The organism is Streptomyces sp. RPT161, from assembly GCF_027533845.1.
Lineage (GTDB): Bacteria > Actinomycetota > Actinomycetes > Streptomycetales > Streptomycetaceae > Streptantibioticus_A > Streptantibioticus_A silvisoli_A.
The window spans coordinates 685,009-740,580 of sequence record NZ_JAPZVN010000002.1; the positions used below are offsets into that span (position 1 = coordinate 685,009).

The 55,572-nt window shown below is 72.0% G+C and carries 58 protein-coding genes, 1 pseudogene and 1 riboswitch (2 of these 60 cut by a window edge); of the genes and pseudogenes, 26 read left to right on the plus strand and 33 right to left on the minus strand.

Going from position 1 to position 55,572, the window contains the following annotated elements:
- Positions 1-30 carry the 3' end of a 2,3,4,5-tetrahydropyridine-2,6-dicarboxylate N-succinyltransferase gene (gene dapD, locus O5O46_RS07710; RefSeq protein ID WP_269854481.1) on the plus strand. It extends 969 nt beyond the left edge of the window, so 30 of the gene's 999 nt are visible here — the last part of the coding sequence; its start codon lies off the left edge, out of view; the stop codon is at positions 28-30.
- A 310-nt stretch (positions 31-340) separates the two neighbouring features.
- A complete protein-coding gene (locus O5O46_RS07715) occupies positions 341-1,837 on the plus strand; it encodes a hypothetical protein (protein WP_269854482.1) in 1,497 nt (498 codons plus the stop codon).
- A 157-nt stretch (positions 1,838-1,994) separates the two neighbouring features.
- On the opposite strand, the gene O5O46_RS07720 is transcribed toward O5O46_RS07715, so the two are convergent.
- Positions 1,995-2,804 (minus strand): NAD-dependent epimerase/dehydratase family protein, encoded by an 810-nt coding sequence (locus tag O5O46_RS07720; protein WP_269854483.1) that lies wholly within the window; start codon positions 2,802-2,804, stop codon positions 1,995-1,997.
- 153 nt (positions 2,805-2,957) lie between these two features.
- On the opposite strand from O5O46_RS07720, the gene O5O46_RS07725 reads away from it, so the two are divergent.
- From O5O46_RS07725 to O5O46_RS07740, 4 genes are all read left to right on the plus strand, one after another.
- Positions 2,958-3,896, plus strand: a complete 939-nt coding sequence (locus tag O5O46_RS07725) for a 5-dehydro-4-deoxyglucarate dehydratase (protein WP_269854484.1) — start codon at positions 2,958-2,960, stop codon at positions 3,894-3,896.
- On the plus strand, positions 3,893-5,125 hold the full coding sequence (locus O5O46_RS07730) for a hypothetical protein (RefSeq protein WP_269854485.1): 1,233 nt from the start codon (positions 3,893-3,895) through the stop codon (positions 5,123-5,125). The genes O5O46_RS07725 and O5O46_RS07730 overlap by 4 nt, the downstream gene beginning before the upstream one ends.
- 153 nt (positions 5,126-5,278) lie before the next feature.
- Positions 5,279-6,175 carry a helix-turn-helix transcriptional regulator gene (locus O5O46_RS07735; RefSeq protein ID WP_269854486.1) on the plus strand — a complete coding sequence of 299 codons (897 nt, stop codon included), beginning with the start codon at positions 5,279-5,281 and terminating at the stop codon, positions 6,173-6,175.
- Complete coding sequence (locus O5O46_RS07740) at positions 6,172-7,224, plus strand: NAD(P)-dependent alcohol dehydrogenase (protein ID WP_269854487.1); 1,053 nt, start codon at positions 6,172-6,174, stop codon at positions 7,222-7,224. The genes O5O46_RS07735 and O5O46_RS07740 overlap by 4 nt, the downstream gene beginning before the upstream one ends.
- A gap of 52 nt (positions 7,225-7,276) precedes the next feature.
- Here the strand turns inward: O5O46_RS07740 and O5O46_RS07745 are convergent, their stop codons facing one another.
- Together O5O46_RS07745 and O5O46_RS07750 are read right to left on the minus strand one after the other, a co-directional pair.
- Positions 7,277-8,050, minus strand: coding sequence for a class I SAM-dependent methyltransferase (locus tag O5O46_RS07745; protein WP_269854488.1), 774 nt, complete (start codon positions 8,048-8,050; stop codon positions 7,277-7,279).
- Positions 8,051-8,090: 40 nt separating this feature from the next.
- Positions 8,091-8,861 carry an IclR family transcriptional regulator gene (locus tag O5O46_RS07750; RefSeq protein ID WP_269854489.1) on the minus strand — a complete coding sequence of 257 codons (771 nt, stop codon included), beginning with the start codon at positions 8,859-8,861 and terminating at the stop codon, positions 8,091-8,093.
- Between the two features lie 92 nt (positions 8,862-8,953).
- On the opposite strand from O5O46_RS07750, the gene O5O46_RS07755 reads away from it, so the two are divergent.
- Positions 8,954-10,582 carry an aldehyde dehydrogenase (NADP(+)) gene (locus tag O5O46_RS07755; RefSeq protein WP_443072421.1) on the plus strand — a complete coding sequence of 543 codons (1,629 nt, stop codon included), beginning with the start codon at positions 8,954-8,956 and terminating at the stop codon, positions 10,580-10,582.
- A 78-nt stretch (positions 10,583-10,660) separates the two neighbouring features.
- Positions 10,661-11,359, plus strand: a complete 699-nt coding sequence (locus O5O46_RS07760; RefSeq protein WP_269854491.1) for a hypothetical protein — start codon at positions 10,661-10,663, stop codon at positions 11,357-11,359.
- Between the two features lie 245 nt (positions 11,360-11,604).
- On the opposite strand, the gene O5O46_RS07765 is transcribed toward O5O46_RS07760, so the two are convergent.
- The 3 genes from O5O46_RS07765 to O5O46_RS07775 form a co-directional block, all read right to left on the minus strand.
- Positions 11,605-12,012: a VOC family protein gene (locus O5O46_RS07765; protein WP_269854611.1), complete on the minus strand. Its 408-nt coding sequence runs from the start codon at positions 12,010-12,012 to the stop codon at positions 11,605-11,607.
- A gap of 103 nt (positions 12,013-12,115) precedes the next feature.
- Positions 12,116-12,496: an STAS domain-containing protein gene (locus O5O46_RS07770; RefSeq protein ID WP_269854492.1), complete on the minus strand. Its 381-nt coding sequence runs from the start codon at positions 12,494-12,496 to the stop codon at positions 12,116-12,118.
- A gap of 3 nt (positions 12,497-12,499) precedes the next feature.
- Entirely contained in the window at positions 12,500-12,820 is a 321-nt protein-coding gene (locus O5O46_RS07775) for a hypothetical protein (RefSeq protein WP_269854493.1), read from the minus strand.
- A 179-nt stretch (positions 12,821-12,999) separates the two neighbouring features.
- Between O5O46_RS07775 and O5O46_RS07780 the strand changes: the two genes are divergently transcribed.
- Complete coding sequence (locus tag O5O46_RS07780) at positions 13,000-13,317, plus strand: helix-turn-helix transcriptional regulator (RefSeq protein ID WP_269854494.1); 318 nt, start codon at positions 13,000-13,002, stop codon at positions 13,315-13,317.
- Positions 13,318-13,346: 29 nt separating this feature from the next.
- Here O5O46_RS07780 and O5O46_RS35455 read toward each other — a convergent pair.
- The 6 genes and pseudogenes from O5O46_RS35455 to ectA form a co-directional block, all read right to left on the minus strand.
- Positions 13,347-13,615, minus strand: a pseudogene (locus tag O5O46_RS35455) (IS982 family transposase); the annotation flags it as partial.
- 196 nt (positions 13,616-13,811) lie between these two features.
- Entirely contained in the window at positions 13,812-13,943 is a 132-nt protein-coding gene (locus tag O5O46_RS07785; RefSeq protein ID WP_269854495.1) for a hypothetical protein, read from the minus strand.
- Between the two features lie 162 nt (positions 13,944-14,105).
- Entirely contained in the window at positions 14,106-14,993 is an 888-nt protein-coding gene (thpD, locus tag O5O46_RS07790; protein ID WP_269854496.1) for an ectoine hydroxylase, read from the minus strand.
- A 3-nt stretch (positions 14,994-14,996) separates the two neighbouring features.
- Positions 14,997-15,395: an ectoine synthase gene (locus tag O5O46_RS07795; protein WP_269854497.1), complete on the minus strand. Its 399-nt coding sequence runs from the start codon at positions 15,393-15,395 to the stop codon at positions 14,997-14,999.
- A 43-nt stretch (positions 15,396-15,438) separates the two neighbouring features.
- A complete protein-coding gene (ectB, locus tag O5O46_RS07800; protein WP_269854612.1) occupies positions 15,439-16,707 on the minus strand; it encodes a diaminobutyrate--2-oxoglutarate transaminase in 1,269 nt (422 codons plus the stop codon).
- A 105-nt stretch (positions 16,708-16,812) separates the two neighbouring features.
- Positions 16,813-17,355 (minus strand): diaminobutyrate acetyltransferase, encoded by a 543-nt coding sequence (gene ectA / locus O5O46_RS07805; protein ID WP_269854498.1) that lies wholly within the window; start codon positions 17,353-17,355, stop codon positions 16,813-16,815.
- A 424-nt stretch (positions 17,356-17,779) separates the two neighbouring features.
- Between ectA and O5O46_RS07810 the strand changes: the two genes are divergently transcribed.
- A complete protein-coding gene (locus O5O46_RS07810; protein ID WP_269854499.1) occupies positions 17,780-18,871 on the plus strand; it encodes an amidohydrolase family protein in 1,092 nt (363 codons plus the stop codon).
- Positions 18,872-18,883: 12 nt separating this feature from the next.
- On the opposite strand, the gene O5O46_RS07815 is transcribed toward O5O46_RS07810, so the two are convergent.
- Entirely contained in the window at positions 18,884-19,621 is a 738-nt protein-coding gene (locus O5O46_RS07815; protein ID WP_269854500.1) for a Clp protease N-terminal domain-containing protein, read from the minus strand.
- Between the two features lie 222 nt (positions 19,622-19,843).
- On the opposite strand from O5O46_RS07815, the gene O5O46_RS07820 reads away from it, so the two are divergent.
- The 6 genes from O5O46_RS07820 to O5O46_RS07845 all read left to right on the plus strand — a co-directional run bounded on the left by O5O46_RS07820 (position 19,844) and on the right by O5O46_RS07845 (position 26,025).
- Positions 19,844-20,881 (plus strand): SCO1860 family LAETG-anchored protein, encoded by a 1,038-nt coding sequence (locus tag O5O46_RS07820; protein ID WP_333482344.1) that lies wholly within the window; start codon positions 19,844-19,846, stop codon positions 20,879-20,881.
- Positions 20,882-21,009: 128 nt separating this feature from the next.
- The gene (locus O5O46_RS07825) at positions 21,010-21,900 is read left to right on the plus strand and encodes an ABC transporter ATP-binding protein (RefSeq protein ID WP_269854501.1); all 891 of its coding nucleotides are present in this window, start codon (positions 21,010-21,012) and stop codon (positions 21,898-21,900) included.
- Positions 21,897-22,751, plus strand: coding sequence for an ABC transporter permease (locus O5O46_RS07830; RefSeq protein ID WP_269854502.1), 855 nt, complete (start codon positions 21,897-21,899; stop codon positions 22,749-22,751). Before O5O46_RS07825 ends, O5O46_RS07830 begins: the two co-directional genes overlap by 4 nt.
- A gap of 3 nt (positions 22,752-22,754) precedes the next feature.
- Entirely contained in the window at positions 22,755-23,201 is a 447-nt protein-coding gene (locus tag O5O46_RS07835) for a hypothetical protein (protein ID WP_269854503.1), read from the plus strand.
- Positions 23,202-23,241: 40 nt separating this feature from the next.
- Positions 23,242-25,671, plus strand: a complete 2,430-nt coding sequence (locus O5O46_RS07840; protein ID WP_269854504.1) for a bifunctional YncE family protein/alkaline phosphatase family protein — start codon at positions 23,242-23,244, stop codon at positions 25,669-25,671.
- Positions 25,672-26,025, plus strand: coding sequence for a hypothetical protein (locus O5O46_RS07845; protein WP_269854505.1), 354 nt, complete (start codon positions 25,672-25,674; stop codon positions 26,023-26,025).
- A 9-nt stretch (positions 26,026-26,034) separates the two neighbouring features.
- On the opposite strand, the gene O5O46_RS07850 is transcribed toward O5O46_RS07845, so the two are convergent.
- The 12 genes from O5O46_RS07850 to O5O46_RS07905 all read right to left on the minus strand — a co-directional run bounded on the left by O5O46_RS07850 (position 26,035) and on the right by O5O46_RS07905 (position 38,506).
- A complete protein-coding gene (locus tag O5O46_RS07850; protein WP_269854506.1) occupies positions 26,035-26,265 on the minus strand; it encodes a ribosomal protein L7/L12 in 231 nt (76 codons plus the stop codon).
- 21 nt (positions 26,266-26,286) lie between these two features.
- Positions 26,287-27,357 carry an Rv2231c family pyridoxal phosphate-dependent protein CobC gene (gene cobC, locus O5O46_RS07855; RefSeq protein ID WP_443072422.1) on the minus strand — a complete coding sequence of 357 codons (1,071 nt, stop codon included), beginning with the start codon at positions 27,355-27,357 and terminating at the stop codon, positions 26,287-26,289.
- Entirely contained in the window at positions 27,345-28,106 is a 762-nt protein-coding gene (locus tag O5O46_RS07860) for a sirohydrochlorin chelatase (RefSeq protein WP_269854508.1), read from the minus strand. The genes cobC and O5O46_RS07860 overlap by 13 nt, the downstream gene beginning before the upstream one ends.
- 102 nt (positions 28,107-28,208) lie before the next feature.
- Complete coding sequence (locus O5O46_RS07865) at positions 28,209-28,619, minus strand: cobalamin biosynthesis protein (protein ID WP_443072423.1); 411 nt, start codon at positions 28,617-28,619, stop codon at positions 28,209-28,211.
- Entirely contained in the window at positions 28,616-30,010 is a 1,395-nt protein-coding gene (locus O5O46_RS07870; protein WP_269854509.1) for a cobyrinate a,c-diamide synthase, read from the minus strand. Before O5O46_RS07870 ends, O5O46_RS07865 begins: the two co-directional genes overlap by 4 nt.
- Positions 30,004-30,600: a cob(I)yrinic acid a,c-diamide adenosyltransferase gene (cobO, locus tag O5O46_RS07875; protein ID WP_269854510.1), complete on the minus strand. Its 597-nt coding sequence runs from the start codon at positions 30,598-30,600 to the stop codon at positions 30,004-30,006. The genes O5O46_RS07870 and cobO overlap by 7 nt, the downstream gene beginning before the upstream one ends.
- Positions 30,600-32,615 carry a putative cobaltochelatase gene (locus O5O46_RS07880; protein WP_269854511.1) on the minus strand — a complete coding sequence of 672 codons (2,016 nt, stop codon included), beginning with the start codon at positions 32,613-32,615 and terminating at the stop codon, positions 30,600-30,602. Before O5O46_RS07880 ends, cobO begins: the two co-directional genes overlap by 1 nt.
- Positions 32,616-32,644: 29 nt before the next feature.
- Positions 32,645-34,153, minus strand: coding sequence for a cobyric acid synthase (locus O5O46_RS07885; RefSeq protein WP_269854512.1), 1,509 nt, complete (start codon positions 34,151-34,153; stop codon positions 32,645-32,647).
- Positions 34,150-35,100 carry a cobalamin biosynthesis protein gene (locus tag O5O46_RS07890; RefSeq protein ID WP_269854513.1) on the minus strand — a complete coding sequence of 317 codons (951 nt, stop codon included), beginning with the start codon at positions 35,098-35,100 and terminating at the stop codon, positions 34,150-34,152. The genes O5O46_RS07885 and O5O46_RS07890 overlap by 4 nt, the downstream gene beginning before the upstream one ends.
- 120 nt (positions 35,101-35,220) lie before the next feature.
- Positions 35,221-35,346, minus strand: a riboswitch (cobalamin riboswitch).
- Positions 35,347-35,492: 146 nt separating this feature from the next.
- Positions 35,493-35,687 carry a hypothetical protein gene (locus O5O46_RS07895; RefSeq protein WP_269854514.1) on the minus strand — a complete coding sequence of 65 codons (195 nt, stop codon included), beginning with the start codon at positions 35,685-35,687 and terminating at the stop codon, positions 35,493-35,495.
- Complete coding sequence (locus O5O46_RS07900) at positions 35,684-36,913, minus strand: inorganic phosphate transporter (protein ID WP_269854515.1); 1,230 nt, start codon at positions 36,911-36,913, stop codon at positions 35,684-35,686. The genes O5O46_RS07895 and O5O46_RS07900 overlap by 4 nt, the downstream gene beginning before the upstream one ends.
- Positions 36,914-37,114: 201 nt before the next feature.
- Positions 37,115-38,506 (minus strand): NAD(P)/FAD-dependent oxidoreductase, encoded by a 1,392-nt coding sequence (locus tag O5O46_RS07905; RefSeq protein WP_269854516.1) that lies wholly within the window; start codon positions 38,504-38,506, stop codon positions 37,115-37,117.
- A gap of 105 nt (positions 38,507-38,611) precedes the next feature.
- Here O5O46_RS07905 and O5O46_RS07910 point away from each other — a divergent pair, with 105 nt between their 5' ends.
- The 7 genes from O5O46_RS07910 (at position 38,612) to O5O46_RS07940 (ending at position 45,676) form a co-directional block, all read left to right on the plus strand.
- Positions 38,612-39,259, plus strand: coding sequence for a class II aldolase/adducin family protein (locus O5O46_RS07910; protein WP_269854517.1), 648 nt, complete (start codon positions 38,612-38,614; stop codon positions 39,257-39,259).
- A gap of 98 nt (positions 39,260-39,357) precedes the next feature.
- Complete coding sequence (locus O5O46_RS07915) at positions 39,358-40,488, plus strand: alpha/beta hydrolase (protein ID WP_269854518.1); 1,131 nt, start codon at positions 39,358-39,360, stop codon at positions 40,486-40,488.
- Between the two features lie 76 nt (positions 40,489-40,564).
- Entirely contained in the window at positions 40,565-41,938 is a 1,374-nt protein-coding gene (locus tag O5O46_RS07920) for a hypothetical protein (RefSeq protein ID WP_269854519.1), read from the plus strand.
- Between the two features lie 231 nt (positions 41,939-42,169).
- Positions 42,170-43,768 (plus strand): ribosomal protection-like ABC-F family protein, encoded by a 1,599-nt coding sequence (gene abc-f / locus O5O46_RS07925; RefSeq protein WP_269854520.1) that lies wholly within the window; start codon positions 42,170-42,172, stop codon positions 43,766-43,768.
- A gap of 414 nt (positions 43,769-44,182) precedes the next feature.
- Entirely contained in the window at positions 44,183-44,404 is a 222-nt protein-coding gene (locus O5O46_RS07930; RefSeq protein ID WP_018541244.1) for a helix-turn-helix domain-containing protein, read from the plus strand.
- Positions 44,405-44,521: 117 nt separating this feature from the next.
- The gene (locus tag O5O46_RS07935) at positions 44,522-45,340 is read left to right on the plus strand and encodes an enoyl-CoA hydratase/isomerase family protein (RefSeq protein ID WP_269854521.1); all 819 of its coding nucleotides are present in this window, start codon (positions 44,522-44,524) and stop codon (positions 45,338-45,340) included.
- Between the two features lie 171 nt (positions 45,341-45,511).
- Positions 45,512-45,676 (plus strand): hypothetical protein, encoded by a 165-nt coding sequence (locus O5O46_RS07940; RefSeq protein WP_269854522.1) that lies wholly within the window; start codon positions 45,512-45,514, stop codon positions 45,674-45,676.
- A gap of 11 nt (positions 45,677-45,687) precedes the next feature.
- On the opposite strand, the gene O5O46_RS07945 is transcribed toward O5O46_RS07940, so the two are convergent.
- The 4 genes from O5O46_RS07945 to O5O46_RS07960 all read right to left on the minus strand — a co-directional run bounded on the left by O5O46_RS07945 (position 45,688) and on the right by O5O46_RS07960 (position 48,724).
- Complete coding sequence (locus O5O46_RS07945) at positions 45,688-46,449, minus strand: SDR family oxidoreductase (protein ID WP_269854523.1); 762 nt, start codon at positions 46,447-46,449, stop codon at positions 45,688-45,690.
- 79 nt (positions 46,450-46,528) lie between these two features.
- Positions 46,529-47,362, minus strand: coding sequence for an SURF1 family cytochrome oxidase biogenesis protein (locus O5O46_RS07950; protein WP_269854524.1), 834 nt, complete (start codon positions 47,360-47,362; stop codon positions 46,529-46,531).
- A 42-nt stretch (positions 47,363-47,404) separates the two neighbouring features.
- Positions 47,405-47,656 carry a hypothetical protein gene (locus tag O5O46_RS07955; RefSeq protein WP_269854525.1) on the minus strand — a complete coding sequence of 84 codons (252 nt, stop codon included), beginning with the start codon at positions 47,654-47,656 and terminating at the stop codon, positions 47,405-47,407.
- Between the two features lie 87 nt (positions 47,657-47,743).
- Positions 47,744-48,724, minus strand: coding sequence for a DEDDh family exonuclease (locus O5O46_RS07960; RefSeq protein ID WP_269854526.1), 981 nt, complete (start codon positions 48,722-48,724; stop codon positions 47,744-47,746).
- Positions 48,725-48,890: 166 nt separating this feature from the next.
- On the opposite strand from O5O46_RS07960, the gene O5O46_RS07965 reads away from it, so the two are divergent.
- Positions 48,891-49,934 (plus strand): zinc-dependent alcohol dehydrogenase family protein, encoded by a 1,044-nt coding sequence (locus O5O46_RS07965; RefSeq protein ID WP_269854527.1) that lies wholly within the window; start codon positions 48,891-48,893, stop codon positions 49,932-49,934.
- 386 nt (positions 49,935-50,320) lie between these two features.
- Positions 50,321-51,310 (plus strand): GTP 3',8-cyclase MoaA, encoded by a 990-nt coding sequence (gene moaA / locus O5O46_RS07970; protein ID WP_269854614.1) that lies wholly within the window; start codon positions 50,321-50,323, stop codon positions 51,308-51,310.
- Positions 51,311-51,322: 12 nt separating this feature from the next.
- On the opposite strand, the gene O5O46_RS07975 is transcribed toward moaA, so the two are convergent.
- The 4 genes from O5O46_RS07975 to O5O46_RS07990 all read right to left on the minus strand — a co-directional run bounded on the left by O5O46_RS07975 (position 51,323) and on the right by O5O46_RS07990 (position 55,266).
- On the minus strand, positions 51,323-51,550 hold the full coding sequence (locus O5O46_RS07975; protein WP_269854528.1) for a hypothetical protein: 228 nt from the start codon (positions 51,548-51,550) through the stop codon (positions 51,323-51,325).
- A gap of 225 nt (positions 51,551-51,775) precedes the next feature.
- On the minus strand, positions 51,776-52,162 hold the full coding sequence (locus O5O46_RS07980; RefSeq protein WP_269854529.1) for a DUF3099 domain-containing protein: 387 nt from the start codon (positions 52,160-52,162) through the stop codon (positions 51,776-51,778).
- A gap of 183 nt (positions 52,163-52,345) precedes the next feature.
- On the minus strand, positions 52,346-53,740 hold the full coding sequence (locus O5O46_RS07985; RefSeq protein WP_269854530.1) for a metallopeptidase TldD-related protein: 1,395 nt from the start codon (positions 53,738-53,740) through the stop codon (positions 52,346-52,348).
- Entirely contained in the window at positions 53,737-55,266 is a 1,530-nt protein-coding gene (locus O5O46_RS07990; RefSeq protein WP_269854531.1) for a TldD/PmbA family protein, read from the minus strand. The genes O5O46_RS07985 and O5O46_RS07990 overlap by 4 nt, the downstream gene beginning before the upstream one ends.
- A 198-nt stretch (positions 55,267-55,464) precedes the next feature.
- On the opposite strand from O5O46_RS07990, the gene fabG reads away from it, so the two are divergent.
- Positions 55,465-55,572, plus strand: the 5' portion of a protein-coding gene (gene fabG / locus O5O46_RS07995) for a 3-oxoacyl-[acyl-carrier-protein] reductase (RefSeq protein ID WP_269854532.1). 612 nt of this gene lie beyond the right edge of the window; 108 of the gene's 720 nt are visible here — the first part of the coding sequence; it begins with the start codon at positions 55,465-55,467; its stop codon lies beyond the right edge, outside the window.

Here is a 55,572-nt window from a genome sequence, read left to right on the forward strand (position 1 = left end):
CTGAACGCGGTGCTGCACAGCCACAACTGACGCCCGTTCGGCGGAGGTTCGGCCGGGTGCGGGCGGTCCCCGCGACACCGCCCGCACCCCGGGGGCGGCACCTCCCGACGGCATCGGGCCCCCTCCCGCGGTCAACTCCTGTCCCCGTTGTGTGTACGCATTCCGTAAGAACCGCCTCGCGTACCGTAATGTGCGTTCCGGTTCGGGGTAACACGGGACCGGAAGGAGTGAATCGGTCGGCGGCCCGCGCTGTGCGTCTAGGCTGGAGGCGAGCGCTCGCGCGCCTCCCCGATCCCGGTCCCGGTGCCGATCCTGATCTCGTACGAGGAGAACACCCCCCATGGCTGCTGACAGCCGCGACATGCCGCCGGTGCGGCTGCTTCCCGACGCAGAACTCGCGCGGCTCGCGCTCGCCGCGCCGCTGTTCCAACGGGCGGTGCGGCTCGCCCGCTGGGCCGCGCCACAGGTGCGCATCGACGCGGCAGCGGAGCTGGTCCCCGAGGAACTGGCCCGTGGCATGGCCGAGTTGGGCCTCGGCGATGAGGCGGAGGGCGACGCGGAGACCGCCGACGCCTGGGCGTTCGCCGTGGACACCGGCTTGGTGGAGGTGGACCTGGCCGATGACGCGGACCCCTCCTCGCAGGCCGGGCAGGGCGGTACCGCGGTGCCCGGCAAGGCACTGGAGATGCTGAACCGCGGCGGGCCGCGGGACGTGCTGGAGCTGTGGCGGACCGGCCTTGACGCGGTGCTCGCCGAGTCCGCGGCGCCCGACCTGCCCGAGCTGTACGACGACCTCGACGGGGAGGGCGCCCCGCCGGAGCCGGCGTGGGACCCCGAGGAGGAGGCGGAGTTCCTGGACGGGGCGCTCGCCAACCTCTATCTGCTGTCCGCCTTGGAGGCGTTCGAAGCCACCTCGAACGGCGACGGTTCCGCCGCCAGGCCGGTGCCGCTGCCGGTGCTGGCCGCCTCGATGGTGGTGCCGGACGACATGGAGGTGCCGACCGACGCCGTGCTGGAGGAGGTGTCGGAGGCGATGATGCGCCTTGACGACCACTTCCGGCTGCTCGCCCCCACCGGAGTGGTCGACTACCAGCCGGTGGACGAACGGCTGATCTCGGACGAGCCCGAAGGCCCGGAAACGGTAGAGGAGTTGCCCAAGGAGCTGGGCGAGGAGGAGGTCTCCCGGTACGGCATGGTCCGGCTGACCCCGCTCGGCGTCCTGGGCGTACGCGACCGGCTGGCCGACGCCGGGGTACGCGCCCCCGCCCTGGGCGACCTCGCCGGGCAGGACGCGGCCGTGCTGCTGGACGCCCTGGTGGGCTACCCCGAGGCGGCGGCCAATGCGGAGGGCGAGCAGTGGCTGGCGGCCCGCCCGCCGGTGGACGCGGCCCGGGAGCTGCTGGCCGCCGCGCGCGGTCGCGACCAGGGCGCGCCCGCCCGGCGGCTGGTCTGCCAGCAGACGCTCAGCCGGTTGGGCGTCGAGGCCGAACCGGCGCTGCGTGAGGTGCTGGACGACCGGGAGCTGGGCGGCCTCGCCCGGGTGTGGCTGGTGGAGCGGGCGGCCGACGATGTGCCGTCACCCGACGAGGAGATGGTCTTCTGGCTCACCATCGACACCATCGCCGCGCAGCTCGACGTCGATGACGACCCCGAGCTGCTGCGCGACCTGGTGACCGACCTGGTGGCACGGCACGACGGCTTCTTCGACGCCGCCTGGCGGGTGGACCATCCGGCGACCGCCGAGGTGCTGGAGGCGATGGGACGCCTGCACCCGGACCGCAAGACCGCGAAGGAGGCCCGCAAGGCGGCCTTCAAGGCGCGCTCCACGGGTCACTGACGCTCTTTCTCGGGGGTCTGGTCGGGCCCCGGTGGTACGGTCCGGTCTCCGCCGTGGGGGTCGCGAGCCGTCGCGGCCGGTCCTGCTGGGGGAAAGCTGAGACTCTCGACGCCCCCAGCGCCCCGGCCAGGTCCCCCAGCGCCGCGACGTGTCGGCCTCAGTGCGGCCACATCGGCGGATCCGTGCAGAAGCGGCCGCCCAGAAGGGTTCGGTCCGGATCGTCCGGTGCGGTTTCACCCCGCGCGGCGATGAGTTGGGCCGCGTACGGCTCCGAGTCGTCCCGCGGCTCGTAGCCGAGCGCTCGGGCGGGTGAGAGGTCCCACCGCAGACGGGTGTTGGCGGAGCTGCCGTAGACCACGGTGTGTCCCACGTGCTCGGCGGTGAGCGCCGCGTGGAACAGCCGGGCGGCGTCCGCCGGGCTCAGCCAGATGGACAGCATGCGCACCGTGGTCGGCTCCGGGAAGCAGGAGCCGATGCGCACCGAGACGGTTTCGATGCCGTGCCGGTCCCAGTACAAGGAGGCCAGGTCCTCGCCGAACGCCTTGGAAAGCCCGTAGTAGGTGTCCGGGCGGTGCGGGGTGTCGACCGGGATCAGCGGGTCGCCGCCGACCGGCAGCGGGGTGAAGCCGACCGCGTGGTTGCTGGAGGCAAAGACGATCCGGCGGACGCCTTCGGCGCGCGCGGCCTCGTAGAGGTTGTACGTGCCCTCGATGTTGGCGCGCAGGATCTGCTCGAACGGCGCCTCCAGTGAGATCCCGGCGAGGTGCAGCACCGCGTCCACCCCGCGCACCGCCTCGCGCAGTGCGCCCCGGTCGGCCAGGTCGGCGGTGATGGCGTCCGGTTCGTCGGGGATCGGCACCAGGTCCAACAGCCGCAGCGCATAGCCGTACCGCGGCAGCAGCCCGCGCATCAGGGTGCCCATGCCGCCCGCGGCGCCGGTGAGCAGGAGCGTACGGGGAGTTGGCATCGGCGGATCTCCTCGCTTCGGTCTGGTTTCTGCCGGGTTCTGCCGTGGGCCACGGATGGCGTGTGCATTGACCTGCCTCGGCTGGCTACCCTAGCGTGGCGTCGTTCACACATGCGTACACGAATCAGAATGCAGAACGATGGGGGTGTTCCGATGACCGCGGCACCGCTGGCCGAGCGTCTCGACGGACTGCTGTTCTTCCCCGTGACCGCCTACCGCCCCACCGGTGAGCTGAACCTGGACGCCTATCGCGATCATGTGCGCGCCGGTGTCGAGGCGGGCGCCGGCGCGGTCTTCGCCTGTTGCGGCACCGGAGAGTTCCATGCGCTGACCCCCGAGGAGTTCCACGACTGCGTGGCCGCCGCGGTCGAGGTGGCCGCGGGCCGGGTACCGGTGGTCGCGGGCACCGGATACGGCACCGCGCTCGCCCTGCGGTACGCGGCGCTCGCCGAACGCGCGGGCGCCGACGGGCTGCTGGCCATGCCCCCGTACCTCGTGGCACCCGACCAGCAGGGGCTGTTGCGGCACTACACCGCGCTGGCCGCCGGTAGCGGCCTTGACCTGATCGTGTACCAGCGCGACAACGCGGTCTTCACCCCGGCCACCGTCGTGGAACTCGCCAAGGTGCCCAACATCGTCGGCCTCAAGGACGGCCTGGGCGACCTCGACCTCATGCAGCGCATCGTCAGCTCGGTGCGCACCGAGCTTCCCGGCCGCGACTTCCGGTACTTCAACGGACTGCCCACCGCGGAACTCACCGGCCTCGCCTACCGGGGCATCGGCATCACGCTGTACTCCTCCGCCGTCTTCTGCTTCGCCCCCGAGATCGCCCTCGCCTTCCACCACGCGCTCACCACGGGCGACGACACCACGGTCAACCGGCTGCTGGACGGCTTCTACCGGCCACTGGTGGAACTACGCGGCCAGGGCAAGGGATACGCGGTGTCGCTGGTCAAGGCGGGCGTACGGCTACGCGGCGGGCAGGTCGGCACGGTACGGCCGCCGTTGACCGAGCCGTCGGCGGCGCACATCGAGGAGTTGCGGCAACTCCTGGGCCGGGGGCTGGAGTTGGTGGGCGGCGGCGACCGGTGAGCCGCCCCCGGACGTCGGTGTTCCTCTACCCGTGGGACGTGCTGGGTGACCCGGACGCCCCGCACCGGATCGCCGAACTCGGCGTCCAGCAGGTCACGTTGGCCGCGGCCTACCACTCCACCCGCGCCCTCACCCCGCGCCATCCCCGGCACCGCGTCATCACCGCCCGGCACTCGGCGGTGCTCTACCCGCCGTCCGCCGGGCACTGGGCGGGGCACCGGATGCGGCCGCGCCCGCAGGCGTGGTTACCGTCGGCCGACCCCTGGCACGAGGCGGCCGAGGCGCTGTCCGCCGCGGGCCTCGACGTGCACAGCTGGGTGGTGCTGGCGCACAACTCCCTGCTGGGCCAGGAGCATCCGGACGTCCAGGTGCGCAACGCCTACGGCGACGGCTACCCGTGGGCGCTGTGCGTGGCCCGGCCCGAGGTGCTGCGGTACGCCGTCGCGCTGGCGGCGGAGGCGGGGGCGCGGCCCGGCGCTGCCGGGACCGAACTGGAGTCCTGCGGCTGGTACGGCCTGGCGCATCTGCACGCCCATGACAAGATCGCCGGTGTGCCGCTGGGGGGCGCGGCGGGCTATCTGATGTCGCTGTGCTTCTGCGGCACGTGCCGCGCGGGGTACGCGGGGCTCGGCGCGGACCCCGACGAGCTGCGGCGGGCGGTGCGGGCGGGTCTCGGTCCGGGGTGGGCGGGGGAGCGCGGCCCGGGTCCGGACGACCGGTCCGGGGAGTGGGCCGAGGTGGAGCGGCTGCTGGGGGCGGATGCCGCCGCCCTGACGCTGAGCTGGCGCCGCGAGGTGGCGAGCGGGTTCCAGCGGGCGGTGGTGGCGGCGGTGCGCGCGGCCGCCGGAGCCGCCGGTTTCCAGGTGCTGCTGCACGCCGATCCGGCGCCGCACCGCTGCGGTGCGAACGTCGGGGTCGACCCGGTGGACGTCCTGGCACACGCCGACGGCGTGGTGCTGCCGTGCACCGGGGGAGCGGCGGAGCGGGAGGCGGTGCTGGGACCCTTCGGCGGGCGGCGGCACGTTGACGGGCGCACCCCCGGCGGGCGGCGCGCGGTGATCGCCGCCAACCTCACCATCGTCTCCGGAATGGGCGGCAGCCCCCACACCCTGGCCGCCGACGCGGCGCACGCGGTGGAGCTGGGCGCCACCGAGCTTCGGCTCTACCACGCCGGACTGGCCTGCGACGCGGATCTGGCCGCGGTACGGAAGGCACTCTCCGCCGGCTGACCGCCTCTGGCATGCCCCTGCCGCCTGTGCGACAGGGACGCTGCCGCGACCCCGGTTGGTGGGCGCTCCAGGGCCTTATTCCTGCTCGACCTGGTTCCAACAGACCTACCCTCACGCCTCCGACCAGCCGTTTTCCCACTGATACTGGAACGCATGGATCACCACGCCGAGCTGAGCGAGTTCCTGCGCTCCCGCCGCGCCCGTCTCACCCCGCAGGAGGCGGGGGTGCCGACCGACGGCGGCCCGCGCCGCGTGCCGGGGCTGCGGCGCGAGGAACTGGCCCGGCTGGCCGGGGTGAGCGCCGACTACTACACGCGGCTGGAGCAGGGGCGCACCTCCAACTGCTCCGACGCGGTGCTGGACGCGGTCGCCCGGGCGCTGCGGCTGAGCGACACCGAGCGGGTCTACCTCTTCGAGCTGGCCCGCCCCAAGCGCACCCGCCGTCGCCCGGTGGTCCGCCCGCAGCGGGTACGCCCCGGGCTGCACCGGATGCTGGAGACCCTGGACGGGCATGCTCCGGCGTTCGTCCTCGGCCGCCAGATGGACGTACTGGCAGCCAACCGGCTGGCCCGCGCACTGATCACGGACTTCGACGCGCTGCCGCAGCGGCAGCGGAACATGGCCCGGCACATGTTCCTCGACGAGTCCGCGCGCGAGCTGTACGTCGACTGGGAGATCTGCGCGGCCGAGACCGTGGGCGCCCTGCGGCTGCTCGCCGCACGCCACCCCGACGACCCCCGGCTGACCGACCTGGTCGGTGAACTGAGCATCAAGAGTTCGCACTTCCGCACCTGGTGGGCAGACCACAACGTGCGGGAACGCACCCACGGCACCAAGCGCTACCACCATCCGGTCGTCGGCGACCTCACCGTCGCCTACGAGACCGTGACCTTCCCCGGGGACGCCGACCAGACGATGTGCGTGTACACCGTCGAACCCGGCTCCTCCTCGGAAACCGCCCTGCGGCTGCTCGCCAACTGGACGACGGGCAACACACCGCAGGCCACACCATCCACGGCATCCGCCACCCAAGGAGAACCCTCCCGATGACGACCACCGTCACCGCCTACGCCGCCCCCGCCGCCAAGGCGCCGCTGGAGCGCACCACGATCCCGCGCCGTGCGGTGGGCGAGCACGACGTCCTGATCGAGATCAAGTACGCCGGCATCTGCCACTCCGACATCCACCAGGCCCGCGACGAGTGGGGCGGTGCCGCCTTCCCGATGGTGCCCGGCCATGAGATCGCCGGAATCGTCGCCGAGGTCGGCTCCGGTGTCACCAAGTACGCCGTGGGCGACCGGGTCGGCGTCGGCTGCATGGTCGACTCGTGCCGCGAGTGCGACAACTGCCGTGCCGGAGAGGAGCAGTACTGCACCGGCGGCGGCATGGTCGGCACGTACAACGCGACCGGCCGGGACGGCGAGCCGACCTACGGCGGCTACAGCACCCACATCGTGGTCGACGAGGCGTACGTACTCGGCATCCCCGACGGCATCGAGCTGGACGCTGCCGCCCCGCTGCTGTGCGCGGGCATCACCGTCTACTCGCCGCTGCGGCACTGGAACGCCGGTCCCGGCAAGAAGGTCGCCGTCGTCGGCATGGGCGGCCTCGGCCACATGGCAGTCAAGATCGCGCACGCGATGGGCGCCGAGGTCACCGTGCTCAGCCAGTCGCTGCGCAAGAAGGACGACGGCCTGAAGCTGGGCGCCGACCACTTCCACGCCACCAGCGACCCCGCCACCTTCCTGGAGCTGGCCGGCAGCTTCGACCTGATCGTCAACACCGTCTCGGCCAACCTCGATGTGGACGCCTTCCTGGGGCTGCTGAACCTGGACGGCGCCATGGTGAACGTCGGTGCCCCGGAGAACCCCAGCTCGTTCAATGTCTTCTCGCTGCTCGCCATGCGGCGCACGCTCGCCGGTTCGATGATCGGCGGCATCAGGCAGACCCAGGAGATGCTGGACTTCTGCGCGCAGCACGGGCTGGGCGCGGAGATCGAGCTGATCGACGCCGACCAGATCAACGAGGCGTACGAGCGGGTGTTGGCCAGCGACGTCCGCTACCGGTTCGTGATCGACATCGCCTCGCTACGCGACTGAGGACACCTAACGTCCGCTGGGGGCAAGCCCGTTGGGGCTTGCCTCCAGCGCGCTACGGCTGCCGTACGCAGCGGACGGTCAGTGTCACCATCGGCAGGTCGAACTCGCCGGAGGCGGTCTCCGGGCGGGATGCCAGATAGCCGCGGATCCGGCCGAGCAGGGCCTCGCGCTCGTCGGCGGGGATGACCAGGGTGTGCGAGTGGGTGCCGATGGTGGCGGTCAGGGAGTCGGCGGTGCGCCGCTGGGCGTGCGGGAACTCCGCCAGTTCCCATGCGCCGAACGCCGGATGCGCGGGCAGCCGCCGCTGGTCGTACCGCCGGGTGCTGGACGCCTCACCGCGAGCCACCTCCTGTAGCCCCTCGATCCACTCCACCCGGTCGTCGTCGCGGTTCCAGAGCGCGGCCAGCACCCCGCCGGGGCGCAGCACCCGGCCGATCTCCGGCAGCGCCCGGTCGTGGTCGAACCAGTGGAACGCCTGTCCGACCAGTACCGCGTCGAACGAAGCGTCCGGCACCGGTATGGCCTCCGCCGAGCCCTCCCGCGCGTCCACCCGCGGCATCCGGCGCCGCAGCTCCGCGAGCATCCCGGCGTCCGGCTCCACCGCCGTCACCTGGAAGCCGCAGCGGAGCAGCACCTCGGTCAACTTGCCGGTACCGGCGCCGAGATCGAGCACCCTCGGAGTCGAGGGGTCGGCCACCGGCTCGACCGCCCAACGCACCGCGGCCACCGGATAGTCCGGCCGGTGCTCCGCGTAGGCGCCGGCGTGCCCACCGAACGAACTGGCCCGCCGGGCGCGCAGGTTCTGGTTGTGAACGTCTTCAGTCATGGCACGACTCTAGGATCGACGGCCGGTGCCGTCCGCTCGGTTACAGCCGTCGCGTGGCCAGCGTCAGGCGGTCACGGGCGTCGAACAGGGCGTCCTTGATCATCTGCTCGTGGGCCGGGGTGAGCCGGGCCACCGGTACCGAGCAGCTGATCGCGTCGCGGGCGGGTGTGCGGTAGGGGATCGCCACGCCGAAGCAGCGCAGACCCAGGGTGTTCTCCTCGCGGTCCACCGCGTAGCCCTGCTCGCGGATCGTGCGCAGTTCCTCGATCAGCCGCTCGCGGTCGGTGATGGTGTGCTCGGTCAGCGGGTCCAGGGTCTCCGGCAGCATCTTGCGCACCTGCTCGTCGGCGTACGTGGCGAGCAGCGCCTTGCCCAACGACGTGCTGTGCGCGGGCAGTCGGCGGCCGACGCGGGTGAACGGCCGCAGATAGTGCTGGGACTGACGGGTCGCCAGGTACACGACGTTGGTGCCGTCGAGCCGGGCGAGGTGGATGGTCTCGGTGGTCTCGTCGGAGAGTCGGTCGAGGGTGGGGCGGGCGGCGGCCACCACCTCGTCGCCGTCGATGTAGGAGGTGCCGACCAGCAGCGCGCGCACCCCGATGCCGTAGCGGGTGCCGGTGGCGTCCGTCTCGATCCAGCCGAGGTCCACCAGGGTGCGCAGCAGCATGTAGAGGCTGGACTTGGGGTACCCGACGGCTTCCTGCACGGCGGCGAGGCTGTGCATACCGGGGCGCCCCGCGAAGAACTCCAGCAGCTCCACCGTGCGGACCGCCGACTTGACCTGGGACCCGCCGCCCTCGCCCGTAGTCATGATCCGAACCCCTCTTGTCCGAGTGGGGCGCCGCCAGTACGCTCCCCACAGGATTCACAAACGAAGACAGTGTTCAGCATACCGAACAGACGATGATCCGGTTGAGGGAGCCCTGGAGGTTCACGGTGGCAGTACCGGTGGCCGTACCAGTCTGGAGCGTCGACCCCCGCACTGGGAAGCAGCGGGAACAGGTGACCGTGGAAGCCACCGCCGACCAGGTAGACAAGGCGGTACGGGCAGCGGCCGACGCCGTGCCCGCGCTCGCCCACCGCCCGGCCCGCGCCGCCCTGCTGCGCGCCGCGGCCGATCTGCTGACCGCCGAGCGGGACCGGGTGGTCGCCACCGCCGACGCCGAGACCGCGCTCGGACCGGCCCGCCTGGGCGGTGAACTCGCCCGTACCGCCTACCAGTTGCGGGCCTTCGCGGACGTGGTGGACGAGGGCGCCTTCCTGGACGTGATCATCGACCACGCGCATCCGTCGCCCGCCACCGCTCCTCCAGCGAACGCCGCGCGCACCCCGCTGGCTCCCGACGCCCTCCCGGCGCCCCGGCCGGACCTGCGCCGCTACAAGGTGCCGCTCGGAGTGGTCGCCGTCTACGCGGCCAGCAACTTCCCGCTGGCCTTCTCCGTCCCCGGCGGGGACACCGCCAGCGCCCTGGCCGCCGGATGCCCGGTCGTGGTCAAGGCGCACCCCGGCCATCCGGCCACCTCCGAACTGTGTGCCGCGATCCTGCGCCGGGCCGCCGCCGAGACCGGGCTGCCCGAGGACACCGTCGGCCTGCTGCACGGCTTCCAGGCCGGGGTCGACCTCATCGAGCACCCGCTGGTCAGCGCCGCCGGGTTCACCGGCTCCATCCCCGGCGGCCGCGCCCTGTACGACGCGGCGGCCGCCCGGCCCCGGCCGATCCCGTTCCACGGCGAACTCGGCAGCCTCAACCCGGTGTTGGTCACCGCCGCCGCTGCCGCCGAGCGCGCCGAGGCGATCGGCGGCGGGCTCGCCGCCTCCTTCACCCTGGGCGTCGGCCAGTTCTGCACCAAGCCGGGACTCGTCCTCATCCCCGCCGGTTCGGACGGTGACCGCCTGGTCGCCGCGCTCACCCGGGCCGCCTCCGAGGCACCGCCCGGCGTACTGCTGGACGAAAGGATGCGCCGGCACTTCCTCGCCGGTGTACGGGACCGCGCCCGGCTGCCTGATGTCACCGTGCCGGTGGAGCCCGGCGCGGACGGCGAGTCGGCGGTACGGCCGGGCTTCCTGACCGTACCCGCGTTCCGGCTCACCCAGGACGGCCCGCACGAACTGCTGACACAGGAGTGCTTCGGGCCGGTCACCGTGATCGCCCGCTACGAGAACGACGCCGAGGCCGAGGCCGTGCTGGCCCGGCTGCCCGGCAACCTCACCGCCACCGTCCACCTGTCCACCGCGGAGGCCGCCGGAGAACAAGGGACGGCCGCCGAGCTGATCGCGGGGCTCACCCGGCTCGCCGGACGCGTGCTGGTCAACGGCTGGCCGACCGGGGTCGCCGTCGCGCCCGCGCAGCACCACGGCGGGCCCTACCCGGCCACCACCTCGCAGTCAACCTCCGTCGGCGGCACGGCGGTTGAGCGCTGGCTGCGCCCGGTCGCCTACCAGGACACCCCGCCCGCGCTGCTGCCGCCGGAGCTGCGGGACGGCAATCCCCTGGGGCTGCCGCGACGCGTCGACGGTCAGCGCTACCCATGAGTCCGCTGTGCGCTGTGGCATCCTGGGCGCCGCTCGGGCTCGTACCGCAAACAGCCGCACAGAAAGAGACCGCCTGCCGTGTCTCACCGCACGAACCGCACGAACCGCACGAACCACCGCACCGCGCTCCGCGGCGCCACCATCGCGCTCACCGCCGCCCTGGGTCTCACGCTCGCCGCGTGCGGCTCCGGCGGCAGCGCCTCCGGCAAGACCGCCGCCAGTGCCGCGGCCGCCGCGCCCAAGGGCACCGACCGGGCCGGTGTCCCGGCCACCCCCCGCACCACCGCGCAGGGCCGCACCACGCTGCCGCCGTGGGACGCGCCCAGTGACGCCAGCGCCCGCGCCAAGGCCGCCCAGCTGCCGATGCTGGGCGCCGAGGGCCAGGTGATGCACATCCACACCCACCTGGACATCCTCGTCAACGGGCAGCCGGTGACCGTTCCCGCGTTCATCGGCATCGACGTGAAGCAGCAGCGGATCAGCCCGCTGCACACCCACACCCCGGACGGCGTGATCCATATCGAGTCGCCGGTGAAGGCCGACTTCACCCTCGGCCAGTTCATGACCGAATGGAACGTCGCGCTCGGCGCCGACCAGCTCGGGGGACTGAAGGCGGGCGGCGGCAAGCAGCTGCGCGCCTACGTCAACGGAAAGCAGATCAAGGGCGATCCCGCCGCGATCGTGCTCAGGGCACACGACGAGATCGCCCTTGTCTACGGTCCGGCGGGCGAGCAGGTGAAGGTCCCCAACAGCTTCAACTGGCCCGCCGGAGAATGAGGTTCACCGCGCCGGCGTACTGCTCTCCACCACAACGAACGTGGCCCGCGCCCCGATGAACTCGGGGCGCGGCGCCGGTGCGGCGAACGGTTCGACCGCCGAGTGATTGGTCATCGGCGTCGGGGGCCGGCAAGCCTGCATGTTAATGTGTCACGTCTTCGCCTGGGGCACCAGCGGGGCGGCTACGCCACTCCCGAACGCGCGATGGCCAGAGCGGAGCCCCGAGCGCTCCCCGGACATGCACGTCACGGCGATAGGCCGTCGGTCCGGTTCGGCTGGATCAAGTCCCAGCGGTTCCCGTACAGATCACGGAAGACGGCAACGGTGCCATAGGGCTCGCGTCGGGGCGCTTCTTCGAACGAGACCCCGGCGGCCCGCATACGCTCGTAGTCGCGCTCGAACGCGTCAGTGTTCAGGAACCAGCCGACCCGCCCGCCGGTCTGGTCCCCGACACGTGCCTCCTGCTCACCGGTCACGGCCCTGGCCAGCAGCACAGCTGCCTCCCGCGCACCCGAGGGGGCGACCACCACCCACCGCTTTCCCTCCTCGATTGGGGTGTCTTCCAGGAGCTCGAACCCGAGGACGTCCCGATAGAAAGCGATGGCCTCGTCATAGTCACGCACGACAACGGTCACCAGCCCGAGACAAGTCATCGGGCGATCTTGCCGGAAGGCGGCCAGCCGCACCACCTCGACCCGGTGAAATTTCCCGGTCACGGCACTATGGCTATGCGGCGAGGAGACGCTCGCGGGACCATCAGTCGCGTTCCAGGGCCGCGAGGGCGGTCTCGACGCTGGGGTGCACCGGGAAGATCTGGTCGGCCCCGGTTATCTCCAGCAGGCGCGCCACCCGGTCCGTCAACGCGGCGAGGTGGACGGGAACGCCGCGGCCCTGGGCGTCGAGACGCAGGCGCAGCAGGGCGTTGAGGCCCGTGGAGTCGCAGAAGTCGAGCCGCGACAGGTCGAGGACGAGCGCGGAGGCGTTCTCCGTCGGCGCCTCCTCGAAAACGCCGGCGCCTTCCATGTCGAGTTCGCCCGCCAAGCGCAGGACGAGGACCTGGCCGTTGCGGGCGGTGGTGAGGATGGCCCTGGGGCCGAGGGAGGAGGCGTCGGTGTGTGAGGGGCCGGTCGGCGCCACTGCTCAGTCCTTTCGCTCGTCGTGAGGATCGCGCTGGGGGGTGGCGGCGAGCTCCGGCGAGGCAGACGCATGGGCCAGTAGCGCGGCGGCCCGTTCAAGCACGGTCCAAAGCTCTTCCGCATGGGCACGGGAGGAGGCCAATGCCAGGCGTCCGGGCTGGTCCACGGCCATGTCGAGGTACGCCTCGATACCGCGTATGGCGTGGGCGACGCTGTGCCGAAGCGAGTAGCCACCAGTGGTGGGCGACAGCGCCCGGGGATCACCGATCCGCTCGGCGAGCACGGTAGTCAACTGGTCGAGGCCAGCCCTGGTGAGGCGTTCCACGAGTGCTTCCCATGAAGTGCGGGCACCGCCACGGGATGAGCGGTGCGGTCCAGGAGGGGCGACGGGTTCAGGTTCAGCAGCTGCGGCTTCATGATCTGGGACAGCGAACAACCTGTCAACAAATTCACGAATTACAGTTCGCCTATCGTCCACGCGACATGCCTCTACCATGGGGTGCCATGGAAGAGAGGCCCAGCTCACAAGGAACTTGGACGTTCCTGACCAATCACGCACGCGTGCTGGCTCAGATCGCCCGGGACCCCGGCACGCGGATCCGCGACATCGCCGCGGCGTGCCTGCTCACCGAACGTGCCGTGCAGAAGATCATCACGGACCTGGAGGACGGCGGGTACCTCACGCACACCCGACGGGGCCGCACGAACCACTACCGGGTCATCCTGGGCACACGCCTGCGCCATCCCGCCGACGACGGCACCGTCGACGACCTTCTGGCGATCCTCGACCACAAGTCAGGGCCCGAGTCCGCCGCGGGCTAGGTGATTGAGTTCGATTGTCTTCAGTGGTCCTACGCGATCAACGAGCGCTTGTCCGGGGCTCCGGTGGTCCGGTTGCGCCACATGGCAGCCGCCAGGGCCAGGAGGCGTTGACCAGTGCGGGCAAGGACTCCGGCCAAGGTCTGGCACCGTGTTGTTCGATGCTGAACTGGCCGTTGAGGGTGTCGATGACGGCCTCGGCCCACTGCCGGACCCGGGTGATCTTGCCAAGTGTGCACGGAGCCGACCGGTAAAGGAATGCCCCGAACTCCCGCCTTGCGAAGCCTTTGTCGGCCAAGATCCGAAATCGAGCTGCGTATGTCCGGCAACGGCCGCTACCTCGGCCGGTTCAGGATGTGTCCGGCACCGGGCGCGAAACCGCGGCGACAGGCCCGACCGGTCGCGGTCACTCTGGCCGAACAGGCCGGATCGGCCCTGGGCGGCGCGGGCCGACGCTGGAGGAGTAGCCATTCTCCGCTGGCGCGTACCTCGTCAGCTCACCGGGGGGCGGTGCGCTGAGGGAAGGCCAGCGCCACCGAGAACGCGGGGCCGCTCCTCGCGGGCTCAACGGTGCCGCCCATCGCCTCGGTGAGGTCACGCGCCAGCCGCAGCCCGTGGACAGCCGCCACGGGCCGGTGCCAGCCGTACACAGTCGGACCCGCACCCCTTCCGAGGGGTGCGGGTCCGACTGCTTCGCGGGCGCTTGCATGCCGGGCCGTGAGTGTTGTCCCCACGACACATCACGGACCCGGCACGCGGCTCAGTCTTGCCTGGTCAGCCCAGGTACGGGCTCACCGAACCGGAGTGAAGTCCCGCGCCCCGACGAACGCCGGGCGCGGCGCCGGTGCCGCGAACGGTTCGACCGCCGTGTTCTCCACGCTGTTGAAGACGATGAACACGTTGCTGCGCGGGAACGGCGTGATGTTGTCACCGGAACCGTGCATGCAGTTGCAGTCGAACCAGGTCGCCGAGCCGGCCGGGCCGGTGAACAGCTTGATGCCGTGTCGCCCGGCCAGTTCGGTCAGCGCCTCCTTCGACGGGGTGCCGGCCTCCTGCATCCGCAGCGACCGCTTGTAGTTGTCCTTCGGCGTCACCCCCGCGCAGCCGACGAACGTACGGTGCGAGCCCGGCATGATCATCAGGCCGCCGTTGGTGTCGTGGTTCTCGGTCAGCGCGATCGACACCGACACGGTGCGCATCCGCGGCAGGCCGTCCTCGGCGTGCCACGTCTCGAAGTCCGAGTGCCAGTAGAAGCCGCTCGCGCCGAAGCCCGGCTTGACGTTGACCCGGCTCTGGTGGACGTAGACGTCGGAGCCGAGGATCTGCCGGGCGCGGCCGAGCACCCGTGGGTCGCGGACCAGTTCGGCGAACACCTCGCTGATCTTGTGGACCTCGAAGACCGACCGGATGTCCTGGGACTTCGGCTCTACGATGGCGCGTTCGTCGGCCCGTACCGCCGGGTCGGCGATCAGCCGGTCCAACTCGGCGCGATATCGGGCCACTTCCTCCGGTGCCAGCAGCCGGTCCACCGTCAGGAAGCCGTCGCGGTCGTAGCCGTGCAGTTCGGACGGCTGGATCGGGCCCGACGTACCGGGGGTGGCCCACACCACCGGGTCCTGGCGCGGGGTGCTGACCTCGGCGGTGCCGCGGGTCGGGTACAGGTCGGTGATCGTCGTCATCGTTCAGGCCTCCTCCGTCAGCAGCGGGTACACCCCGTTCTCGTCGTGCTCCTCACGGCCGGTGACCGGCGGGTTGAACACGCACAGGCAGCGGAAGTCGGTCTTGGGCCGCATCGTGTGCTTCTCATGGCCGTTGAGCAGGTACATCGTGCCCGGGGTGATCCAGTGCTTCTCGCCGGTCTCCTCGTCGGTGAGCTCGGCTTCGCCCTCCACGCAGACCACGGCCTCGATGTGGTTGGCGTACCACATGGACGTCTCGGTCCCTGCGTACATCACGGTCTCGTGCAGGGAGAAGCCGACACGCTCCCCGGCCAGGACGATCCGCTTGCTCTCCCAGGTGCCCGACGCTGCCTTCACATGCCGGTCGGTGCCTTCGAGTTCCTTGAACGATCGGACGATCACGGTGGTGCGGTGCCTTTCTGTGCTGGTGCGCTGTGGGGGGGAGTTACGCGGTCTCGCGGACCGCGCGGGCGAGGGTGCGCAGGCCCTCTTCCAACTCGTCGGGGCTGATGGTCAGCGCGGGCAGCAGCTTGACGACCTCGCTCTCCGGGCCGGAGGTCTCCAGCAGCATTCCGAGCTCGAAGGCGCGGGCGCACACCGCGGCGGCGCGCTGCTTGTCGGTGAACTCCAGGCCCCAGACCAGGCCGCGGCCCCTGAACTCGACGCCGGAGCGCGGGTGTTCGCGGACGATGTCGCGCAGCGCGGCCTCGATCTGCTCGCCGCGGGCCAGCGTCTGCTTCTCCATCTGGCCGTCCGCCCAGTAGGTGTCCAGGGCGGCGGTGGCGGTGACGAACGCCGGGTTGTTGCCACGGAACGTGCCGTTGTGCTCGCCGGGCTCCCACAGGTCCAACTCGGGCTTGAACAGCGTCAGTGACATCGGTAGGCCGTAGCCGCTGATGGACTTGGACAGGGTGACGATGTCCGGGACGATCCCGGCCTCCTCGAAGGAGAAGAACGGGCCGGTGCGACCGCAGCCCATCTGGATGTCGTCCACGATCAGCAGCATGTCGCGCCGCTTGCACAGCTCGGCCAGGCCGCGCAGCCACTCGGCGCGGGCCACGTTGATCCCGCCCTCGCCCTGGATGGTCTCCACGATCACCGCGGCGGGCTGGTTGAGGCCGGAGCCCTGGTCCTCCAGCAGCCGCTCGAACCACAGGAAGTCCGGGACCCGGCCGTCGAGGTAGTGGTCGAACGGCATCGGAGTGCCGTGCACCAGCGGGATCCCGGCGCCCGCCCGCTTGAAGGCGTTGCCGGTCACCGCGAGTGAGCCCAGGGACATGCCGTGGAAGGCGTTGGTGAACGAGACGATCGCCTCCCGCCCCTTGGCCTTGCGGGCCAGCTTCAGCGCCGCCTCGACGGCGTTGGTGCCGGTGGGACCGGGGAACATCACCTTGTAGTCGAGGCCCCGCGGGCGCAGCACCACCTCCTGGAAGGTGGTGAGGAACGCGCGTTTGGCCGTGGTGCTCATGTCCAGGCCGTGGGTGATCCCGTCGCGTTCCAGGTAGTCCAGCAGCGCGCGTTTCAACACCGGGTTGTTATGGCCGTAGTTGAGCGCGCCCGCACCGGAGAAGAAGTCCAGGTAGCTGTGCCCGTCCTCGTCGTGGATCCGGCTGCCCTGCGCGCGGTCGAACACCGCGGGCCAACCGCGGCAGTAGCTGCGCACCTCGGACTCAAGGGACTCGAAGACGCTGAGTGCGGGCGGGGTGATGGTCACCGTCATGCTCCTTAGTGGGGGCCTGGGGGCGTTACCCCAGAAGAAAGTCCTCATCGCGCGGCATGGGGCGGGGGCCTGGGGGCGGCAGACCCAGAAGGAACGCCTTCACCGGAAGGCCCCCAAGGGGCCGATCCGGTAGAGCACCTCCGTGCCATGGCCGTCGGGGAACTGACCGCCGTGGAAAAGCACTTCGCGCTCTATGGGGGCGTCGTGCCGTTCGCCGTAGGAGGTGAACAGCCGGTTGGACGCTTCGTTGTCCGGGGTGATCGTGGTCTCGACGCGGTCGATGCCGAGGGCGGTGACCCGCTCGGTCAGCCCGTCGAGCATCGTGGCGGCGAGTCCCCGACCGCGGTACGAGTGGTCGACCGCGACCTGCCAGACGACCAGGGTCTTCGGCCGCTCGGGCCGTACGTAGCCGGTCACGAACCCCACTGGCTCACCGCTGCCGTCCCTGGCCACCACCGAGGTGCGGGCGAAGTCCCGGCACCACAGCAGGTAGCTGTACGAGGAGTTGAGGTCCAGCGCCTTGGAGTCACGGGCGATGCGCCAGATCGCGGCGCCGTCGTCGACGGTCGGCGGATCCAATCGATACGGGGAATTCGAGGCGTTCACGGCTTCGCATACAAGGTCGTCTTGTGCGGCGGTCATGCGAATTGAACTTACCGAGATGGAAAGCGAAATGCATCGGCGGGCGGGGTTACCTACGGCGTCGGAATGTGTTATCGCGCGCACGCGAACCGGCGTCTGAACCGACCCCGCAGAGTGGGTTTTTGCCCGGATATATCCGGGCAAATCGGATGCGGTGTGGAGTCGGTCACAACTCAGTAACGCCCTTGGGGTCTGCCCGACTCACGTCATTCGGCGTTAGCGAAATCTTGGTGTTTAGCCTTGGGAGGGCTGGGCAGAAGAAGACGGGCGAATGCCGTTCCGGAAATTCTCCGGGGAATTAAGGGAAGCATGCCGCAGAAAAGTTTCAGCGTCCAGTGACGGGTTTACCGGATCCGGGCCGGGGCAGACGCGTGGCGTGACCGTCCCGGTGGAGCCGCCGTACCCGCGCCGTAGAGTCCTGTGCATGACGGATGCCGCGGTGTTGCACATCAAGGGGCGGGTGCTGGTCGGGCCCGAGGAGGTTCGCGACGAGCTGTGGGTGGTCGACGGGCGGGTGACGTACGAGCGCCCCGCGCACGCCCGTGATGTGGCCACCGTCAGTGGGTGGGTGCTGCCGGGACTGGTGGACGCGCACTGCCATGTGGGCCTTGACGCACACGGCGCGGTGGACGAGGCGGCCAGCGAGAAGCAGGCGCTGGCCGACCGGGACGCGGGAGCGCTGCTGTTGCGGGACGCGGGCTCCCCAGCCGACACCCGGTGGGTGGACGACAGGGAGGACCTGCCGAAGATCATCCGGGCCGGCCGCCACATCGCCCGCACCCGCCGCTACATCCGCAACTACGCCCATGAGATCGAGCCCGGTGACCTGGCCGCCTATGTGCGGCGGGAGGCGCGGCGCGGTGACGGCTGGGTGAAGCTGGTGGGCGACTGGATCGATCGCGAGGTCGGCGATCTGACGCCGTGCTGGCCGCGTTGGGCGATCGACGAGGCGATCGCCGCGGCCCACGAGGAGGGCGCCCGGGTCACCGCGCACTGCTTCTCCGAGGACTCGCTCACCGATCTGGTGGAGGCGGGCATCGACTGCGTCGAGCACGCCACCGGGCTGACCGAGGAGACCATCCCGCTGTTCGCGGAGCGCGGTGTGGCGATCGTTCCGACCCTGGTCAACATCGCGACGTTCCCGAACCTGGCGGCCGGGGGAGAGGCGAAGTTCCCCAACTGGGCAGCGCATATGCGGCGGTTGCACGCCCGTCGCTACGACACCGTGCGCGCCGCCCATGACGCCGGGATCCAGATCTTCACCGGTACCGACGCGGGCGGTTCACTGCCGCACGGGCTGGTGGCGGACGAGGTCGCCGAGCTGGTCGCCGCCGGGATCCCGGCGGTTGACGCGCTGGCGGCGGCCACCTGGCGGGCCAGGGAGTGGCTCGGACGGCCGCGGTTGGACGAGGGCGCGCCCGCCGACCTGGTGGTGTACGAGGCCGATCCGCGCGTCGACGTAAGGGTGTTGGCGGCCCCGCGGCAGGTCGTGCTGCGGGGCCGCGTGGTGGGGTGACGGGTCGAGCGGTCAGCCCTTGAGCTTCCGCTGGATCTCCTCGATGGCCTCGCGCGTCGCCTGCTCGGTCTCCTCGCGTGTGATGCCCAGACCGATGAGCACCTGTGCGGCGATCTCGTCCTCGTTGCGCAGCAGGCCGAGCAGGATGTGTTCGGTGCCGATGTAGTTGTGGCCGAGGTGCAGGGCCTCGCGCAGGGCGAGCTGGAGGGTCTTCTTCGCGCCGCGGGTGAACTTCAGCCGCTTGGGCACCTCCTCGACGGAGGGGCCCAGCGTGGCCAGCACCGCCTCGCGCAGCTGCTCGGGGGGCGGCCCGAGCGCGACGATGGCCTTGGCGGCGAGCCCGTCCGGCTCGCTGAGCAGCGCCAGCGCGATGTGCTGGGAGTGGATCTGGGCGTGCCCGAGTTCCCTGGCCTCCTGCTCGGAGGCCTCCACCACGTTGCGGGCGCGCTGGGTGAAGCGGGAGAACAACCCCGAGGTGGGCAGGTCGAGTTCGTCGGCCTCGGTCTCCTTGGGGACGAACCGCTTCTGCGCGGCCTGCTTGGTCACCCCCATGTACTGGCCGATCTCGGTCCAGGACGCGCCGGTGCGGCGGGCCTGGTCCACGAAGTGCCCTATCAGGTGGTCGGCGACGTCGCCGAGGTGGGTGGAGGTCTCGACGGCGTCCGAGAGGTGCTGCAGCGCGTCGCCGTCCGGGTGCTGGCTGATGACGTGCTCGATGAGGTCGTCGAGCCGTACTGGTTGCTTCGACATGCGTCAACCGTAGGTTGTCGCATCCTGGGCCGTCAACCAGTAGTTGACGATGTGCTTCTCTCGAACTTACGCCCGGAAACCATCCTTTGGAGTGAAGTGGCTCCAGGTAGCTGTTCCTGTACGCCCGGTGCGTAAATATTGCCGGGTCGATGTCGTCGGCGGGTGCGCTGTCCCCTTTTCAGTAACGCCGATGACGCCAAGCCATCTGTGGGGGTTCCTCAGTTGTACAGCTCTGTCCTCAGCCTGCCCGCACGCCGCTGCGCGGCGGCGGTCGGTGCGTCCATCGCGCTCACCACGAGCGCCCTGGCCCTCGCCCCGGTCGCGCAGGCCACCACCGGCTCCGGCGACGGTGGTAGCGGAGGCGGCCACTCGACCGCCTCCGTGCTCAACACCGGCCTTGACGTCTCCCTGCTCGACAAGGCCGTCGACCTGCCGCTGAACGTCACGCTCAACGACGTGCACGCGCCCGCCAACGCCGACCGGACCGCGCTCAGCGCCCACCTGGACGGCGTTGACGGCGGCAGGCCCTTCAGCGTGCTCAACGCGGACGTGGCCACCGCGCGGGCCACCGCCGAGACCCGGCGGGCCGAAGGGTACGTGAACCTCCTGAACGCCCGGGTGCACCTGCCCGGACTGCCCGACACGCCACTGCTCCAGGTGCGCCAGGTCACCTCCAAGGCGACCTGCGACACGGGTCAGAGGCCGACCGCCTACTCCAACCTTCTCGGTGACGTCGAGGTGCTGGGCAAGGGGGTCAGGCTCACCGCCGGCGGTACGACGAAGGTCGACGTGCCCGGTGTCGGCGAGGTCCGCCTCGACCTGTCGAAGACCGAGACCACGTCCGCCAGTTCGGCCGCGACCGCGCTCAACCTCCAGGTCTCGGTCAACCCCGCCGCGCTCAACGTCGCCCAGGTGACCGGCGACGTCACCCTGGCCCGCGCCACCTGCCAGACGCCCAAGGGCGGCGGCAGCGGCGGCGACAGCGGTGGCGCGGGCAGCAGCGGCGGTGGCGCCAACGACGGCGGCGCCACCAAGGGGGCCACCAACGCCGGGACGGACAGCGCCGGTTCACCCAACGGCGGCAGCACGGCCGGCAACGGGACCAAGGTCGACTCGGCCGCCGCCAAGCAGAACCTCGCCGAGACCGGTGCCGACTCCAGCACCCCGTACCTGGCTGCGGGCGCGGTGGCGCTGGTCGGCGCGGGCGGTGCGGTGATCTACGTGACCCGGCGCCGCAAGGCGGCCCGCGGGCAGCAGTAACCGGAAAGGGCCCCGGGGAGACGCCGCGTACCGTCTCCCCGGGGCGCACCCAGTGTTCGTTCCCGCTTCTTCCCGCGTACGCCAACACGCCGTACCTTCGGGCCAGTTGCCAGGGAGGAGGGGGTGCGGTGGGGCAGGCGGTGGAAGCCCGCGGCTTGGCCAAACGGTTCGGCGGGACGACGGCCCTGGACGGCGTGGACCTGACCGTGGCGGCCGGTGGGGTGCACGGGCTGCTCGGTCCCAACGGCGCCGGCAAGACCACGCTGCTGCGCATTCTGCTCGGGCTGGTGCGGCAGGACGCCGGAGACGTAAGGCTGTTCGCCGGCCAGCCGCACCGATTGGCGGGCTTCGTGGACAGCCCGCGCTTCTATCCGTACCTCAGCGCGGAGCGCAACCTGGCGCTGCTCGCCGCCTACGACGGCGGTGACGCGGCCGACCGCGTCGACGAGGTGCTGGCCCGGGTCGGCCTGGCCGACCGCGCTCGGCGAAAGGTCGGCGGCTACTCGTACGGCATGCGCCAGCGCCTCGGTATCGCCGCCGCCCTGCTGCGCGCCCCCGACCTGCTGGTACTGGACGAACCCGGCAACGGCTTGGACCCGGCGGGCATCCGCGACATGCGACAGCTGGTCTGCTCGCTCGCCGCGGACGGGCTGACGGTGCTGCTCAGCAGCCACCACATGGCCGAGGTCGAGGAACTGTGCGAGACGGTGACCATCCTGCGCACCGGCCGGGTGGCCTACGCGGGCTCACTCACCGAACTGCGCTCCCGCGCCCCCGACCCGGCCCACCAACTCGCCACCAGCGACGACGAGTCGGCCATCGCCGTGGCCGCCGACCAGCCCGGGGTGCGGGTTCACGACCACCCCGAAGGCGGGCTCACCGTACATGCCAGGCCCGAGCAACTCGACGCCTACGTGCTGGCGCTCGGCCGCCGTGGCATCGCGGTGCGGGCGCTGCGGCTTGAGGCGACCTCCCTGGAGTCGCTGTTCCTCACGCTGACCGAAGGAGCCGAGCGGTGACCGCCCTCGCGCTGGACGAGCCGGCCGCCCGCCCGCGTGGCGGGGTGCGCACCGTCTACCTCTGGGAGTTGGAGAAGCTGACCGCCCAGTGGCGGGTCCGGGCGGTCGCCGCGCTCTGCCTGCTGGCGCCGTTCGCGTTCGTGCTGGCGCTGAAGACACAGGACACCGTGCCGTCCGACACGCTGTTCGGCCGCTGGGTGCACGACACCGGCTACGCGGTACCGCTGGTGGTGCTGGGCTTCGCCGGGCAGTGGGGGTTCCCACTGCTCACCAGTGTGGTCGCCGGGGACATCTTCGCCTCGGAGGACCACCACGGGACCTGGCAGACCATTCTGACCCGGTCCCGTACCCGGGCGCAGATCTTCACCGGCAAGGTGCTGGCCGCCGCCACCTTCTGCGTCGTCGTGGTGGCGCTGGCGGGCGCGGGCAGCATCGCGGCGGGGGTACTGCTGGTGGGACACCAACCGCTGGTGGCACTGGACGGCAGCCTCGTACCGTCCGGCCGGGCGGCCGAGTTGGCGCTGCTGAGCTGGCTGTGCGTACTGCCTCCGGCGCTCGGCTTCACCGCGCTGGGCGTGCTGTTCTCCATCGCCACCCGGCACAGCGCGGCCGGCATCACGGGGCCGGTGCTGGTCGGCCTGCTGATGCAGCTGTACGCGTACGTGGACGCGCTGGACGTGGTCCGGCACGCGCTGCTGACCACGCCGTTCGACGCCTGGCACGGGCTGCTCTCGGCCACCCCGTACTACCGGCCGCTGGTCGAGGGCTGCGCGGTGAGCGCCGCCTACACCGTGGTCTGCCTGGCGGCCGGGTATCTGCTGCTGCGCCGCCGGGACTTCACGAAGGGCTGACCGTTGAACAGAACCGTCGCACGCGCGGCGCTGGCCGCCGCCGCGCTCGTCCTGCTGGCCGGAACCGCCGGATGCGGCGGCTCCGACATCACCAGCGGGCGGCTTGAACGCGCCCTCGGTCCAACGTTCCGGAACCTGTTCGTTCTACAGCAGACCGAGTTGCACGGCACCGACAACGCGCCGTCACCCGACACCTGGGCCAACTGCGCCAAGGCAGGTCGCGCCTCGGGCGGCAGCGGCCCCGGAGACGACTGGGTCTGCCTGGTGCACTGGCCGGCGCCGAGCGGTATCACCCAGCCCATCGCGTACGAGGTGAGCGTGCGGCCAACCGGCTGCTACACCGCGCAGGGCCCGGCCAGCCTGGTCGGCCAGCAGCGTATCCAGGGCGCCGACGGGCATCAACACACCAACCCGCTCTACGAGTTCGACGGCTGCTTCGACACGGCGTGAGCGCCCGCTCCTACGCCACGGCACTCGACAGGGGACATCGATGAGCAAGCCACACCGCACCTTCCGCCGAAGCCGAGCCAGATCAAGGGGACTTGGCGGGACGGCCGCCGCCGCGCTCGCCGTCACGGCCGTGCTGGGTGTCACCGCGGCGGCCACCGCCGTGGGAATCTCCGGTGGCTTCGGCACCGACAAGGTCGACGGGGAGCAGACCGCCAAGGGCATCCTGCTGCCGTCCAACCAGCGCATCACGCCGCTGGGCGCCCGGCACCTCGTGGACAACGGGCGGCTGCTGTCCAGCACCCTCAGCCCGGACGGCAGCAGGCTCGCGGCCCTCACCTACCGCCAGGGCGCCGGCTTCCTGACCATCATGGACGTGCGCACCGGGCGCGTCGTCCAGCAGGTCGGCACCGGTGTCGGCACGGACAGGCGGATCGGCGACGGCAAGGTGGCCGCCGACGGTCCGCTGTACTCGCCGGACGGCCGCAGCCTGTGGTTCCCGCAGGCCTCCGACCTCGTCCGGTTCAGCCTCGACGCCGACGGCAAGGTGAGCTCGGCGCCCCCGGTGGTCATCCGGCTGGCCGGTAAGACCGGGGCGGACCTGCCGTCCGGCATGGCGCTGTCGTCCGACGGCCGCACCCTGTACACGGCGTTGAACGGCAGCAACACCCTCGGCGTGATCGACACCGCCAGCAACACCCTGGTCAAGGAGATCCCGGTGGGCATCGCCCCGCGCCAGGTGGTGATCCTGGGCGACCAGGCGTACGTGTCCAACGAGGGCGGCCGTCCGGCCGGCGCGGGCGACAACACCAATCTGAGCGACGGCACACCGGTCGTCGCCGACCGGACCAACGGCGCCGTCACCAACGGCACCGTCTCGGTCGTGGACCTGCGCAGCCAGAGCCAGACCGGCACCATCAAGGTCGGCCTTGAGCCCACCGCCCTTGTGGCGCACGGAGGTTCACTCCTGGTCGCCAACTCCAACGACGACAGCGTCTCGGTGATCGACGCCCGCGCCCACCGGGTCACCCAGACCTTCAACGTCAACCCGCTGCCCGGCTCCTCGGTCGGCAGCTACCCCAACGCCCTGGCCTTCACCGACCCGCACACCCTGCTGGTCAGCGTGGGCCGGGACAACGCCCTGGTGCGGTACCGCTGGGACGGCGGGCGGTCCCCAGTGCGGTACGAGGGGCTGATCCCCACCGACTGGTACCCGGTCAACGTGCAGCGCAGCGCCGCCACCGGCCGGATCGTGGTCACCAACGACAAGGGCATCGGCGCCCGGGGCGCCCCCTCCACCATCAGCGAGGGCCCGGGAACCAACCCGGCCACCGGCCACAACACCTACGACGACACCGGATCGGTCACCACCTTCCGCCAGCCCTCCCAGGCGGCGCTGGGCGAGCTCACCCACCAGGTGTTCGTCGACAACGACTGGGAGAAGCTGCTGCGCTCCGGATCGTCCTACGGTTCGGCCGGCGACCGGGAGGCGGTCATCCCCGCACACCTCGGCAGCCCCTCGAAGATCAAGCACGTCTTCCTGATCGACAAGGAGAACCGCACCTACGACCAGGTGCTGGGCGACATCGGCAAGGGCGACAGCGACCCCTCGCTGGCGCAGTTCGGCAGCCGGGTCACCCCCAACCTGCACGCCCTGGCGAGCGGTTACGGGGTGATGGACAACTTCTACGACATCGGCACGCTGTCCGCGGACGGCCACAACTGGCTGGTGCAGGCCGACAACAACGACTACATCGAGAAGGAGTTCGGCGCCTTCTACCGCAGCTACCCCGCTCTGGGCAACGACGCGCTGGCCTACCAGCGCAGCGGCTTCCTGTGGAACACGGTGGAACGCGCGGGCAAGACGGTGCAGGACTTCGCCGAGTACGCGGGCAACATCGCACTGCCCTCGACCGGCGCGCCGACCTGGGCCCAGTGGTACCACGACTCCCAGGTCCTGGAGGGCAAGGCGTCGGGCCCGCTGCACACCCCGATCGGCAGGTACCCGACCACGTCCGACGTGCCGTCGGTGAACGCCGTCAACCACCCGGACTACCCGACCTTCGACACCGACATCCCCGACCAGTACCGGGTCGACATCTGGCAGCGGCACTTCAACGACTCGGTGAGGTCGGGCCGGTTGGCGAACCTGACGATGATTCAGCTTCCGCAGGACCACACCAACGGGATCAGCGGCACCGACCCGTACCCGACCGCGATGGCCGCGGACAACGACCTCGCCGTCGGCCGCATCGTGGACACCATCTCGCACAGCAGGTTCTGGAAGGACAGCGCCATCTTCGTCCTGGAGGACGACTCGCAGAACGGCGTCGACCATGTGGACGGCCACCGCGCCCCGCTGTGGGTGATCAGCCCGTACGCGAAGCGCCACACCGTGGTCTCCACGTACTACTCGCAGGTCAACGTGGTCCGGACGATCGAGCAGATCCTGGGCGCCCAGCCGATGAACTAGGTGGACCGCGCCGCCGAGCCGATGTACGACCTGTTCACCGGGCACCCCGACCTCACCCCGTACACCGCGCTGCCCAACCAGATCCCGTTGGACTACGGCCTCAGGTCCACCGCCGCCCACGCCGTGCCGCAGCGCTACCAGGGCATCGCCCGGCAGTGGCAGGCGTGGAGCGCCATACAGCGGACCGGCGGCGCCAAGCCCCAGCTCGACCAGGTCAACCCGGCCCAGCTGAACCGCGTCGACTGGTACCAGGCCACCGACTGGACCCGCCCCTACCCCGGCGACCAGCGCATCCTCGCGCCGAACGAGGTCCCAGGACGCGACACCCCGCCGCAGGAGCTCGGCGGGGAGTGAACCGGCGGCTCAGGCCTGGGAAGCCAGTTGGTCCACCGCGGCCTTGGCTTCCTTCAGGCCCACGCCGGTGGCCTCGCGGTAGGCCTTGATGGCGTTGAGCATCTTGCCTTCCTGGATGAACTCGCGGACCTCCCGCAGTTCTGGCTGGTCGACCTGGATGCCCAGGTGTTCCATGATCAGGTCGAGCTTCTTCTCCACGCGGACCAGCCGGCGTTCCAGTAGGTCGAAGTTGGTGAACATGCCTGTGGATCCTACGGGTTGCTACGGGAGGGCGGCGCGGGCCAGGGCGGTGGTGAACGCGTCGGTCGTGGCGCGGTCCCGTACCGCCACCCGCAGCCAGTCGGGGCCCAGGCCGGGGAACGTGTCGGCACGGCGGACCGCGAAGCCCAACTCCCTCAGGCGCTCGCGGACCTTCGCCGCCTGCGGCAACCGCAGCAGCAGGAACGGCGCCTCGGCCGGGCCCACCACCTCGACGGCCGGGAGGTCCGCCAGCCGGGACAGCAGATGCTCCCGCTCCTGTGCGATGCGCCGCGCCGCCTCCGCGGCCTCCGCCACGGCGGGCGGGGCACAGCACGCCTCGGCCGCCGCCAGCGCCGGGGTGGCGACCGGCCACAGCGGTTGCGCGCGCTCCAGCGCGGCGATCGTCGGCGGGGCGGCGAGCACATAGCCGATGCGCAGCCCCGCCAGCCCCCAGGTCTTGGTGAGGCTGCGCAGCACCACCACACCGGGCAGATCGCGGCGCTCCGCCAGCGACGCGCGCTCGCCCGGCACCGCGTCCATGAACGCCTCGTCGACCACCACCGTGCGGCCGGGGCGGGCCAGTCCGGCGAGGGTGCGCGTCGGATGCAGCACGGACGTGGGATTCGTCGGATTGCCGATCACCACGAAGTCGGCGTCCTGCGGCACGTCCGCCGGGTCCAGCCGGAAGCCGGACTCGTACCGCAGCAGCACCCGGTGCACCGGATGACCCGCGTCCCGCAACGCCGCCTCGGGCTCGGTGAACTGCGGATGCACCACGACCGCCCGGCGCGGCGCGAGAGCACGGGCCAGCAGTACGAACGCTTCCGCCGCGCCCGCGGTCAACAGCACCTCCTCGGACGGCCTGCCGTGCCGCCGCGCGACCGCCTGCCGGGCCGCCCGGCCGTCCGGATAGGCGGCAAGTCCGGCCAGTGAGGCGGTTATCCGTGCCAACAGCCACGAAGGGGGCGTTCCGGTACGGACGTTGACGGCCAGGTCCACCAGGTCCGCGCCGTCGTCACGGACCTCCGCGTCGCCGTGGTGGCGCAGGTCGTGTTCGTCCGCATGGGTTGGCACGGCTGTCACGGCGCACACACCTCGCAGTCCTCGCGCAGCGCCTCGTGGTACCGGGCCAGTACCAGTTCTGCCAACTCCGGTGTACCGCCGACCGCTTCGGCGTACCGCACATCGATCCCCGGGTGCGCCTCCGCCCAGCCCTCGGCCTGCTGCCGGACCCTGCCCGCCAACGGGCCGCCGAACAGGAAGTACGGCAGCACCACCACCCGGCGCGCGCCGAGCCGCACACAGCGGTCGAGCCCCGAGGGCACATCGGGTGCGGCGACCGAGCCGAACGCGGTCTCCACGCCCGCGTAACCGCGCCCCTCCCACAGCAGCCGTGCCGCCCGGTGCGCCTCGGCGTTGCCGTCGGGGTCGGTGGTGCCCCGGCCGACCAGCAGCACCGTGGTCGCCGCGCGGTCGGAGGGGGAGCGGCGGCCGTCGCCCAGCGCCGCGTCCAGGCGGCGCTCCAACGCCTCCAGCAGTTCCGGCCGCGCGTCCAGCGGCAGGTGCCGGTACGAGGTGTCCGGGTGCCGCAGCGCTTCGCGGCGCAGCGCGTCCCGCACACCGCCGGTGGCCAGCGCCAACGGCACGGCCGCGAAGTGCCGTACGCCGTGCCGCGCCACCAGCTCGTCGACCGTGTCGGCCAGTGACTCGACGGATCCGCCGCCGACCGGTAGCCACGGCGCGCGCTCACCGACCGTTCTGACAAGCGAGTGGAGGGCAGCGGGCTCCTCGGCGTCGCGCGGACCAGGACCGATCAGCAGTAGGGCGGGCGGCGAGGTCACGGGGGTGTCTCCTTGCTGCGGGTGGTGCCGGTTCTGTGCGTGCGGCACACCGTACCGGCCCTACCCAGAGGGGGAACCGGCTGGTCGCGGGGTCGTCATGGATTACCCGCGGGGTCGGGACGCCAGGGCGGCGGTGGCCGTCGGGGGACGTTCGGCGCGCGGGGTGGACTTCCGCTTGCGGACCAGGAGTTCACCGCCGGGCGCCGCGGCGAGGGCGGCGGCCTCCGCGACGCTCGGCGTGCCGACGGTGGCGAGCGCCGCGGGAGACGGGCTGGGGACCGCGATCGCGGCGAGCACCGCCGCGTCGTACGCCAGCACCGGCACGCCGCCGAGCCGCCGGGCCGCCTCGACGATCCCGGGCTCGTCCGCCTTGGCGGCGACGGTCGCCAACGCGGCGACGCGCTCCGCTGCCAGACCCGCCTCGGCCAGCACGCTTTCGATCACCTCGTACACCTCGTCGGCGGGCGCGCCCGAGCTGGCGCCCACGCCGACGACGACCCGGTGCCCGGTCAACCGGCGCACCGCGCGACGAACCTGTGGGCCAGCGAGGGTTCGGCCGCCCAGTGCGTGTGCAGGTAGGAGGCGTGCACGCCTCCCGTTGGTCCCGCGACGAACCCTTCGAGGCGGCGCGCCGGCTGCGACCAGCCCCACGCGGGGGTCCGCCCGGCTCCCGGTTCGATGGCGGTGCGGTGGAACTCATGGCCGCGCAGCCGGGTTCCGGCCTCGGCCAGCGCGCTGTCGGCCACCGCGACGGCATCGCGGTAGCCGAGCGTCAGCCGGTCGGTCATCCGGGCGGTGGCGTCGAGCACACCGCACATGGGCGCGCCGTCCAACTCCCTTGCCAGGTACAGCAGTCCGGCGCACTCAGCCGCCACCGGGGCTCCTGCGGACGCCAGGGTGGCGACCGCCTTGCGGAGGAGTTCGTTGGCGGAGAGTTCCGGGGCGTAGACCTCCGGGAAGCCACCGCCGATCACCAGCCCGGCGGTGCGGTCGGGGAGCCGTTCGTCGCGCAGCGGGTCGAACGGGATGACCTCCGCGCCCGCGGCGGTGAGGAGTTCCGTGTGTTCCGGGTACGAGAACGTGAAGGCCGGGCCGCTGGCCATCGCCACGACCGGACGCGGGGCCGCCGTGGGGCTGTGCCCCTCCGTTCCGCCCCGGCGGAAGGGCCGCCCACAAGCCAGCGGGTCCCATGGTTCGTCGGTCAGCACGGGAGCCGTCCTGGCCAGGGCCAGCAGCGCGTCCATGTCGCAGCCCGCCAGGACGCGATCCGCCATCTCGCGTACCGCGCCCACCGCCTCCGTGCGGCGTTCCGCCGCCGGGATCAGGCCCAAGTGGCGTGCCGGGACGGCGAGTCGGGCGGAGCGGCGCAGTACGCCCAGCACCGGGACGCCCGACTCCTCCAGCGCCTCGCGCAGCAGTGCTTCATGGCGATCGGAGCCGACCTTGTTGAGGATGACGCCGCCGATTCGCACCTCGGGGTCCCAGGACGCGAAGCCGTGCACCAGCGCGGCCACCGAGCGGGACTGCGACGAGGCGTCCACCACCAGCACCACAGGCGCCCGCAGCAGCTTCGCCACCTGCGCGGTGGAGGCCAACTCGCCCTGTCCCGCCGCACCGTCGTACAGCCCCATCACGCCCTCGACCACGGCCAGGTCGGCGGCGCGCGCACCGTGCAGGAACAGCGGCGCGACGCGCTGCGGGCCGCACAGATAGGCGTCCAGGTTGCGGCCCGGGCGGCCGGTGGCCAGCGTGTGGTACCCGGGGTCGATGTAGTCCGGGCCGACCTTGTGCGGTGAGACAGCCAGGCCGCGCTGGGCGAAGGCGGCCATCAGACCGGTGGCTACGGTGGTCTTGCCGCTGCCCGAGGAGGGAGCGGCGATCACCAGACGTGGAACGGCTACCACTCGATGCCCCGCTGGCCCTTCTGCCCGCTGTCCATCGGGTGCTTGACCTTGGTCATGTCGGTCACCAGGTCGGCGGCGTCGATGAGCTTCTGCGGCGCGTTGCGGCCGGTGATGACCACGTGCTGGGTGCCGGGGCGGTCCCGTAGCGCCGCCAGCACCTCATCGGTGTCCACCCAGCCCCAGTGCATCGGATAGGCGAACTCGTCCAGCACGTAGAGCCGGTAGGTCTCGGCGGCCAGGTCGCGCCTGACCTGCGCCCAGCCCTCCCGGGCCGCCTCCTCGCTGGACTCCAGGTCGCGCTGCACCCACGACCAGCCCTCGCCCATCTTGTGCCAGGCGACCGTGCCGCCCTCGCCGGAGTCTCCGAGCACCCGCAGCGCCCGCTCCTCACCGACCCGCCACTTGGCGGACTTGACGAACTGGAACACCCCGACCGGCCAGCCCTGGTTCCAGGCGCGCAGCGCCATGCCGAAGGCGGCCGTCGACTTGCCCTTGCCGGTACCGGTGTGCACGATCGTCAGCGGGCGGTTCCGCCGCTGACGCGTCGTCAGGCCGTCCTCCGGCACCACACTCGGCTTCCCCTGCGGCATTACGCGGCCCTCCTGACGTCGCGTACCAGCGCGGACACCGCGTCCGCGCGCAACTCGTCCAAAGTGACGGCGGTACCGGACAGTTCACGGGCGAGCGCACCCGCGAGCCCCAGCCGAACCGGTCCGCTCTCGCAGTCCACGACCACCGACGCCACTCCCTCGGCGGCCAGCAGCCGCGCCGCGCGCGCCGCCAGCGCCACCGGCTCCGGCCCTCCGGTAGCGCGGCCGTCCGTCACCACGACCAGCAGCGGCCGCCGGGACGCGTCCCGCAGCCGCTCCACCCGCAGCACCTCGCGGGCCCTGAGCAGCCCGGCGGCCAGCGGAGTACGGCCACCGGTCGGCAGCTTCTCCAGCCGGGTCGCGCCCGCCTCCACCGAGGAGGTCGGCGGCAGGGCCAGTTCCGCGCCGGTGCCGCGGAAGGTCACCAACCCCACCTTGTCGCGCCGCTGGTAGGCGTCGAGCAGCAGCGAGAGCACCGCGCCCTTCACCGCGGCCATCCGCTGCCGGGCCGCCATCGAACCGGAGGCGTCGACCACGAACAGCACCAGATTGCCCTCCCGGCCCTCCCGTACCGCCTGCCGCAGGTCGTCCTTGCGCAGCACGAGACCGGGACCGCTGCGCCCGCGCGCCCGCTGGTGCGGGGCGGCGGCGGTCACGGTGGCGGCCAGGTGCAGCTTGGTCAGCGCGCCCCGGGGGCGGCGGGCGCCGGTGGTGCGGCCGTGCTCGGTACGCGCCCGGGAGCGCCGCCCGGCGACGCCGTCGCCAAGTCCCGAGACGGTGAGGGTCTTCGTGCGGAACGGCTCGGTGGCGGCCACCGCGGCCTGCTCGGCGCCGCCGGGCGCGGGACCCGCCGCGTCACCGCTCGGGTCGGGCTGCCGCTCGTCGGGCCGTTCACCGGAGCGCTGGTCGGGGACGGCCGGGTCGCCCGCCGGCCCGTCCTGCGGGGGCTGCCCACCGCCGTCCGGGCCGCCGGGGCCGTCCGGATCCGGGTCGTCGTCCTCGCCGCGGGACTCCTCCAGCGTCTCGTCCAGCTTCTGCTCGTCCAGCCCCGGTGCGTCGAACGGGTTGCGGCGGCGCCGGTGCGGCAGGGCCAGCAGCGCGGCCTGCCGTACGTCCTCGTCCAGCACCTCGGTACGGCCCGCCCAGGCGGCCAGCGCGGTGGCGGTGCGGGCGGTCACGATGTCCGCGCGCATCCCGTCCACCTCGAAAGCCGCGCACACCGCGGCGATCTGGCGCAGCGCGGCGTCGCCGAGCCGCACCGACGGCAGCAACCCGCGTGCGGCGGCGATGCGTTGGCGCAGCTCGTCCTCCTCGGCCGCCCAGCGCGCGGCGAACGCCGCCGGATCCTCGTCGTACGCCAGCCGCCTGCGCACCACCTCGACCCGCTGGTCCGGCTCGCGGGACGCCGACACCTCCACGGTGAGCCCGAACCGGTCGAGCAACTGCGGGCGCAGTTCGCCCTCTTCGGGGTTCATCGTGCCGACGAGCAGGAAGCGCGCGGCGTGCCGCACCGAGACGCCCTCGCGCTCGACGTGCGAGGCGCCCATCGCGGCGGCGTCCAGCAGCAGGTCGACCAGGTGGTCGTGGAGCAGGTTGACCTCGTCGACGTAGAGCACCCCGCGGTGCGCGGCGGCCAGCAGACCGGGCTCGAAGGCCTTCTCGCCCTCGGCCAGGGCCCGTTCGATGTCCAGTGCGCCCACCAGCCGGTCCTCGGAGGCGCCCACCGGCAGCTCCACCATCCGCGCCGGACGGTGCGCTCCACCGTCCGCCGGGTCGTGCGGGCCGTCCGGGCAGGCCGGGTCCGGTGCCTGCGGGTCACAGGAGAAGCGGCACCCCGGCACCACCTCGACCGTCGGCATCAACGCCGAAAGCGCCCGTACCGCGGTCGACTTGGCGGTGCCCTTCTCACCCCGCACCAGCACACCGCCGACCGCCGGGGAGACGGCGTTCAGCAGCAGCGCCAGCCGCAGGTCGTCCATCCCGACGATCGCCGTGAAGGGGTAGTGGGTGCTCACGCCGGGATTCCTCCTACGAGTGATGGATGTCACGGTGCCCCCGGAGCCAGGAACGGGAGACCGGCGGGCACGCCGTCCTCGATGAGCCGCAGCAGAGCCGCGGTGTCGGCGTGCTCCTCGATCAGGTCGCCGAGGCGGTCCAACTGCTCCTCGCGCAGCGCGGCGAAGCTGGTGTCCGGCGCCGGTACGAAGCGGCGCCCGGCCGCCCGCGCCACCTCGCGCAGGAACGCCCGGCGGAAGCCGTCGCTCTCCAGCGAGCCGTGCCAGTGCGTGCCCCAGACCGCGCCCACCCGCACCCCGTCCAGGAACGGCTCGCCGCCGTCGTCGAGTCGGGCCAGGCCATGGTGGATCTCGTAGCCCTCGACCGGCTCGCCCAGCGCCTTGCCGGACGGGCGGGCGAGGGTCTTGCGCGGTGCGAACCGGACCCGCACCGGCAGCAGTCCGAGCCCCTCGACGGTTCCGGCGCGCGACTCGACCTCGTCCTCGATGGTCCGCCCGAGGGCCTGGAAGCCGCCGCAGATGCCCAGCACCGGCCTGCCCTCGGCGGCTCGCCGCCGTACCGCGTCGGCCAGTCCCCGCTCCCGCAGCCAGCGCAGGGCCTTGACGGTGCCGCGGGTGCCGGGCAGCACCACCAGATCGGCGTCGGCCAGTTCCTCCGGCCGGTCCACGAAGCGCACCACCACACCGGGTTCCGCGGCCAGCGCGTCCACGTCGGTGAAGTTGGACATCAGCGGTACGGCGGCGACCGCCACCCGCAACACGTCCTCGCCGTACGGCGGAGCCGAGTTGGACTCCCGGACCGTGCCGCGCAGCGACACCCGAAGGCCGTCCTCCTCGTCGATGCCCAACCCGTGCGCGTACGGCAGCACACCGAACGTGGCGCGTCCGGTGAGGCCGCGCAGCATCTCCAACCCGGGCTCCAGCAGCGAGACGTCGCCGCGGAACTTGTTCACAAGGTACCCGGCGAGCAGTGCCTGGTCCTCGCGGCCGAGCAGCGCGGTGGTGCCGAAGAAGGAGGCGAAGACACCGCCGCGGTCGATGTCACCGACCACCACCACCGGAAGCCGGGCGGCGCGCGCCAGGCCCATGTTGACGATGTCGGTGCGGCGCAGGTTGATCTCCGCGGGGCTGCCCGCGCCCTCGCAGATCACCACGTCATGGGTGTCACGCAACCGCTGGAGGCAGTCCGTGACGGTTTCGAGCAGTCTCTCCTGGCGGCCGCTGTGGTAGCCGCGGGCGCTCAACTCGCCCACCGGCTTGCCCAGTAGCACCACCTGGCTGGTGCTGTCGCCGCCGGGCTTGAGCAGCACCGGGTTCATCAGCGCGCTCGGCTCGACCCGGGCGGCCTGCGCCTGCATCGCCTGGGCGCGGCCGATCTCCGCGCCGTCGCGGGTGACGAAGGAGTTCAGCGACATGTTCTGCGCCTTGAACGGGGCGACGCTGACACCCCTGCGGGCCAGCCAGCGGCAGATGCCCGCCGTCACCACGCTCTTGCCCGCGTCCGACGTGGTACCCGCGACCAACAGCCCACCGCTCACCGCGTCCCCCTTCCGCTTCCGCGCAGTACGTACCGGCCCGCGACACAGGTGGCCAGCGCCAGCGCGCTCACCCGGCGGGAAAGCCGTACCGCGCGCTCGATGTCCGCCACCTCCACCGGCCGGTTGCCGTCCCCCAGCACCGGGCGGCGCTCGATCCGGCCGCCGTAGGAGAGTGTTCCGCCCAGCCGTACCCCCAGGGCGCCCGCGAACGACGCCTCCACCGGACCGGCGTTGGGGCTCGGGTGCTTGGGGCCGTCCGTCCGCCAAGTGCGCCAGGCCGCACGGCGGTTGGGCGCGGCGAGCACGGTGAGGGCGGCGGTCAACCGCGAACCGGGGTAGCCCGCGACGTCGTCCAGCCGGGCGGACGCCCAGCCGAACCGCCGGTAGCGCGGCGAGCGGTGACCGACCATCGCGTCCAGGGTGTTGACCGCCCGGAACCCGACCAGCCCCGGCACGCCGCCGAGCGCGCCCCACACCAGGGCGCCGACCACCGCGTCCGAGGTGTTCTCCGCGACCGACTCCACCACGGCGCGGGCGATCTGCTGCCCGTCCAGCGCCTGCGGGTCCCGGCCGCACAGGTGCGGCAGCCGCTCCCGGGCCAGCCGCAGGTCCCCGGCGGCCAGCGCGGCGCCGACGGTACGGGCTTCGCGGGCCAGCGAGGTGCCGCCCAGCACGGCCCAGGTCGCCGCGCCGGTCAGCGCCACCGAGGCGGCGGGGGAGCGGCGGGCCAGCCGGGAGGCCGCGGTGGCGGCGGCCACCGCGCCGCCCGCGCACAGCGCGGTGAAGACGGTGCCGCGGGCGCGGTCGTCCCGCCACAGGGCGCGTTCACAGGCGGCGGCGGCCCGGCCGAACGCGGCGACCGGATGCCCCCGGCGCGGGTCACCGGTGAGCAGGTCGCCCGCGAAGCCAAGGACCGCGCCGTACCCGAAGAGACGGTCGGCACGCATGGGTCAGACCGCCGTCGTTCCTCGGCGCGGGTGTGGCGTCAGGGCGAAGGGTGGTGTGCCGCGCATGGCAGGAGTCCTCACTCAGGGTCCGCGCCCTGGTTCGACGTGACCGGCGATGAGAGTCTCCTGGCTCCCGGATCGGCGCGCCCCCTGGCCTTCCAGCCGATCGCTCGGCCGTGACCCTCGGGTGGGAACGCACTCCCCGGTGACAGTGGCGGGACCGCGCCGGATTCACACCGGCTTCCTCTCCTGTCGCCGTTTGGGCTTGTTGGTGCCGTATGGCACCGGGCAGTCCACCACGCTGCGGGAACGGCAGTCAACTGGGCTTTGACCGACCAGGGGTGAGTGTGCGAAGCCCCACACGCGGCGCGCACGGCGTGCGCGCCCCGCGCTCAGCCCGCGATGAGATAGAGGCCGTAGGCGACGGCCGCCGCGCACACGGCGAAGGCCGCGTACCCGGTGGTGCGCGCCGACTGCTGCTGCTTGGACAGACCGACGATGCCGAGGGTGAACAGGCCCACCAGGCCGACGGTCGCGACCAGGCTCACGCCCGCTACCGAGGCCAGGGCGCTCCAGTCGATGTTCACAGTGCGGCTTCCTTCCGGGTGGCGTTCGGCTGCGGGGCCGGGATGGTGGCGGTGAGCGCCGGGTCGGCGGCGAAGGCGTCGAACGCCGGGGCGGCGGCCGGTTGCCGCGGCGGCACCAGCTCGTCGATGTCGTTGACGTTGGTGTGGTCCACCGGCTTGCGCATCGAGACCAGCCAGGATCCGGCGCATACGGCAAGACCGAGCAGACCGACCAGCAGCACGCCCCAACCACCCTGCAGGGCGACGAACGTGGCGCCTCCGGCCACCAGTCCGGCGGCGGGCAGGGTGATCAGCCAGGACAGCACCATGCGCCGCACCACGCCCCAGCGCACCACCGCGCCCTGCCGGCCGAGCCCGGTGCCGGTGACCGCTCCGGAGACCACATGGGTGGTGGACAGTGCGAAGCCCAGGTGGGAGGAGGCGAGGATGGTGGTGGCGGCGGCGGTCTGGGCGGCGAAACCCTGCGGCGGCTGGATGTCGGTGAGCTTCTTGCCCATGGTGCGGATGATCCGCCAACCGCCCAGGTAGGTACCGAGGCCCATGGCGCTCGCGGCGGCCAGGATGACCCACAGCGGCGGGTCGGAGTGCGGGGCGACCATGCCGCCGGTGACCAGCGCCAGGGTGATGACTCCCATGGTCTTCTGGGCGTCGCTGGTGCCGTGCGCGAGTGAGACCAGGGCGGCGGAGGCGATCTGGCCCGCGCGGTAGCCCTTCGAGGTGGCCTCGGGGTCGGCGTTCCGGCCGACGCGGTAGGTCACCCTGGTCGCCAGCATCGCGGCCAAACCGGCGACGAACGGTGAGACCACCGCCGGGATGAGGATCTTCATCACGATGGCGTTGCCGTGGATGCCGTGCGCTCCGACGGCCACCAGCGTCGCGCCGATCAGCCCGCCGAACAGGGCGTGCGAGGAACTGGATGGTAGTCCGGCGAGCCAGGTCACCAGATTCCAGACAATGGCGCCGACCAGCGCCGCGAAGATCACTTCGGGTTTGACCCCGGCTTTTTCGTCGATGATTCCGCCGGAAATCGTCTTGGCCACCTGGACCGAGAGGAACGCGCCGACGAGGTTGAGGACTGCCGACATCGCCACCGCCGCCTTCGGCGCTAGCGCCCCGGTGGAAATGGTGGTGGCCATGGCGTTGGCGGTGTCATGGAAACCGTTCGTGAAATCGAACACGAGAGCGGTGACGATCACGACTCCGATGAGCAGCGTGAGGTGTTCCATTCACCCAGACAATCGTTCGGGCGGGCAGCGACGCGGCGACCGTACGGACTGAGTGTGAACGAAAGGTTAACGACATACGCCCTGCCGGTGCGGGGGACGCGGATCGCGCCAGGTTTCCCCGGGAAATCGGAATGGCGCGGAACCTTCGGGCCGCGTGGGGACGCGGTCGCGGGACTTCGGCGCGCACCGGAGGGGGCCGGGTCAGTGGCGGCCCGAGATCCGGTCGGCGAGCTGGGCCAGCCGGTCGGTGCGGGTGGAGCGGGCGGCCCGCTCGCGGCCGTCCGCGGCACGGTACGCCGCGTACAGGCCGTGCACTCCGAGCCAGCGGAACGGCTCCGGTTCCCAGCGCCGCACCCGGTGGCCCACCCACGGCAGCCCGGTCAGCTCGGTCGCCGCGCCCTGGCCGGAGTCCAACTGGACCAGGTCGCGCAGCGTACGGGCCGCCAGGTTCGCCGTGGCGACGCCGCTGCCCACGTAGCCGCCCGCCCATCCGAGGCCGGTCGCCCGGTCCAGCTCGACGCTCGCGCACCAGTCCCGCGGCACGCCCAGCACGCCCGACCAGGCGTGGTCGATCGCCACCCCGGCGGTCGCCGGGAAGAAGCGGACCAGGATCTCCCGCAGCGCCGCCACCGTCGACTCCTGGGTCCGGCCGTCGTTGTCCGTACGCGAACCGAAGCGGTACGGGATGCCGCGCCCGCCCAGCGCTATGCGGTCGTCGGCGGTGCGCTGCGCGTACATGTAGGCGTGCGCCATGTCGCCCAGCGTCTCCATGCCCTCCCACCCGATGGTGTCCCACACGCGCCGCGGCAGCGGCTCGGTGACGATCATCGAGGAGTTCATCGGCAGCCAGGACCGCCGCTGCCCCCGGATCCCGGCCGTGAAGCCCTCGGTGCAGCGCAGCACGTAGGGCGCCCGCACCGTGCCGTACGGGGTGATCGCGTGTTTCGGCCGGATCTCGGTCACCGGGGTTGACTCGTGGATCACCACGCCCAGCGCCTCGGCCGCCGCCGCGAGCCCGTGCACCAGCTTCACCGGGTGGATCCGCGCGCCGTGCGGCGTCCAGGTGCCGCCGACGGTGCCCGCCACCCGGATCCGCTCGGCGGCCCCCGCGGCGCCCAGCAGCAGCCGGTCCTTCTCGCCGAACGCCGTCTCGGCCTCGTGGAACGCCTTCAGCCGGGCCAACTGGGCTGGGGTGCGGGCGACTTCGAGCACCCCGCCCTTGTGGATGTCGGCGTCGATGCCCTCCTCCTCGGCGACCCGGATCACCTCGTCCACGGTGTCGTTCATGGCCCGCTGCAGCCGCACCGCCGCGTCATGGCCGTGCAGCCTGGCGTACCGGTCGCGCCCGGCGATCCCGTTGTACAGCCAGCCGCCGTTGCGGCCGGAGGCGCCGTACCCGCAGAACCGGCTCTCCAGCACCACGATCCGGAGGAACGGCGCCGCCTTCTTCAGGTAGTACGCGGTCCACAGTCCGGTGTAGCCGCCGCCCACCACGCACACGTCGGCCGCGGCGTCGCCGGGCAGCGGCTCGCGCGGGGCGGGAGCGCCGGTGTTCGCGTACCAGAAGGAGATGCCGCCGTTGACGGTTGCCATGGGTGCCCTCGTGTCGTGATCGCTGCTGGTGGCGGGACGTTACTGCGCCTTTTTCCGTACCGGCAATGGACAACGTGTCAGGATCACCACCCGGAGGTGCGGTGAATGACGGCGGACAGCGAACTGGTGGCGGCGTGGCGCGAGGTGGTGGCCACGGCCCGGCGGACGGCCGACGAGGGACTGGTGGTCGGCACCTCGGGCAACGTCTCCGCCCGGGTCGGCGATCTGGTGCTGGTGACGCCCAGCGGAGTGCGGTACGACCGGCTCGGTGACGCGGACCTGGTCGCGGTCGGGCTCGACGGTGGTCAGCGGATCGGCTCGCTGCGGCCCACCAGCGAACTGCCCATGCACCTCGCGGTGTACCGGGCGACCGACGCCCGGGCCGTCGTGCACACCCATGCCGTGCACGCCACCGCGGTGTCCACGCTGGTGGACGAACTCCCCGCCGTCCACTACATGTGCGCGGCCCTCGGGGGCGCGGTGCGGGTCGCCGGGTACGCGACGTACGGCACCGAGGAACTGGCTCGCCACATGCTGGCGGCGCTCCGCGACCGCACGGGCTGCCTGCTGCGCAACCACGGCACGGTGGTGTACGCCGACACCCTGGAGACGGCCTACGACCACACCGCCCAACTCGAATGGATGTGCCACGTCTGGCTGACCGCCCGCGCGGCGGGCACGCCGTCGGTGCTCCCGGAGACGGAGATCGCCAGGGTCGCGGACCGCCTGCGCGGCTACGGGCAACAGGGGTGACGGGGTACTGGGGGCTTGCCCCCAGAAGGAGAGAGGGCCTTCACCCCTCCGCCCGCACCCAGTGGCCCGCCGCCGTGGCGCGATCGACACTGAAGTGGATGCGCCTTCGTACTGCCGCCGCCCTGGCCGCCGCCGGTTCCCTCGGTGTCGGCGCGGTCGCCGTGGCCACCGGCCGGTGGGTGTCGGGGCTCGCCCTCAACCCGAGCCCCGACGGCCCGGCGGCCAGCCCCGCCTCCGCCCACGGCAAGCTGACCGTGCACGCGGTCGGTGCGGGGCAGGTCACCCTGACCCGGTCCCTCGCCTCGGCGCGCCCCGGCGTCTACGGGCTGAGCGCCCCGGGCTGCCACGCCACCGTCGGCCGGGTCCTGGAGACGACCCCGGACACCGTCACCCGCCGCCTGGAACGCGTCCAGTTCGGCAGGCTGGTGGACGGCGCCCAGGTGACCATGACCCCGCAGGCCTACACCGGCGAGCCGATGGGCGCGCACGGCCTGCCGTACCAGGAGGTGGCCGTCGACGGTGAACTCGGGCCGATGCCCGCCTGGTTCGTGGCCGGGGCACGCGACACCTGGGTGATCACCGTGCACGGCCTGGGCACCACCCGCCGCCATCCACTGGTCGTGCTGCCGCTGCTGCACCGGCTGCGCTTCCCGGTGCTGCTGATCAGCTACCGCAACGACCCCGGCGCCCCGGCGTCGCCCGACGGCATAGGGCATCTGGGCGACACCGAGTGGCGCGACGTGGACGCCGCGGTGCGGTACGCGGTGCGCGAGGGCGCCCGCCGGGTGGTGCTGTACGGCTGGTCGACCGGCGCGGCGATGGCGCTGCGGGTGGCCGACCACTCGCCGCTGCGGGACCGGGTGAGCGGCCTGGTGCTGGACTCCCCGGTGCTCGACTGGCAGGCCGCGGTGCGCGGGCTGGCCCGCGGGCGCGGGGTGCCGGCTCCGTTGGTGCCGCTGGGGGTGCGCGCGGCCGCGGGCCGTACCGGGCTGCACGCGGACCGGCTCGCCGGCTCCGCCGACCCGGCACTGCTGTCCGTGCCCACCCTTATCGTGCACGGCCCGGGCGACACCCTCGCCCCTTGGCGGGCGTCGCGCGACTTCGCCGAGCGGCGGCGCGAACTCGTCACCCTGCACACCGTTGCGGACGCCGAGCACCAGGCGATGTGGAACGCCGATCCGCGGGGTTACGAGGAGGCGCTGCGGCGCTTCCTGACCCCGTTGATGTGAGCACCCCGTGCCCAAGGGGTGCCGCTTGAGGGGTGCTCGTTTGGGAATCCGGGGACTCACCCGTAAGACTGCTCCCGTGACGTCCCGTTCCCAGCGTGACACCAGGCTCCGGCTCGTGACCAGGCAGCCCATCACGGCCGTACGCAGGGCCACAGAGGCCCGTCGCTCCAGGCCGCCGCGGCCGCCGGAGGGCACCCCGGCCCCCGCCGAACTCGCCGCGCTGGCACGGCTGGTGCTGGCCGACGCGGTGCGGCTGGCCCGATGGGCCGACGGTGAGGGGCGCCGCGGCGGCCGTACCAGCCCGCCGCGACCCGAGCCGAACGGCATACTGCCCGCCCCCGAGTTGCGACGCGCCGCCGAGTCACTCGGTTTGACGGACCATCGGGTGCGGGCGGCATGGAACCACGCCCGGCTGGCCGGACTGGTCGAACTGCACGACGGCACGGCCCGGTCCGGCTGGCGGCTGCGCGCCTGGGACCGCGACGACACCGCCGTGCTGCGCGGCTGGGTCGCCCTCTTCGACGCCTGGTCGCTGTGCCGTACCGCTCCGGCCGGCTCCGACCCGTCCCTGGTCGCCGAGGTCATCGAGGCCGTACCTCAACTCCTCTCGCTGCTGCACCTGTCCAGTGGCACGGCGCCCGCCCCGGCCCTGCTCGATCTGCTGCGGCAGCGGGTGGCGGAGCTGCGCACCGAACGCCACGAGCCGCCGGCTGACGGCGGCGCCGACCCGCTGCCCGCGCTGCTGGACTGGACCTGGGACGCGCTGGTCTCGGTCGGCGCGCTGCGGCCGCGTACCGACGGCGAGGACGTGGCGCTCACCGCGCTGGGGAACTGGGCGGTGTGGGTGAAGCTGGAGCAGATCTGCGTGGCCGCGCAGTCGCCCGCCGGACACATCGAGCAGTCGGCGGAGGACCTGCTGCGAGCCTGCGCGCAGTACTCGCCGGGCCCGGCCCGGGTCGAGTACCGCGCCTGGCTGGCCGCCCGCCCGGTCGCCCAGGCGGTCAGCGAACTGCTGGACGCGGCACGCGGCGACGACGCGCTGCTGCGCGGCCTGGCGTTCGAGGCGCTGCGCACCGTCGGCGCCCCCGCGGAGGCCGCCGTGCGCGCCGTGGTCGACGAGCCGCGGCTGCGCCCGTACGCCCTGCTGTGGCTCGCCGAGCAGCAGGGCGGCGAGCCGGAGCAGACGGCCCTGCTCACCCGGGAGGAGGCCACCTGGCTGTGGGTGGACACCGCGGCGGCCGTCGCCGACCACGGCGAGGCCCATCTGCTGGTCGGCCATCTGGAGACGGCGGTCCAGGAGTCGCTGCCCGCGCTGCTGGACGAGGTGCGCGCCACAGGTCATCCGCGCACCGTGCAGGTGCTGATCGCGCTGGCCGCGGCGCACCCCGACCCCGCCCTGGCCAAGGCCGTGCGGCGGGCCGCGTTCGAGGTCCACCACGGTGCGGAGTGAACGGCCCGTAGCCGAGCCCGGTGGCCGGGAAAAGCGTTTGCCAGGCCCCGGTGGCCGGGAAAAGCGTTAGCCGAGCCCGGTGGCCGGGAAAAGCGTTTGCCAGGCCCCGGTAGACTGCTTCGCATGGCAGTTCTCCTCGCGCATTAGACGGCAGCCGCAGTCCGCGACTGGGCTACCCAGCCGGACAGACCCCGCCCGTCCTGCCGTCCACCATGTCCTGGAGCCCCTTCCGTGATCACTGCCTCCGGCCTTGAGCTGCGCGCCGGCGCCCGAGTCCTCATCGAGTCCGCCTCCTTCCGCATCGCCAAGGGCGACCGCATCGGCCTGGTCGGCCGCAACGGCGCGGGCAAGACCACCCTCACCAAGGTCCTCGCCGGTGAGGGCCAGCCCGCCGCGGGCACGGTGACCCGCTCCGGCGAGATCGGCTACCTGCCGCAGGACCCGCGCACCGGCGACCTCGACACCCTTGCCCGCGACCGCATCCTGTCCGCTCGCGAACTCGACATCGTGCTGCGCAAGATGCGGGAGAACGAGGAGCGGATGGCCAACGGCAAGGGCGCCACCCGCGACAACGCGATGAAGAAGTACGCCCGCCTGGAGACCGAGTTCCTCACCAAGGGCGGCTACGCGGCCGAGGCCGAGGCCGCCACCATCGCCGCCGCGCTCGGCCTGCCCGACCGGGTTCTCGGCCAGCCGCTGCACACCCTCTCCGGCGGTCAGCGGCGCCGCGTCGAGCTGGCCCGGATCCTGTTCTCGGACGCCGACACCCTGCTGCTCGACGAGCCGACCAACCACCTCGACGCCGACTCGATCGTCTGGCTGCGCGACTACCTCAAGACCTACAGCGGCGGCTTCGTGGTCATCTCCCACGACGTCAACCTCATGGAGACGGTGGTCAACAAGGTCTTCTACCTGGACGCCAACCGCTCGGTCATCGACGTCTACAACATGGGCTGGAAGCTGTACCAGGCCCAGCGTGAGGCCGACGAGAAGCGCCGCAAGCGCGAGCGCGCCAACGCCGAGAAGAAGGCCGCCGCGCTCAACTCGCAGGCCGACAAGATGCGGGCCAAGGCCACCAAGACCGTCGCCGCGCAGAACATGGCCCGCCGCGCGGAGAAGCTGCTGTCCGGTCTCGAAGCCGTGCGGATGTCCGACAAGGTCGCCAAGCTGCGCTTCCCCGACCCGGCGCCGTGCGGCAAGACCCCGCTGATGGCCTCCGGCCTGTCCAAGTCGTACGGCTCGCTGGAGATCTTCACCGACGTCGACCTGGCCATCGACAAGGGATCCCGGGTGGTCATCCTGGGCCTCAACGGCGCGGGCAAGACCACTCTGCTGCGGCTGCTGGCCGGGGTCGAGCAGCCCGACACCGGCCAGGTCGAGCCGGGCCACGGCCTCAAGCTGGGCTACTACGCCCAGGAGCACGAGACGCTGGACCCGGACCGCACGGTGCTGGAGAACATGCGCTCGGCCGCGCCGGACATGGACCTGGTCGAGGTCCGCAAGATCCTGGGCTCGTTCCTGTTCTCCGGGGACGACGTGGACAAGCCCGCGGGCGTGCTGTCCGGCGGTGAGAAGACCCGGCTGGCGCTCGCCACCCTGGTGGTCTCCAGCGCCAACGTGCTGCTGCTCGACGAGCCCACCAACAACCTCGACCCGGCCAGCCGGGAGGAGATCCTCGGCGCGCTGCGCGGCTTCACCGGCGCGGTCGTGCTGGTCACCCACGACGAGGGCGCGGTGGACGCGCTCCAGCCGGAGCGGATCATCCTGCTGCCGGACGGCGTGGAGGACCTGTGGGGCGACGAATACGCGGACCTGGTCTCCCTCGCCTGATCCCGTACCCGTGGCGGCCGGGCCGGTAGGGCGGTCCGGCCGCGTCCGTTGCCGTGATCGGCCTTCTGGATCATTCATCTGGATCATTCGGCTTACCGGTGATCCATCATCTGCGTGAGTGCGGTTCGTACCCCGCCGCGCCAGGTCTGGACCAGTGCCCCGCTCGCCGATGATCAGCCGCGTAGCCGGGTAACGCTCCTTACGCACGGTGATGACCAGCGGCTTCTCGATCGACTTCGTTACGGTCGGGAAAGGCGGCCCTGGGAAATCCTTTCCCCGGGCCCCGCATCGCCCGGTCGGTCAGTTCCGGGGGCGGCTCAGGTAGTTCTCCCAGACCTTGTCGAATGGGTGGCCAGGAAGCGCTGGAGGGGTGATCATGAGAGTCCAGAGCGCACTTCCCTAGAGGAGGCACGGGTGGCCGAGACTCTGAAGAAGGGCAGCCGGGTTACCGGCGCCGCGCGCGAAAAGCTCGCGGCAGACCTGAAGAAGAAGTACGACGCCGGTGCGAGTATCCGGGCGTTGGCCGAGGAAACCGGCCGGTCCTACGGATTCGTGCACCGGATGCTCAGCGAGTCCGGTGTAATCCTCCGCGGTCGTGGAGGCGCGACCAGGGGCAAGAAGGCGGCCTCGGTCTGACGACCGGGCATCCAGGCGGCCACGGACTGAGCCGTGGGTGACCACCCGGTCACCACTGCTCACGGCCAAGTGGTTACTGTTCGGTAATCCTGTCCGTGGCCCGCTCGGAGGTGCCCCATGTCCGAACCCACCGCTCCGACCACCGCTGCGCAGGCGGATCCACTGCTCATACGTGACGGGGTACGGCTCACCGTGGACGGTGCCGTTGCCAGCGTCACTCTGTGCAACCCCGCCAAGCGCAACGCGCAGTCGCCCGCCCTGTGGCGGGCGCTGGTCGAGGCGGGACGGTTGCTGCCCGGTAGCGTCCGGGTCGTCGTGCTGCGCGCCGAAGGCGTCTCCTTCTCCGCGGGGCTGGACCGGCAGGCGTTCACGCCAGAGGGGTTCGACGGCGAACCGTCCTTCATCGACCTCGCGCGCGGCTCGGAAGCCGAACTCGACGCGACCATCGCCGAGTACCAGGAGGCGTTCACCTGGTGGCGGCGGAACGACCTGGTCAGCATCGCGGCCGTACAGGGTCACGCCATCGGCGCCGGCTTCCAGCTCGCGCTCGCCTGCGACCTGCGGGTCTGCGCCGACGACGTGCAGTTCGCGATGCGTGAGACCAGCCTCGGCCTGGTGCCCGACCTCGCGGGCACCAAACCGCTGACCGGACTCGTCGGCTACGCACGGGCGTTGGAGATCTGCGCCACCGGCCGCTTTGTGCGCGCCGAGGAGGCCGAACGCGTCGGCCTGGCCAATCTGGTGGTGCCGTCCGCCGAACTCGACGCGGCGGTTCAGGACCTCACCGCGGCCCTGCTGGCCGCTCCGCGCGACGCCGTCGTCGAGACCAAGGCGCTGCTGCGGGACGCCCCTTCACGCACGTACGACGAGCAGCGCGTCGCGGAACGGGCCGCACAGGGCCGCCGACTGCGCGACCTGGCGGGAATCGGCGAGTAGCACCGGGCCCATCGCGCGAACGGCCGCGCGGCCACCGCGCCCGGCGGCACGGGCCGGTGGTCGCGCATAGTCTGGCGGCAAAGCGACCGATGCGGCCCGGAAGGGGTGACGCGCGATGCCCGAGATAACGCCGCGGAGCCAACAGCAGGGCTCGGTTGTACCCGCCCCCGGGTGGAGATGCGGATGCTGCTCGACCGGTTCGCCGGCCCGGCCGAGGTGGTGTCCGAGCTCGATGGGCGGGTGCTGGCCGAGGCCCGTACCTCGACCGGTGTGGACTGGCTTCCGGCCGAGGTGAGGCTCCAGGCTGAGCGCCACCGCGCCCGCCGCGTACGCTGATTGACGTACCGTCAGTACCCGCGCCGGTGGCCGCCGTCGACCGGGACCATGATCCCGGTGAGATAGGACGCGGCGGGCGACAGCAGGAACGCCGCTGTCCTGCCGAACTCCTCCGGGGTGCCGTAGCGGCGCAGCGGAATCGACGCGATGTGCCGGTCGCGGGCGGCCTGCGCGTCACCGCCGAGCGCGTCCAGTTCACGTACCCGGTCGGTGTCGATCCGGGCCGGAAGCAGCCCGAGGACCCGGATGCCCCGCGGCCCCAGCTCGTCGGCCATGGTCTTGGCCACGCCCGCCAGCCCCGGCCGCAGACCGTTGGAGATCGCCAGGCCCGGGATCGGCTCGTGCACCGACCCGGACAGCACAAAGCCGATGACCCCGCCGGAGCCCAGCTCGGCCGCGGCGGTCCGGGCGATGCGTACCGCGCCCAGGAAGACCGTCTCGAACGACTCGCGCCACTGGTCGTCCTCGATCGCGGTGGCCGCGCCCGCGGGCGGCCCGCCGACGCTGATCAGCACCCCGTCGAAGCGGCCGAAACGCTCCCGGGCGGCGGCGATCAGCCGCCGCGCGCCGTCCGGGTCGGCGTTGTCCGCGACCACGCCGACCGCCTGCCGGTGGCCGCCGAGCGCCTCGACGGCGGCGCTGACCGACTCCTCCTTGCGCCCGCTGACCACGACCCTGGCACCGTCGGCCACCAGCTCGCGGGCGGCGGCGAAGCCCAGCCCGCGGGTGGCCCCGGTGAGTACGTACACCCTGTCCTTGAGCCCGAGATCCATGGCGCCATCGTGCCCGACGGCCCGGCACCGGGCCACGCAGGGGTGGCCGAAGCGGGCTGGGACGCCGCCGAGTTGGGGGTCAGGCCCGGGCGGGCGCCTCGGCGGGCTCGGCCGCTGACTGCGCGGCCTTCTCCCGGGTCCTGCGCTGGTCCCTGACCTCGCGCCGCACCAGGATGACCCAGCCCACCGGGATCATCACCACGAACAGCCACCACTGCCATGCGTAGGCCAGGTGCGGCGGGCTGTACCAGCCGCCGCTGTCGCCGGGAGTCGGGGCCGGGACCAGCTCGGGCTGGTCGGCGGACGGCTTGGGGGACGTGCCGGTCAGCTCGATGTAGCCGCCGAGCAGCGGCTCGGAGACGGAGTCGGCCAGCTTCGAGCTGTTGATCAGCATGATCTGCCGTGGGGGCAGCCCGGACTTGTCGCGGATGCTGGTGCTGGCGGTGGTCTCGTCCGGCCGCATCCGGCCGGTGATCGTGACCTCGCCGGACGGGGTGCCGGGGACCGGCGGGAACGAGACGCCGTCACCGTACTGCGGGGCGGGGATCCAGCCCCGGTTGACCAGGACGGCCTTGCCGTCGTCCAGGACCAGCGGGGTGACCAGGTAGTACCCGATGGTGGAGCCGTCGGACGAGGTGCGGTGCCGGACCACGACCTGGTGCGCCGGGTCGTAGTGGCCCCTTGCCGTGACGGTGCGGAAGTTCTCCTGCGAGGGCACCTCGGCGCGCGGCGCGGTGAGCTTCTCCACGGGGACCGAGGGCGCGGCCAGACTGCGGGCGATCGCGGAGTTCTGCCTGGCCTGGCTCTCGTGCCGGTGCATCTGCCACAGGCCGAGCTCCACCATGATGGGCATCAGGACCAGGCAGACGAGGGTGAGGATCACCCATTGCCTTGACAGCAGGAAGCGGTACACCCCACGACGGTACAACTCCGTCGTGGGGTGATCACCGCGGGGTCATGCCATGGGCGCGCCGACCCGGTCGACGATGCCCTGGACCCCCTCGGCCTTGGCGCAGTGCGCGCTGCAGAACTGGCGGCCGTCGGCCTCGACACCGTGGCCGACGACCTGCACCCGGCAGTGCTCGCAGATCGGCGCCATGCGGTGGATGGCGCACTCGAAGCAGTCGAAGACATGCACCGCGCCACCCTGTGCGTGCACCTCGAACGTCATGGAGTAGTCGTTACCGCAGACCTCGCAATGTCCCATGCGGTCAGAGTGCGGGGCACCGCGCCGCCCGGACAACGCTGCCGCTGGCGGGTCGCGGCGACTCCGCCCGTACGGCCTACCTGCCGCTCATACCTCGGCCGCGGCGACGTCCTCCAGCAGTTCACGGAACCGTGCCTCGTCCACCACCGGGGTGCCGAAGCGCCGGGCGTTGACCACCTTTCCGGCGGGGGATCCGGGATCGTTGGTGACCAGCAGGCTGGTCAGCCGGGAGACGCTGGACGCCACATGCAGCCCGGCCTCGGTGGCCCGGTCCTCCAGCAGTTCGCGGTCCACGGCCGTGTCCCCCGAGAAGGCGACCCGCATCCCCTGTACCAACGGCCCACCCGGCAGCAGACGACCCGGATTGGGGTACGGGCACGGCGGTCGCTTGCGCGAGTGCCGCCAACTGGTCGGCGGATAACCGGCCGAGCGCAGCGGCCCGCCGGTCGGCGACCACTCGGTGAGCGGACGGCAGGCGTGCAGCGGTAGCGGCAGCCCGTTGGCCGCCGCCAGGTGCAGGCTCGGCCGGAACGCCTCGGCCAGCACCCGGGCGTCGTCGAGGGCGTGGTGCGCCCGCTGCTGGATCACCCCGTAGTGCGCGGCCAGGGACTCCAACTTGTGGTTGGCCAGCGGCAGTCGCAACTGCTTGGAGAGCATGATGGTGCACAGCCGCTGCTCGACCGGCGGCCGGTGGTCGGCGCGGGCGTACTCACGTGCCAGCATCGACCAGTCGAAGACGGCGTTGTGGGCGACCAGCACCCGGCCGGAGAGCCGCTCGGCCAGTTCGCCCGCGACGTCCGCGAACAACGGGGCGTCGGCGAGCGCCTCGCTGGTCAGCCCGTGGATCCACACCGGGCCCGGGTCGCGCTGGGGGTTGACCGGCGAGTACCAGTGGTCCTGCACGTCGCCGTGCGCGTCCAGCCGGTAGACGGCCGCCGACACTATCCGGTCGTCCCGGCCGAGACCGGTGGTCTCCACGTCCACCACCGCGTACCCGTCCGGGTAGGCGGTGGGCCACGGGGACGGGGGCTCGGGCGGGTCCGCGCGGTCCGTTCGGTTCTCCAGCATGGTCATTGAGGATAGGGGGCGGCACCGACAGTGACCGACGGGTGCACCGCCAGGAGTGAACGGCGCTCAGTTCCCTTACCGGCGTGGCTGGTGGGCGGACGGGAATGCCCGGGTACGGGACGGTGTTGGACAACCCGAAACACCCGTTCAACCGTTGAGGACCCCCATGCGCGCCACCGTCATCCATGCCCCGAACGACATCCGCGTGGAGGAGGTGCCCGACCCCGTCATCAAGGAGCCGGGCGACGCCGTGGTCCGGGTGCTGCGCGCCTGCGTCTGCGGCAGCGACCTGTGGGCGTACCGGGGGGAGTCCGCGCGGGAGCCCGGGCAGCGAATAGGCCACGAGTTCCTGGGAGTTGTGGAGGAGACCGGCTCGCAGGTCTCCGGGCTGCGGGCAGGCGACCTGGTCGTCGCCCCCTTCGTCTGGTCCGACGGTGCCTGTGACTTCTGCGCCGAGGGCCTGACCACCTCCTGCCCGGCCGGCGGCTTCTGGGGCACCCCGGGGTCCGACGGGGGCCAGGGCGAGTACGTGCGGGTGCCGTTCGCGGACGCCACCCTCGTCGCCCTGCCCTCGGACGCGGCGGGCGACGACCGGCTGCTGGCCGCGCTGCTCACCCTCTCCGACGTGCTCGGTACCGGTCACCACGCGGCGGTCGGCGCGGGCGTGCGGCCCGGCGCCACGGTGGCGGTGGTCGGTGACGGTGCCGTCGGACTGTGCGGTGTGGTGGCGGCGAAGCGGCTCGGCGCGGAGCGGATCATCGCGCTCGGCCGGCACACCGACCGTACCGACCTGGCCAGGACGTTCGGCGCCACCGATGTGGTCGCCGAGCGCGGCGAGGCGGCCGTCGAGGCGGTGCGCGAGCTGACCCGTGGGCAGGGCGTCCACTCGGTGATCGAGGCGGTCGGCACCGAGCAGTCGATGCGCACCGCCGTCGGCATCGCGCGGGACGGCGGCGCGATCGGCTACGTCGGTGTGCCGCACGGCAGCGGCACCGGGCTCGACCTGGGCGTGATGTTCGGCCGCAACATCGCCCTGCGCGGCGGCGTCGCCCCGGTGCGCAGCTACATCCCGGAACTGCTGCCCGACGTGCTGAGCGGCGCGATCGACCCGTCCCCGGTCTTCGACCTGACCGTCGACCTGGACGGTGTCCCGTCCGGCTACCGCGCGATGGACGAGCGCACCGCGCTCAAGGTCCTGGTCCGGCCCTGACCCTACCGCGTACCGCGCAGCGTCTCGATGCTCAGCAGCGGTATGGCCACTCGCGGCCCGTACCACCGGCCGGGTACCGGCGGTACGGGTCTGCGGGGCGCGGCCGGGGGCACGGGAGCGGCCAGCCGCACGGTTCCGTACGGTCGTTTGTCCGGCCCTGGCGGTGGGGTGCTCGGCGACGCGCTCACGCCCTGTAGAACGAACCGGAGCGGTACGGGTACCGGCCTGTCACCCGCGCTGTCGCGGCGCTCCTGAGCTGGGCGGCGTGCCTCGGCACAGCGCGGATTCAACAAACTGTTGCAATCTGTCGGGCGTCGCGTACCCTGACCGACGATCTAGGCTTGAAGCCACGGGCGCACCGCGTGCCCATGAGGGGAGGCGCCACCGTGCTGCTCGACACCTACGGCCGGATCGCCACCGACCTGCGGGTCTCGCTCACCGACCGGTGCAATCTGCGCTGCACGTACTGCATGCCGGAAGAGGGCCTGCAGTGGCTGGCCAAGCCCGAACTGCTCACCGACGACGAGATCGTTCGGCTGGTCCGGCTCGCGGTCACCGAACTCGGCGTCACCGAGGTCCGTTTCACCGGCGGCGAACCGCTGCTCAGGCCCGGGATCGTCGGCATCGTGGAGCGCTGCGCCGCACTCGAACCGCGCCCCAGACTGTCCCTCACCACCAACGGCATCGGCCTGGCCAGAACCGCCCGGGCGCTGCGCGACGCCGGTCTCGACCGGGTCAACGTCTCACTGGACACCCTGCGGCCCGAGGTCTTCCAGCGGCTCACCCGGCGCAAGCGGCACGAGGACGTCATCGCGGGCCTGAGCGCCGCACACGACGTCGGCCTCACCCCCGTGAAGATCAACACCGTGCTGATGCGCGGCCTCAACGACGACGAGGCGCCCGCCCTGCTCGACTGGGCCGTTGGGCACGACTACGAGCTGCGCTTCATAGAACAGATGCCGCTCGACCCCCAACACGGCTGGCAGCGCGCCGACATGGTGACCGCCGAGGAGATCCTGCGGCAGCTGACCGCGCACTTCACGCTGACCCCGGAGGAGTCCTCGGTGCGCGGCTCGGCACCCGCCGAACGCTGGCTGGTCAACGGCGGCCCCGCCAGGGTCGGTGTGATCGCCTCGGTCACCCGGCCGTTCTGCCGCGCCTGCGACCGCACCCGGCTCACCGCCGACGGACAGGTCCGCAACTGCCTGTTCGCCCGCGAGGAGACCGATCTGCGCACCGCACTGCGCTCCGGCGAGCCCGACAAGCGCATCGCCGAACTGTGGCGCGCCGCGATGTGGGGCAAGAAGGCGGGCTCCGGCCTGGACGACCCGTCCTTCCTCCAGCCGCAGCGCCCGATGTCCGCGATCGGCGGCTAGTCCGCCCCGTGGTCAGGACCCCTGGGAGAAGTCCCACTCCTGGAGCTTCACCACGTCCTTGAGGAAGCCGCGCATCCCCAGGAACGACGAAAGGTGCTCGCGGTGCTCCTCACACGCCAGCCAGGTCTTGCGCCGCTCGGGAGTGTGGACCTTCGGGTTGTTCCAGGCGATGACCCACACCGCCGCCGCCCGGCAGCCCTTGGCCGAACAGATCGGCGTCTCGGCCGCGACGTGCTCCATGGTCTTCCGAACTCTCAACGCTTCGTGAACTCACCGCGAACACCTGGATGTTCACCGGAAAAGAGACGACGCCGGGCAGCCACGGGGGGAGCCGCCCGGCGTCGGTCCGTCGCTCCGACGGGGGATGCGGAGCGCCTACGAAGTATGTCACGCACCCACCCCGCCACGGCACCGGAACGACGTGATTGATCTGAGCTTTTCTTGAGCTTCCGGCATGCGCGCAGGTCAGCTCGTCCGCTCGCGCCGGAACTCCTCACCGGGTTCCGCCCCGGCCGCTGGCTCGGACTTCTCAGGGTCCTTCGGGGACGGGTCCGCGCCCCGCTCCAGCATCGGACGCGGCGGAGGCGGCACGAACGCGGACGGCAGCGACGGCGCGTTCTCCCGTCCCGCATTGGCGATAACCACCGCGATATACGGCAGCACACCGCCCAGGACCAGCGCGATCGCCGCCAGCACCGTCTGCACGTGCCACAGGGAGATCGCCAGCAGGAAGCAGAGCGTGCGCACCGTCATCGAGATCACGTAGCGGCGCTGCCGCCCCTTCACGTCCTCGGTCAGCCCGGCGCGAGCCCCCGTGATCCGGAAGACCCCGCCACTGCTGTGGTTCCGCATCACGTTCCACCACCTGTTGGATATGCCGGAATCTCCCCTGTCCGGACACTTCACACGTTACGCCGCGGCTGCGCTCGCTACGAGACCGGGGCTGACCCGTTCGTGGCGTCCGATCTGCGCCGAACGGACGACTCGGGCCCCGGCAGGGCGACCAGCCGACCCGGGCCGCCCGTCCAACCGGCGTCACACCCCCGGGCTGACCGAGCTCATGTTGAAGTCAGGGACCCGCAGCGCCGGGGCCGCCGCGCGGGAGAAGTAGTCGCCCCACTCCCGCGGCAGGGTGCGCTCGGTGCGCCCGGCCTCCGTCGCCCGGCCCAGCACGTCCACCGGCGACTCGTTGAAGCGGAAGTTGTTCACCGCCGCGGTGACCTCGCCGTTCTCCACCAGATAGACGCCGTCCCTGGTGAGCCCGGTCAGCAGCAGCGTCGCCGGATCCACCTCGCGGATGTACCACAGGCAGGTCAGCAGCAGCCCCCGCTCCGTCCCGGCCACCAGCTCGTCCAGCGACTTGCCGCCACCGGCGTCCAGCACCAGGTTGTCCACCACGGGAGCCACCGGCAGCCCGGTCAGCCGCGCCGCGTGCCGGGTGGCGATCAGCCGTTCCAGCACCCCGTCGCGCACCCACTCGGTGCGCTCCAGCGGCAGCCCGTTGTCGAACACCGACGACTCGTCACCCGAGGAGTGCGCCAGGACGAACGGCGCGGATTCAAGGCCGGGCTCCCGCGGATCGCTGTACAGGCTGACCGGCAGCTCGGTGAGCTTTTCGCCGACCCGCGTACCACCGCCCGGCCTGCTGAAGACCGTACGGCCCTCCGCGGCGTCCCGGGCGCCCGAGGACCACAGCTGGTAGACGAACAGGTCGGCCACCGCGCTCGGCGGCAGCAGCGTCTCGTACCGTCCGGCCGGCAGCTCCACCCGGCGGGCCGCCCACTCCAGCCGCCGCGCCAGCCCGGCGTCCAGCGCCAGCGGATCGACGTCCGTGAAGTCACGGGTGGCCGCCCCGGCCCAGGCCGAGCGGGTGCCGTCCGGGGACTTGGCGTTCAGCTCCAGCGTGCCGGTCGGCTGGTCATGGCGCAGCCGCAGCCCGGTCGAGGTGCCCAGATAGCTGGAGACCATCGAGTGGTGCGCGAAGCCGTACAGTTCACGGCCGCCTGCGCGGGCCGTGGCGAACGACTCGCCCAGCGCGGGGGCGAACGCCGCGAACACCTCGGAGGACGTCTCGGCCGGTGCGCCGGTGAAGTCGGCGTCCACCGCGCCGCCGCCGACCAGCGGCTGGGCGTCCTCCGCCGGGCCGGCCTCGCGGGCCGCCGCCTCCGCCGCGCGCACCAGCGGCTCCAACTCCCCGGCGGTGACCGCGGATCGAGACACCACCGCGGAGGCCGTGCCCTGCGCGCCGTCCACGGTGGCGATCACCGTCAGGGTGCGTCCGCGGGTCACGCCGTTGGTGGTGAGCGCGTTACGGGCCCAGCGCAGGTTGGTACTTGACTCCTCGTCAGCGATGACCACACAGCCGTCGGCCCTGGACAGCTCCAGGGCCCGCTCGACGATCTCGTGCGGAGCGGTCTGCCGGACGCTCATCGCCCTGCCTCCTGCGCGGTGTTGAGGATGGTGATGCCGCGGAACAGCGCCGAGGGGCAGCCGTGGCTGACCGCGGCCACCTGGCCGGGCTGCGCCTTGCCGCAGTTGACCGCGCCGCCGAGGACGTACGTCTGCGGGCCGCCGACCGCCTCCATCGCGCCCCAGAAGTCCGTGGTGGTCGCCTGATAGGCGAAGTCCCGTACCTGGCCCGCCAGTTGGCCGTGCTCGATGCGGAACGCCCGCTGCGCGGTGAACTGGAAGTTGTAGCGCTGCTGGTCGATGGACCACGACCGGTCACCCACCAGGTACAGCCCGCGCTCCACCCGGCCGATCAGCTCCCGCGTCGAGGGACCGCCCTCCGCCGGGCGCAGCGAGACGTTCGCCATCCGCTGCACCGGTACATGGGAGGGCGAATCGGCGTGCGCGCAGCCGTTGGAGCGCTCGAAGCCGCACTGCCTGGCGATCCGCCGGTCCAGCTGGTAGCCGACCAGTGTGCCGTCCCTGACCAGGTCCCAGGACTGCGCGGCCACGCCCTCGTCGTCGTAACCGATGGTGGCCAGGCCGTGTTCCGCCGTGCGGTCCCCGGTCACGTTCATGACCTCGGAGCCGTACTTCAGCTTGCCCAACTGGTCGAAGGTGGCGAACGAGGTGCCCGCGTACGCCGCCTCGTAGCCCAGCGCGCGGTCCAGTTCGGTGGCGTGCCCGATCGACTCGTGGATCGTCAGCCACAGGTTGGACGGATCGATCACCAGGTCGTACGCCCCGGCCTCGACGCTCGGCGCGCGCATCTTCTCGGCCAGCAGGGCGGGGATCTCGGCGAGTTCGGCGTCCCAGTCCCAGCCGGTGCCGGTCAGGTACTCCCAGCCGCGGCCCGCCGGCGGCGCCAGGGAGCGCATCGAGTCGAACTCACCGGAGCGCGGATCCACCGCCACCGCGGTCAACTCCGGGTGCAACCGCACCCGCTGCTGGGTGGTCGTGGTGCCCGCGGTGTCCGCGTAGAACTTGTTCTCCTGGACGGTCAGCAGCGAGGCGTCCGCGTGCGACACCCCCTCGGCGGCCAGCAGCCGGCCGCTCCACTCGGCCAGCAGCTCCACCTTCTCCTTGTCCGGTACGTGGAACGGGTTGACCTGGTACGCGGACACCCATGTGCGGTCCGCGTGCACCGGCTCGGCGGCCAGCTCCACCCTGTCGTGCGGGCCGGCACCGGCGGCTGCGGTGACCTTCGCCGACAGCTTCGCCATCGCCACCGCCTGGCCCGCCACCCGGGCCGCCGCGTCCATCGTCAACTCCACGCCCGACGCGAAACCCCACGCACCGCCGTGCACCACCCGTACCGCGTACCCCGTGTCCGTGGTGTCCGAGGAGCCGGCGAGCCTGGCGTCCCGCAGCCGCCACGAGGCGTTGCGCACCCGCTCGAACCGGAAGTCGGCATGCTCCGCGCCCAACGCCCGGGCACGCGCCAGCGCGGCGTCGGCCAACGCCCGTAGCGGCAGCGCCTGGAACGACCCGTCGATCTCCTGGGTCACGACGGCTCCCCCTTCCCGTGAGGCCTTCCCGTATCGTCCTCGCAGTGAATCATGCCCCTCTGACAGTCCGCTGGCGGCGGGATTCTGTAGGGACCCGACAGTGACTGCCGTCAGCCCCTGTGGGAGGCCGATTCTCCGTGTCCGGCCCGCGACCGATAGTTTCGTAGCGCACAGACGACTAAACGAAAGGGTGGGCCGTTGAGCCGCTCGGTTCTCGTCACCGGAGGCAATCGGGGCATCGGCCTCGCCATCGCCCGTGCCTTCGCGGAGGCAGGAGAAAAGGTCGCCATCACCTACCGGACCGGC

Bases quoted from the DNA above. Each gene is read 5' to 3' on its own strand.
- O5O46_RS07965 (WP_269854527.1), top strand. From the start codon at position 48,891: ATGCGCGCCACCGTCATCCATGCCCCGAACGACATCCGCGTGGAGGAG.
- O5O46_RS07955 (WP_269854525.1), bottom strand. From the start codon at position 47,656: ATGGGACATTGCGAGGTCTGCGGTAACGACTACTCCATGACGTTCGAG.
- O5O46_RS07810 (WP_269854499.1), top strand. From the start codon at position 17,780: ATGACGGATGCCGCGGTGTTGCACATCAAGGGGCGGGTGCTGGTCGGG.
- O5O46_RS07985 (WP_269854530.1), bottom strand. From the start codon at position 53,740: ATGAGCGTCCGGCAGACCGCTCCGCACGAGATCGTCGAGCGGGCCCTG.
- O5O46_RS07750 (WP_269854489.1), bottom strand. From the start codon at position 8,861: ATGACTACGGGCGAGGGCGGCGGGTCCCAGGTCAAGTCGGCGGTCCGC.
- O5O46_RS07740 (WP_269854487.1), top strand. From the start codon at position 6,172: ATGACGACCACCGTCACCGCCTACGCCGCCCCCGCCGCCAAGGCGCCG.
- O5O46_RS07900 (WP_269854515.1), bottom strand. From the start codon at position 36,913: ATGGAACACCTCACGCTGCTCATCGGAGTCGTGATCGTCACCGCTCTC.
- O5O46_RS07910 (WP_269854517.1), top strand. From the start codon at position 38,612: ATGACGGCGGACAGCGAACTGGTGGCGGCGTGGCGCGAGGTGGTGGCC.
- thpD (WP_269854496.1), bottom strand. From the start codon at position 14,993: ATGACGACGATCACCGACCTGTACCCGACCCGCGGCACCGCCGAGGTC.
- O5O46_RS07815 (WP_269854500.1), bottom strand. From the start codon at position 19,621: ATGTCGAAGCAACCAGTACGGCTCGACGACCTCATCGAGCACGTCATC.
- O5O46_RS07720 (WP_269854483.1), bottom strand. From the start codon at position 2,804: ATGCCAACTCCCCGTACGCTCCTGCTCACCGGCGCCGCGGGCGGCATG.
- O5O46_RS07725 (WP_269854484.1), top strand. From the start codon at position 2,958: ATGACCGCGGCACCGCTGGCCGAGCGTCTCGACGGACTGCTGTTCTTC.
- O5O46_RS07745 (WP_269854488.1), bottom strand. From the start codon at position 8,050: ATGACTGAAGACGTTCACAACCAGAACCTGCGCGCCCGGCGGGCCAGT.
- O5O46_RS07975 (WP_269854528.1), bottom strand. From the start codon at position 51,550: ATGGAGCACGTCGCGGCCGAGACGCCGATCTGTTCGGCCAAGGGCTGC.
- O5O46_RS07980 (WP_269854529.1), bottom strand. From the start codon at position 52,162: ATGCGGAACCACAGCAGTGGCGGGGTCTTCCGGATCACGGGGGCTCGC.
- O5O46_RS07755 (WP_443072421.1), top strand. From the start codon at position 8,954: ATGATCCGGTTGAGGGAGCCCTGGAGGTTCACGGTGGCAGTACCGGTG.
- O5O46_RS07840 (WP_269854504.1), top strand. From the start codon at position 23,242: ATGAGCAAGCCACACCGCACCTTCCGCCGAAGCCGAGCCAGATCAAGG.
- O5O46_RS07715 (WP_269854482.1), top strand. From the start codon at position 341: ATGGCTGCTGACAGCCGCGACATGCCGCCGGTGCGGCTGCTTCCCGAC.
- O5O46_RS07765 (WP_269854611.1), bottom strand. From the start codon at position 12,012: ATGACTTGTCTCGGGCTGGTGACCGTTGTCGTGCGTGACTATGACGAG.
- cobO (WP_269854510.1), bottom strand. From the start codon at position 30,600: ATGCCGCAGGGGAAGCCGAGTGTGGTGCCGGAGGACGGCCTGACGACG.
- ectA (WP_269854498.1), bottom strand. From the start codon at position 17,355: ATGACCGCCGCACAAGACGACCTTGTATGCGAAGCCGTGAACGCCTCG.
- O5O46_RS07850 (WP_269854506.1), bottom strand. From the start codon at position 26,265: ATGTTCACCAACTTCGACCTACTGGAACGCCGGCTGGTCCGCGTGGAG.
- O5O46_RS07890 (WP_269854513.1), bottom strand. From the start codon at position 35,100: ATGCGTGCCGACCGTCTCTTCGGGTACGGCGCGGTCCTTGGCTTCGCG.
- O5O46_RS07735 (WP_269854486.1), top strand. From the start codon at position 5,279: ATGGATCACCACGCCGAGCTGAGCGAGTTCCTGCGCTCCCGCCGCGCC.
- O5O46_RS07915 (WP_269854518.1), top strand. From the start codon at position 39,358: ATGCGCCTTCGTACTGCCGCCGCCCTGGCCGCCGCCGGTTCCCTCGGT.
- O5O46_RS07780 (WP_269854494.1), top strand. From the start codon at position 13,000: ATGGAAGAGAGGCCCAGCTCACAAGGAACTTGGACGTTCCTGACCAAT.
- O5O46_RS07945 (WP_269854523.1), bottom strand. From the start codon at position 46,449: ATGGATCTCGGGCTCAAGGACAGGGTGTACGTACTCACCGGGGCCACC.
- O5O46_RS07960 (WP_269854526.1), bottom strand. From the start codon at position 48,724: ATGCTGGAGAACCGAACGGACCGCGCGGACCCGCCCGAGCCCCCGTCC.
- O5O46_RS07935 (WP_269854521.1), top strand. From the start codon at position 44,522: ATGTCCGAACCCACCGCTCCGACCACCGCTGCGCAGGCGGATCCACTG.
- O5O46_RS07905 (WP_269854516.1), bottom strand. From the start codon at position 38,506: ATGGCAACCGTCAACGGCGGCATCTCCTTCTGGTACGCGAACACCGGC.